The sequence below is a fragment of the Rickettsia honei RB genome (assembly GCF_000263055.1).
Lineage (GTDB): Bacteria > Pseudomonadota > Alphaproteobacteria > Rickettsiales > Rickettsiaceae > Rickettsia > Rickettsia rickettsii.
In genome coordinates this window covers 1-57,671 of record NZ_AJTT01000004.1, presented here as the reverse complement: position 1 = coordinate 57,671, position 57,671 = coordinate 1, and the positions used below count along the sequence as shown (strand labels likewise).

Below are 57,671 nucleotides of genomic sequence, written 5' to 3'. Positions count from 1 at the left end.
AAAACAAAATAGATTGTTTTACTCAAAATCCTCGTGGAGCTTGGAATAAAGTAGTCTAAAATTTATATTCTTTTACGTACAAATAAATATAATCCGATCGTTAAAGCAATAACCAAATTGAAATAACAAGCAAAAATAAAATCTAGATTTTTTGAAGCAAAATTTTGTAATATAAAATGAATTGAAGTAACTAGCAATACTGTTAAGGCAGAAAATAATACCGGCATAAAAGTTGTTTTTTTGCTATAAGGATATCTCAAAAAAACTGCAAGTGCTATAAAAGGTAATACAAAATTGTATAAAGGCCAAATTATTCTTTGATGTGCTTCAGCAATTAATTTAATTTTTTTAGTAATAGCTAAATCATGAGGAGGGGCAAGTAATTCGCTTATATAATATTCGTTTGCTTCTTTATTATGTTTAGTTCTTTGCGATACTAAAGGATTATCATTTTGCAGTTTTATCATTAAAGAATCGAAAGTTAACTGAGTTAAATTACCGTTTACGTCATATTCTTGTCTTATGCCTTTATTAAGTTCAAAAATCGGGCTATTATCATATATATTAAGAGTACCTGAACCCGCAAATACTACTGATGGGTTATCAGCGTTGCGATTATCAAATATTATTACGCCGTTCATAATATTTCCTGCTGATTTTTTATCTATAAAAACAGTGATATCTTTCGTTACTTTATTAAAAGTTTTCTCTTCAAGCATACTTGAGATATAATTATTCTTTATAAAGTTTAAACGTGATTTTAAGTTTATATGAGATAACGGCAGGATGTTAGAAGATATATAATAAGCAAGTAGCATAACTATTAATGCGACATATAAAGCAGGCAGTGCTAGCTGTACATTATTAACTCCTGAAGCTTGTAATATAATTAATTGTCGCTCGACTTTTAAATTATTATAGATATAGATCACGGTAATAACCATTATTACCGGTAACAGAATAAATAATAAAGTAGGAAGTACTAAAACTATTAAACTGAAGAAGTCCATAACTTTTATACCTTTATCAAATAAATATAAAAGTTTTAATATTTGCGTTATCCATACTATACTAGTCACTGAAAAAGTAACGACTATAAGCAGCGGTAAGATATTTTTTATAAAGTATTTTCGGTATAGTAGCATAATGTTTGTTTGGTTTTTTGATGTCATTCTCGTTTTTAGCTAGGAGCGACATCAAACGCTTTTCAAAAACTGTCCAGTACTATGTATGGTTAGATGGTTTTTGGGGGAACTCGTTCCCGGTTCATTTCAAAATAATTAAAAACCAAGTGTACTGTGTGAACCTAATTGTATTAACTCCAATGTGTCAGCATCGGGTTTTCTATAAATTAATACTAAATCCGGTTTAATATGACAATCTCTACAATCTTTCCCAATTACCTATAAGGGCATGATCTCTCATATGTATAGGTCATGTTATATCAGCAACCAAGTATCTAACTGCTTTCAGTAAAATATCATCCAAATTTATTCCACGTTTAAACTGTGCAAGTACGTTTAATCGTTCTCATTTATAAATCAGATAACAAATTATTGATATTACCAACATGAACTAATTTGCCGCTTCTTGCAGCTTTCATAGCTTTAATTGTTTCATCATTTGGGATAAGTGGCTCAAACGGCAATGCTTTTTCACGAGCAACACGAAATAACAGCATACGAACAGCATCAGATAAAGTAAGTCCCATAGCAGCAAGCACTAAAGCTGCTTCTTCTTTCACGTCTTCATTAATACGGGCTCGCACAATAGAATCAGCAGACATAAAAATCTTCTTTCAATAATGTAGCTACATTGTAGCGTGCATATTAAAAACTTTCAAGATTAAAAAACAAGTTTTTTATATGTTTTTTCTTAATTACTGCCTCATTAATAGAAAATCTCCGATCTTTCTTATTATATGATTTGCAAAGATGCGATAAATTAACTTACCTATCAGTATTGTTATAAATGCAATAATAATACCGTAGATTATATCACTTGGGTAATGCATAGCAAGGCTTATGCGAGATAAAGACACGAGCATAATAACACAAATCATTAAGATTTTTAATGGTAATTTTATATAATTCCAAGCAAAATACGTTACTAACACGCTAAGAGCTGCGTGGCTGCTTGGAAAGCTTGAAAAGCATCTTTCGTTTGCAGTATTTATTATGGTCATGAAACTATCTACAGGAAGACTGCAATAAGGGCGAGGGAAATTAACTGAAAATTTAAGAGCGGTAAAAATCAAACCGAATACCCCGTATATTATACCGATTTCAACTAACTTATTATAATTGTGCCAGAATTTATTTTGCCGCTTCTTATCATTTTTGGTTTTCTTTAATTGAATATAAAAATATATACAGTATAAAATATATATTAAAGCGAAATTAGCGATATTAAAACAAAACGAAATTATTTTAAAAAAATAAGGTATAAAGCCGATATTAGTAATTTTATTCAAAAATAAGAATATTTCTTGATTTAAGCCGCAAAAATTATAAAAAACTTCAAACATTATTTTAAATATTTATGTTACAAGTAACAATACTTGGGTGTGGAGCATCTATAGGCGTACCGGTGATCGGGTGCGATTGTAGTACTTGCACATCTCCTTCAAAGTACAATAAAAGGACTAGATCGGCAATATATATTAACGATGAAAATAGTCAAATATTAGTTGATTTCGGTTTTGATATTAGAAATCAACTATTACGAGAAAAGATAAATAAGCTCGATTGTGCTATATTAACACATTATCATTCTGATCACGTTAACGGCATCGATGATTTACGAGTATTTACTTTTATGCAAGGCAAGCCATTTGAAATCTATACAGATCACGATAGTACGGCAAAGCTCCATACAAAATTTGATTATCTATTTAACAATAAGTTATTTAAGCTTGGGCGACTGTTCACAACTCAATCTGTTAGTTTTTTTGATAAAATTAAGATTAATACTATCGAAATACAATTTTTTAGACAGCATCATGGTCCTATAGATAGCTTGGGCTTACGTATAGGTGATTTCGTTTATTCGCCCGATTTAATCGATTTTCCTCCTGAATCAGATAAATTTTTAAAAGATATAAAAATATGGATATTAGATTGTATGGATTATAAATCAAATCCGAATCATGCAGGGCTTGATAAAGTTCTAGAATGGCGTGAAAAATATAAACCTGAGCAGATATTATTAACCAATATGAGACACACGATAGATTATCATGAGATTACGAAAATGCTTCCAAATAACGTTAAGCCGCTTTATGACGGTTATAAATTTATGGTTTAGTTTATGATTATTTTAGAAAAAGTTTGTAAGCGTTATGGCAAGAATTACGCAATTAAGAATATTGATTTAAGTTTTACTACTAAGGAAACTACTGTAATAATCGGTCCTTCGGGAAGCGGTAAAACTACTCTGCTTAGAATTTTAAATAATTTAGAAGAACCAAGTAGCGGTACTTTTTTGGTAGACGGGAAGAAGCTACTGCTTAAAGATAGAAGAAAGCTTCTTTTAAAAGTTGGTATGGTTTTTCAAAATTTTAATCTATTCCCGCATTTAACGGTAGGAGAAAACCTAATCTATACGCCGGTAAATGTTTTAAATTTGCCAAAAGAACAGGCAATTTCTATGGCAAAGGAATTGCTTGCAAAATTTAAGCTAACGCAAAAATTTGACTCATATCCGGCAAGCCTATCAGGAGGGCAAAAGCAACGCACCGCAATAGCAAGGGCTTTAATGATGAAGCCGAAAATTTTGTTATTTGACGAACCGACTTCGGCACTCGATCCTGAAAATATTAAAGATGTTATAGAGAATATAAATTTATTAAAAGATCAAATGAGCATGGTAGTGGTCACGCACCATTTGAAGTTTGCAAAATTAATAGCGGATCGTGTTATTTTTATGGATCAAGGACAGATTTTAGCAAATCAGCCTGCCGAGGATTTTTTTAATAAAACGGCATCGCATCGAGCTAGGTTGTTTTTAGAGAATATCGGTGATAGCCTATAATTAGTATTAATTATAGGTATCCTTAATGAACTTAAAAACTGGCTACGTCGTCTAAATAAGTTCGCAGGTAGCCACGTATTAAGGATACGCTCCGCTCCTAGTCTTGTAGACTCCTTGCTCTTTTCCAAGTTGATCTTCGTATAACTTTCTTCGTTTACTTGGAGTCAATAATGGAACATATTTATGCAAATCTAGCAGTTAGTATATCAGAATTTAAAAAAAGCCCTAGCCCTACTGCATTATTGGATAAGGCAAGTGGTGAGCCTGTTGCCTTATTAAATCATAATAAACCGACTGCTTATCTAATTCCAGCTGAATTATATGAGCAAATTATTGAAGCTTTAGATGATAAATATTTATTAGAGCTTGCTACTATTAGATTAAAAGATAACGAAAAGGCAATAGCGGTTAGTTAGTATATAATTTGTTTAGAAAGCTGGATTCCTGCTTTCGCAGGAATGACATAGAATCAATAAATAGTATCGTCATATGAATAAAAAGCTTATCCTATTTTTTAGTATAATGTTACTATTATCACATCGTACAGTTTTGGCATAGACATGAGTATAATGACCGCAAAAACTAAAAAGCTTGAATTACAAGGAGGAGTAATTGCAATTTTATACAAAGGTGAAGTTATTTATAAAACAACGTTTGGAAATCAGAAAGGTAATAGTGGAGTTATTTATGGATAAAACTTTATTTTCTTTAGCATCGGTTTTTAGTTTACTTGAAGAAGCTTTAAATTGTAAAAAATCAAGTTTAAATGCTGCTAGATAATGTGCGTACAACGCTTAAAACGCAAGATATACAAATATTACCGCTAGGGCCGAATGTACAACTTGCTTATCCGCATTCTAAAGCAATAATAGACGGACAGGAGGTAATAACATTGCTGCCGTTTCCGCCTTATTACCCAAAGACGGTACCTGCGTCGGTATTTTTGCATCGATAGATGGAATGATTGAAATATTCACACTTAGTTTTGGTTATAAACCGAATCTTATTGCTAAAAGTACTTTAGATCGTATGTGTAAAATAGTAAAATCAAAGATGTTTTTGGATTTAAATGGTAACCGATTTGGCCTATTGATCAAAAAAAATGATTGAGTCATATTATGCTCTTGGATAGCGTATTCTTAAAGTAAAAGGATGCTCAAATAAGGATTTAATTTACTTAGGCTATATAATTAACGGTATTAATTCTTTTATTGGCTTTATACCGTCAGAAGAACTTGGAATTATTATTCTAGTGAACCAAGAAGGTAGTTTTCCACTTAAAAATGGGCTGAGACTTTGGTTTGATTATATAGATTAAAATTTATATACTCAGATAGAACTTCGTATACCTATTCTTTATTTACTTGTAGTATATTATATGAATAAAAAACTCATAAAACTTATTTTTATCGTTTGTAGCACCGTAATTGTAACCGGTTTATTATACAAATATATCAATCAACATTATCCAAAATTTTTTAAAGCGCCACAAAATATAGGGAGTTTTTGTGCGTCATTATTAATATTATTTAGTATAATTTACAGTACTATTAGCCAAAATGAAATACGCAGATTTTGTTTGCAATTAGCAATGTGGGCAGTAATTTTCTTAGTTATAATAACCGGTTATGCTTTTAGGTTTGAGTTGAACTACGCTTATCATAGAGTAATGTCTGCTTTAATTCCATCATATAAATGGTCTACTGAAGTCGGAGAAATTATTATAGCCCGTAGCAGAGACGGGCATTTTTATATCAATGCTTTTGTAAATAACGTTAAAATAAAATTTATGGTAGATACAGGGGCAAGTGATATAGCTTTAACTAAAGAAGATGCTCAAAAATTAGGCTTTGACTTAACTAAATTAAAATATACTAGAACTTATCTAACAGCTAACGGCGAAAATAAAGCCGCCCCTATAACCTTAAATAGTGTAGTAATCGGTACGGAATTTAAGAACATCAAAGGACATGTAGGTCTTGGTGACCTTGATATTTCGCTTCTTGGTATGTCGCTACTTGAGCGTTTCAAAGGTTTCAGGATTGATAAGGATTTATTGATCTTGAATTATTAAACTTCTTGCATAACTTGCTTCTAAAGGCAATTTGTACGTCGATCCTAATCCCTAATCTTCACGTATGTCTATATATGCTGCAGCGGCAAGTGCTTCCGTGTATCCTTTAAATTCCTCTCTATAAACTGCTTTGGAAAGATGTCTATTTTTTACAAATTTCCTTTTTATTAAGAAATAGTTAAATTATTAATTATTTCCTGACCTTTATATCAAAAAGTGCTAACATGCCTTTTTAAATAAAAGGGGTTTTGTGTATAAATCTAAATATGACGAAATCAATTTGTTTAATGCTATTTACAATGAAGACATTAAGAAGATCAAAGAACTTGTCAATAATAAGATTATAATATTGATGTTGTTAAACTTTATCTACAAGATGCTTGTAATTTGAAAAATTTTTTAGAAACCGGTAAAAAAGAGCTAACAGAAGAGCAAAAATTAGATAAACTAAATGATATGATTATCCCTTCTCTTAAGGATAAAATAGGGATAAAATGCTATTGAAATATAAAGAAATATATAATGATGACAACAATGAAGAATATCAAATATTAAAAGAGAAACTTAAAGTTTTGCCTGAGATAGTGCAAACAGAGCTTAACGAGATGTTGGGGATAATACATCTTATTGTGATGATATTTTGTGAATAAATATGGATACCAAATCGTCATGAGCTTAAGCGACTAAAGACGTTGTTGCGTGGAGCAGTTTTTCCGTCATTGCGAGGAAAATTACGAAGTAATTTGACGAAGCAATCTTGGGAAGAATTCCTGAGATTGCCACGCTCACTAACGTTCGCGTGCAATGACGACTTGTATCCACTCAACACGATCTTTGCAAGAATGACATAAGAGCCGTATTAAAACGGCATTTTAAAGCCTGGTGGTAATCTCATACCGTTTAAAGCTCCTGATAAAGAATTTTGAGAATCTTCATCACATTTTTGTTGAGCATCATTAAAGGCAACTTTAATTAAATCCTCAAGCATTTCTTTTTCTTCTGCTTTTAATAAAGATTCATCAATTGAAATCTTTTCAACTTCGCCTTTACCGGTTGCAATAACCTCAACAAGTCCGCCACCGGCTTTACCGGTATATCTTGCATTTGCCATTTGCTCTTGAGCTTCTTGCATTTTCTTTTGCATTGATTGGGCTTGCTTTAAAAACTGATTAAAATTTACCATAATTCTATCCTATATATTTTTAGCTTTTAAGTAAAATATCCGAAATTGTTATATTTGGGAAATGTTTTTTAATTAAACCAAAATCGTTACTTGCTTCAATCTTACCAATTAACTGATTCTTTAAGGTTTGCTTGTTCTGCTCTTTTATTATTACTATCTCAAACTTTTCATTAGTAAAAGCAGCTAACAAATCGTCTATTTGTCTTTTTATTTTGCTTGTAACTTCAAGACTTACGAACTCTAATCTATTATTACTGAGATTTTTAAGTTCCGTATGATTGAGCAGGAAATAATATATATCTATCTCATTATTTTTATATAAATATTCAAGAAAATCTACAATTTCAAATTTTTTTTTATTTCCGGATTAATTGATTGATTTAATTTTTGATTATTACCATCAAAATCTGTAAGCAAGGGTAGCGACGTCGAATATATAGATTTTATAACTAACATTTCCGTTTCTGTTAGTTGGTTATAGGAAATTTTTATTTCCCCTACTCCCTTATTATATATTTGCCATAAGATTGATAAGTGCGGCAAGCTGGTTTTATCTAATATGTTTTTAGTTCTATCATTAAATGATTCATATATAGGCAAACTATAATTAGGTAACATTTTTACTTTATTAAGATAAGCAATAAAATCTGATGCCGATTCTATAAAAATCTCAAGATTAACCGAAGAACCGTAAAGTTTATTTATTAAATTTATAGCTTTTTCCGTCTCTCTGTGGATAATACATTCGACAAATTCTATTATAACCGAACTATCGACAAGCCCAAGCATTTGATTAATTACTTGAGGACTAATTATATTGTCAGATTTCACCGACATACTAGCTGCTTGATCTAAAATAGAGACTGCATCACGTGCCGACCCTTCCGATTTGTAAGCTATAATTCTTAGTGCTTCTATATCGGTTTTTAAATTTTCTTGCTTAGTTATATATTCAAGTAGCTTAAAAATCTCTTCAAAACTCAACCGCCTTAAATCATAACGTTGACATCTTGAGATAATAGTTGCAGGTATCTTTTGTACTTCTGTTGTTGCAAAGATAAATATTATATGAGGTGGTGGTTCTTCCAGTGTCTTAAGAAGTGCATTAAATGCCCCTTTAGAGAGCATATGCACCTCATCAATAATGAAGATTTTATGCTTACCTTGTAGGGGCTTATACTCGGCGGATTCTATAATTCTACGTATGTCATCTACGCTAGTTTTACTTGCCGCATCAATTTCGATTATATCAGGGTGATTATGATTATTAAAGCTGATGCAATTCGTACATTCCTCGCATGTTTTAATAGTCGTATTTTCGGTAATTAAAGCAGAACAGTTGACGGCTTTAGCAATAATTCGGGCGGAAGTAGTTTTACCGACTCCTCTAATACCTGTTAAAAGATAGCCTCCGGCGAGCCTATCGTTTAAAATAGTATAGCTTAAAACTTTGACTAATACCTCTTGCCCCTGAAGCTCGGCAAAGTTACTAGGACGATATTTCCTTGCAAAAGGAATATATTGATTTGATGAATTTATATCTAGCACGATAGTTATAAGACTTTATAAAAAATTTATTTGTATATGTTTTACTGAGAATTCCTGCTTTCGCGGGAATGACATAAAACGAGCCGCCTTGCTGTAGAAATGACATCAAAATTAGAATAATGCTAGTAATGACCCATCGAATCCCACTCTGGCTGCTTCCTTTCAGACCTGACCGACTAAACAGGTACAATGCCCACTACTAGCATAATTAACATAACCTGTTTATTTTCAAGAAACAATATATTTTTTTTCTATTTCCGATTTTGTTAATCTTTTAGGAGGACCGAATATTTCAGGGTTTTTTATTTTAAACAAATCATCGGAAAATTTTTGTACTTTAGCTATTTTATCAAAAGTAATAGTGACTATATTATTATCTTCAAATATTTTTAATGCTTCAATTTGTTGAGTAGCTTTATTAAAAGTAATTTCACTACGTTTTTCCGTTAGAGTATGATAGATAGTAATTTTAGAAATATTTCTTGCGTTAATTACCGCTTCAAAAACAAAATCCTTGTCAAAATGCTCATTATCTTCTAATAAAAAATTAAATGTATTTTCGCTTCTATTAATACGGCTTACTTGCTCCATATCATAATCATACATCGATACGAAATTTTTAGTACCTATTATAACTAAAGGGAAAGGAGGATAATAATTACATCTAAAATTATAAGGTTTATGGATCAGTAATTTTCCTTTAACTATTTTACCGTACGAATCTTCTTGAGTAAAATCTATCGCAACCGATTTTATCTTACGTAGATAAGTTTTTAGCTCCGAAATAGCTGTTTTATCATCTGTCCCAGATGCTAAGCTTGAATTCACAAAAAGATAAATAATGATTAGAAAAAATATTTTTTTCATTTTCGTTGTTTTATATTTTAAATTATGTTTAAAATACCTTATGTATTCAGTTAATGCAAAATATAATTAGTATTTATGTAGTATTTATGAAAATCGTTGCTTTAAAAGAAAAAGCCAAGCATGAAACACGAGCCGTAATAACTCCTGAAGTAGCAGGATTGCTAGTCAAAAAAGGCTATACGGTTATGGTAGAAAAAGATATAGGGCTTCATGCCGGTTTTCTTGATGAAGAATATGTTGCTCTAGGTGCTAAAATATCTTCGGTACCACTCGAAATTATTTCTGATGCTGATATTATATTAAAGGTGCAACCTTCATCCGTTACGGATAAATATAGTGAGCTTGAATTTGCAAAAAAAGGAGCAATTATTGTAGGATTATTATCGCCTTATTTAAATCATGAATATATAAAAGCGGCAGCTAAAAAAAACCTTACGACTTTTGCTATGGAGTTTGTGCCGAGAATTACTAAAGCTCAAAATATGGACGCTTTATCTTCTCAAAATAACTTAGTAGGCTATAGAGCGGTAATTGAAGCAAGTTATCATTATACAAGGGCTTTTCCTATGATGATGACGGCAGCAGGGACGATTTCACCGTGTAAAACTTTAGTGCTTGGTATCGGTGTTGCCGGTCTTCAAGCTATTGCAACGGCAAAAAGGCTTGGTAGCATTGTTGCAGGATATGACGTAAGAGCTGCTACCAAAGAGCAGGTAGAAAGCTTAGGAGCTAAGTTTGTTTCACCGGAATTACAGGAGGATTTACAAGATAAATCAGGCTATGCTCACGAGAGTTCGGAAGATTATAAAGCTAAACAAGAAGAGTTTTTAGCAAAAATTATTAAAGGATATGATATAGTGATTACTACTGCACAAATTCCGGGAAAAAAAGCACCTCTGCTTGTTACGGAAAAAATGCTAGAATCTATGAAGCGCGGCTCAGTGATTGTTGATATAGCGACTAGTACAGGCGGGAACGTGGAAGATTCAGAACCGGATAAGATCGTTACTAAGCACGGAGTTACCATAATAGGTTTATCAAACCTTGCTACTAAAATTGCTACCGACAGCTCAAAATTATATGCTAAGAATTTGTATAATTTTCTAACCTATGCATTGCAAGACGGTAAGTTTAATATGGATGATGCGTTAGTACGTGAGATGTTGATTACTAAAGACGGAAAAATTGTGAGTGAGAAATTAAATATATGAATCAATTACCAACGATGGCTAAACAGGCTGCTGAAATTGCCCATAATACCCAAGAATTATCAGATAAATTAAAAGATTTGGTAATAGATACTAGTTGGCAAACAAACACAAGTACTATAGATCCGCTAGTATTTGCTATAACTATTTTTGTATTAGCTTCTTTTGTGGGCTATTATGTTGTGTGGAAAGTAACGTCTGCACTCCATACTCCGCTTATGTCTATTACTAACGCTATTTCAGGTATTATAGTTCTTAGTTCTATGATTGCTGCAAGTAGCTCTGCTTTTGGGTTTCCCGGTCTACTAGGGTATTTTGCAACGCTGCTTGCTTCTATAAATATCTTCGGCGGATTTATAGTAACAAAAAGAATGCTCGAGATGTTTAAGAAGAAGTAATTAATAACGTCATACCTGCGTTGTTGATACCCAAATCGTCATTGCAAGGAGCAGGGGGTTGTTGGTATGGATCGAAAAACCTACTCGATGTCGTTCCTGCGTAGGCGGGAATGACATAACAAGCCATACGGTTAACATTTATAGTGACAAAAAAATCAAATTAAAGTTCTAGTTCTTTATATTCAACGGTAACTACTTCGTATGATTTAGATCCTTTCGGTGTTGTAACTTCTACAAAATCACCTACCGATTTTCCAATCAAAGCTTTTGCTATAGGAGAAGCGATTGAAACTCTTTTTCTAGTTATATCGGCTTCATATTCTCCTACAATAATATATGTTACTTCTTCTTCAGTATCGTCGTCGATCAAAGTAACCGTAGCCCCGAATTTTATGTTATCTCCCGATAATTTACCAATATCAATAATTTCCGCTCTTGCCGTCATATCTTCAAGCTCTTTAATACGCCCTTCTATAAATGCTTGTTTCTCACGTGCCGCTTCATATTCCGCATTCTCGGATAAATCGCCGTGTTCTCGTGCTTCGGCTATATCTGCACTAATTTTTTTACGTTCTACATGTTTTAAATGTTTAAGCTCATGTTCTAATTTTTCAAAACCTTTAGCGGTGATAGGAAATTTTGTATTCATAATTATATTGTATAGATTTAGTAATTTTAGTATACTATTTTCAATAATATAGATTTCAGCAAGTATATTTGTAATAGTGAAATTTGTCAAATAAGCCTTTTTAATTATTTGGCATTGCCTAAATATCGTCATTGCAAGTGGTCTTTGTCTAAGCGGATTCTGTTATGTCATTCCTGCTTTCGCAGGCATGACATTGAATACTGCTCGCAATGATGTTGGCATTATTTCTCATATAACAATAGCAACAAATTAGTAATCTTATGGAAATTAAAGATTTTGACTTTGAGAAAAAGCGTAAAATTTTCCACCTATCGGCTATAATATTTCCGCTGCTTTATTTATTTATTCCAAGAACCGCTATTACGTTATTATTATTTATAATAACGGCTATTACATTATATTTAGATGTATCACGTCATAATAATGCAAAAATTAGCGAATTTGTAACTAGATTTTTTTCAAAAGTTATAAGGCTTGAAGAAAATAACGGTTCTTTTGCTTTAAGCGGCGTTAGCTTTATGATGCTCGGTTTTTTCTTAACTGCTCTTCTTTTCCCTAAAAATTTAGTGATTTGTTCGTGGTTGATTTTAATTATTTCAGATTGTTTAGCGGCTCTTGTCGGCGTTAAAATAGGAAATAGCTTAGGTAACGGTAAATCTATAGCCGGTTCTATTACCTTTTTAGCTTCTGCAATTTTTATAAGTATATTAGTGTATTTCTATTTAGGATATAATACAAGTTTTATTATTATTATTATAAGTTGCATAGGGGCTACAGTAGCTGAATTTTATTCAAAAGATTTAAGAATTAACGATAATTTGTCTATACCGCTTTCTTATTGTCTTTCTACAGCTATTCTTTCCTACATATTATAATATAATGAGAGTTGCACCGGAATTTTATGAGTTCTTAAGAAACCGTATTAACATATCGGATGTAGTGCGGCAAAAAGTAGCTTTAACTAGAAAATCCGGTAACTATGTAGGTTTATGTCCCTTCCATCAAGAAAAGACCCCATCTTTTACGGTTAGTAATAGTAAGAGATTTTTCTATTGTTTTGGTTGTAAAGCAGCCGGTGACGTTATAAAATTTACTTCTAATATTAGCGGTTTATCTTATAATGAGTCTGCTATAAAGCTTGCGATCGATTACGGTATAGAGATACCGAAATTAACTGCAAAACAGAAAGAATTTTATGAAGAATCCGATGAAATTCTAAATATTTTAGAACTCGCCAATAAGTTTTTCAGGACACAATTAACACCTGAAATATTACATTATCTACACGAAAGGGGTATTACCGAAGAAACAGTAAAAGAGTTTTCAATAGGCTTTGCCCCGAAGAATAATAAATTTGAAAAATTTTTTCACGATAAAAATATAGATATTATAAAGCTTGGTAAAGCAGGGCTAATCGGTAAGCGAGAAAACGGTGAAATATATAATTTATTTTCTAACCGTATTACTATTCCAATTAGAAATATTTACAATAAAATTGTAGGCTTTGGCGGTAGAGTACTAGGGGAGGGGCTGCCTAAATACTTAAATTCACCTGAAACTACAGTATTTCAAAAAAGTGAAACTCTATACGGTGAGCATAAAGCGATAAGCAGTAGCTATAAAAAAAATCATTCGATTTTAGTAGAAGGTTATTTTGATGTTATAGCACTACATCAAGCAGGTTTTAGTGAAACTGTTGCGAGTCTCGGTACTAGCGTTACCGAGAATCACTTACATAAATTATGGCGTGCTGGCGATGAAATTATATTATGTCTTGACGGAGATAATGCAGGCATAAAAGCTAGCATAAGAACTATTAACTTAGCGTTACCGCTTATTAATAGTGAAAAGAAAATTTCTTTTATTAGATTACCAAACGGACTTGATCCCGACGATGCAGTAAATAAAAACGGTGCTGATTTTTTTGCAAAGCTTATAGATAAAAGAATAAGCTTATCAGAAATGATTTGGCATATTGAGTATAGCGGCAAGAGTTTTAAAACTGCGGAAGAAAAAGCTAATTTAGAAAAAATTTTAAAAAATTATTGCAGCAAAATATCGGATAGTGATTTAAAAGCAAGTTATTACAGGTTTTTTAAAGATCAAATATGGCAAAATTTAGTTACAACGCAGAAGAAAGCTACAACTAAAAACTCAAATTTGGCTCCTATAATTTCAAGTCACGGCTATTCGGAGCTTGAAATACTAGAATACGCTTTTTGTGCTTTGTTGGTTAAATTTCCTATAATACTTGAAGAAAAAGATATTAGAGATTTCATCTTAAATTTAAATTTTAATAATAAATCGCTTGAAGAATTCCGTAATTGGTATTTAAACGAGATTATAGATAATAACGTAGAAGCAAGTGAAATTACTGCAATTGTGGAAAAAACTAGCTTTTTTGATATTTTTTTATTATTATCAAAAACGGATAATTTGTTTTTAGATATCTCATTTAATAAAAATAATATCAGACTGGATTTATTATGGCAGTGGCTACATAAGAAATATTATCTAATAAATTTACAACAAGAATACGCTATTACCATAAACAGTATTGACAATCACGACTTTGAAAAAGTTTTACTATATAAAAAAGAAATTCTGAAGATTGCAAATGAACTGCAAGTTTTAAACGAATCTTTTATTAATCACACGATAACTTAATTATTTCAAACTTCTTTTAAAAGAAAAAAGCATATAGGTATTTAATGAGCAATAGCAATATAGACAATGATCTAGATAAAATAGATAGTTTACTTAAAAAAGCTAAATCTAAAAAGATACCGGTCACTTATGATGATATAAACAACGCTCTTCCTCTTAATAAAAATCCTTCAATAAGACAATTAGAGGAAGCTATATTAAAATTTTCCGATGCAGGAGTAGATATTTTAGAATCTAATGAAGATGATGAAATTAAGCTTGATATCGGAATGGATGAAGAATTTAAGCTATCTACCAATGTTGATAATGAACCTGAGGATGAGGTAGAAGAAGAAAATATAGGTACTACCGATGATCCTGTAAGATTATATCTTAAGGATATGGGGGGAGTCGATCTTTTAACTCGTGAACATGAAGTAGAAATAGCAAAAAGGATTGAGGAAGGACATAAAACAATGACTGCTTCCTTATGTAGAAGTCCTATTGCTATGCGTTGTTTTATAGTATGGTATGAAGATTTAGTTAATGAAAAAATGTTACTACGTGATCTGATAGATTTAGAAGCTAACATGTTACATGACGAAACACCCGAAAATGATGAAGAACATAGTAGTGAGACCGAAGGAGAAGAGCATGAGGATAATCACTTATCTATGTCTAGAGTAGAAACGCAGATATTACCTAATATTATAGAGCGTATGAAAAAGATTGCTTTTATCTGCGAAGAGCTACTCATTGAAGCTAAAAAATGTTATGAGAAATCTTTTGAGCCGAAGGTTTTACAAAATAGCAAAAAATATAATAATTTGGAATTATTAATAAATGAAGTTTCGGAAATACATTTTAATTCTAAAAGAACGGAAGAAATTTTAGGTAAGATGTATGGAATAAATCGTGATTTAATTAATAAAGAAACAGCTTTTTTAAAACTTGCTGAAAAATATGGAGTAACTCGCCAAAATTTCCTTGATGAATATATAGGATCGGTTATCAATGCAGCATGGAAAGAAAAAATGCTGAAAAATAAAAAAGTTGCTTGGAAAGAGTTAATGACTAAAGAATCGGATTATATAGATCAAATGATTGCTGAATTATCGGTTATAGAATCTAAAACCGGTCTTTTAGTTAATGATTTTAAAAAACTAGTGAATACTATACAAAAAAGCGAGAGACAAACGCTACAAGCAAAAAAAGATATGATAGAAGCGAATTTACGTTTAGTTATATCTATCGCTAAAAAATACGCTAATAGAGGATTGCAGTTTTTAGATTTAATTCAAGAAGGTAATATAGGACTTATGAAAGCGGTGGATAAATTTGAATATCGCCGTGGTTATAAATTCTCTACCTATGCTACGTGGTGGATTAGACAAGCTATAACAAGAGCTATTGCCGATCAAGCAAGGACTATACGTATTCCTGTGCATATGATTGAAACAATTAATAAGATACTACGTACTTCAAGACAAATGCTTAATGAACTCGGATACGAACCAACAGCAACGGAAATCGCTAACCGTCTTTCAATGCCGCTTGATAAAGTGCGTAAAGTCATGAAAATAGCTAAAGAACCTATAAGTCTTGAGAATCCCGTAGGTGATGATAGTGACGGCGGTCAATTAGGCGATTTTATCGAAGATAAGAATGCAGTAGCACCGATTGATGCGGCAATTCAGTCAAATTTACGAGAAGTTACCACTAGAGTACTTGCAACCCTTACGCCTCGTGAAGAAAGAGTGCTTAGAATGCGTTTCGGTATAGGTATGAATACTGACCATACATTAGAAGAAGTAGGGCAGCAATTTAAAGTAACTAGAGAACGTATAAGACAAATCGAGTCAAAAGCTTTAAGAAAGTTACAACATCCTATTAGATCCAAAAAACTTAATAGCTTTAGAAGCGGAGGAAAGCGTGGTGACGGTAATCCATCGGATTTACTAGAAGCATGATAATACTTATACTGTCATCCCGTGATTTGGGATCTCAGGATACGGGCTGTGATACAAGATCCCGTGGTCAAGCCACGGGATGACAGTGGGCTATTATGTATCGATATAAAATTACCATTGAATATTTAGGCACGGATCTTGCAGGTTGGCAAAGACAAGCAGGAGTAATGTCGGTACAGCAGATATTAGAAGAAGCGATTTATAAATTTTCCGGTGAACAGGTGATATTGTTTGGGTCAGGAAGGACAGATTCCGGTGTTCATGCTATAGGTCAAGTAGCACATTTTGATCTTTCAAAATATTTAGAACCTCACAAAATTATTACAGCTATCAACTATTTTGCAAGACCGTATGCCGTAGGAGTATGGAATTGTGAATTAGCCCCCAATAATTTTCATGCTAGGTTTTCGGCTACCTCTCGTTATTATATATATAGAATTATTAATAGACCTTATCCATCGGTAATTGATTTAAATAGAGCATGGTGGATTAGTTCACCTTTAGATGTTCCGGCTATGCAACAAGCTGCCGCCTATCTATTAGGCAAACATGATTTTACTTCATTTAGGGCTAGCTCATGTCAATCAAAATCAGCGATTAAAACTTTAACTGAACTTAATATTATTAAAGAAGACGAAGAAATAAAATTATATCTTTCAGCCCCGTCATTTTTGCATCATATGGTACGTAATATTGTTGGCAGTTTAGTACTTGTTGGTAAAAATATTTGGCAGGCAGAACAAATTAAAGATGTTTTAGAAGCCAAAGATAGAAAAGCCGCTGGTCCTACTGCTCCCGCCTCCGGTCTTTATTTTGTGAAAGCAGCGTATTAACAACCATAAATTTTGTCATTACAATGTCTCCCTGTATAGGCATTATTATGTGGATACCACCTTGTCATTACGAGGAAATTACGAAGTAATTGACGAAGCAATCTCAGGATATTTGACGAGATTGCCACGCAAGTACTACGGTTGCTCACAATGACAACTGGGTATCCATCTACAAAGCACACTCGTAATGACGTCCTAAATTAGTACACTACGACACTGTCAATAAACTGTATAATTTTTCATGGATGTTAGTTAGCTTACCTATATCATTTCCACCGGCTTGAGCAAGGCTTGCTTGTCCACCTCCGCCGCTGCCACCTAAGAATAAAGAAAGTTTTTTTGCAATTATATCTGCATTGTATTTGTCTGTTATAGCTTTACTCACCGCAACCGTAATAGATAATTTACCAATTCCCTCGGCAATATATACCATTATCAAATCTTCTACTTTTTTTGTTAAATTTTCGGCAGCTTGACGTAATATTTTATTGTCTATATTTCCTACTTTTTTATATAATAGTTTTATTCCTGTTATTTGTGCAGCTTGCTTTTCAATTTGCTCTATACTTAAATCTAAACTAGCTAAATGAGTTTTTTCTAACTCTTTCTCAACTGCCTTGTTACGTTCTAAGATATTATTAACCTTAGTAATAAGTTCATTTTTATTAGTTTTGAAACTGCTTTCTATCGATTTAAGTAAACTATCCTTTTCTCTCATTAATGTAATTACGAATTCACCGCAAACTGCTTCAATTCTACGAACACCTGCTGCTATAGCACTTTCGCTTGTGATTTTAAAGCAACCGATGTCACCGGTACGTCTGACATGCGTACCGCCGCATAATTCTAAAGAAGTCTCACCCATCTTAACTACTCTTACTTCAGAGTCGTATTTCTCGCCAAAAAGTGCCATAGCTCCTTGTTTAACTGCATCTTCAGTTGCCATTAATGTAGTAGTTACTTCATGATTATCTCTAATAATCTCATTTACCTTATCTTCGATTAAAGTGATTTCTTCATTAGTCACAGCTTTAGAATGGCTAATATCAAAGCGTAAATAAGTCGGAGCGACTAACGAACCTTTTTGAGTAACATGTTTCCCAAGTACCTCATGCAGTACTGCATGTAATATATGCGTTGCCGAGTGATGAATTCTTAAATTTTGCCTATATCTTATGTCTATACTAAAATTAGCATTCTCGCCTACGTTAATCTGTCCCTTTTTCAAAATACATTTGTGGACTATAATAGAACCTAAATATTTTAAAGTATCTATTACTTCTACTTCAGAATCTTTTGCAAATATCGTTCCGATGTCACCTATTTGACCGCCTGATTCACCGTAGAAAGGAGTTTGGTTGCTGATTAGTAGGAATTGTGTATCTATTTCTTTTATATCATTAACTAAATTATTATTTTTGATTAATGCAATTATTTTACATTTTGCTTCATTAAGTGTATATCCTAAAAATTCCGTGCTACCATGTTGCTCTTTGATATCAAACCACAACTGATCGGTTTTTGATTCACCGGAGCCAAGCCAAGATTTTCTAGCACGTTCTTTTTGCATAAGCATTTGCTCTTCAAACCCTTTGTGATCAACGGCAATATCACGGTTTTTTAGAATATCCTCGGTTAAATCAAGCGGAAAGCCGTAAGTATCGTATAGTTTAAATGCTACTTCTCCTGATAATTCATTACCTTTTGTTAGCGTTTCTGTTTCTTCGGTAAGAAGTTTGAGACCACGTTCTAATGTAGCTTTAAATCTAATTTCTTCTTGTTCTAAGATACTGCTTATAAAGCTTTCTGCTCTTTTAAGTTCAGGATAAACATTCCCCATTAAATCAACAAGTTTTGGCAGTAATTTATACATTAACGGTTCTTTTGACCCAAGCATATGAGCATGCCTCATGGATCTTCGCATAATGCGGCGAAGTACGTAACCACGCCCCTCATTTGAAGGAATAACGCCGTCAGCTATTAAAAAGCTACTTGCTCGTAAGTGGTCGGCAATAACTCGGTAAGAAAATTTAGCTTCTCCCTCTACTTTCACTTTTACTATATTTTCGGTAAAATTAATTATTTCCTGAAATAAATCTATATCATAATTGTTGTTAACATGCTGTAATACTGCCGTCATACGCTCAAGACCCATACCGGTATCGATAGATTTTTGCGATAATTCTATGCTAGTATCTTTATCGATTTGTTCATATTGCATAAATACCATATTCCAAATCTCAATAAATCTATCACCGTCTTCATCTTTAGTACCAGGAAGTCCGCCATATATTTGTTCACCGTGGTCGTAAAAAATTTCGGAACAAGGACCGCAAGGGCCAGTATCACCCATTGACCAAAAATTATCGTTTGTTTTGATCTTTATGATGCGATCATCCCCAAAACCTGCTATTTTTTTCCAATAAGCAGCTGCTTCGTCATCAGTATGATAAATTGTTGCATAAAGCTTGTCTTTTGGGAGTTCAAATTCTTTAGTCAATAAATTCCAAGCGTAATATATGGCTTGTTCTTTAAAATAGTCACCGAATGAAAAATTACCTAGCATTTCAAAAAAGGTATGATGTCTTGCTGTATAACCGACATTCTCAAGGTCATTATGCTTGCCGCCGGCTCTAAGAGACTTTTGACTAGTTACCGCTTTGTTATAAGGTCTTTTTTCTTGTCCGGTAAAAACATTTTTAAATTGTACCATTCCGGAATTAACAAACATTAAGCTAGGGTCATTGTGTGGAATTAACGAGCTGGCCGGTACATGTGTATGATTATTTGCTTTAAAGTAAGTTATAAATTTACTTCTAACTTCTTCGGTGGTAAATTTAGTCATGGTAAGATATATTATTTAATGTTATGTCATTCCGGAGAGGATCATTTTTCGTCATGGCGAGGAAAATTACGTAGTAATTGTACGTACGCAATATCGTGCCAAAGTCCTGAGATTGCCACGCTCCTTATCAGTCGTTCGCAATGACGGTTCGAGTATCCACGCAGAAATGACGTCCAGTATAGTAAAATACACTGAATTATGATTAAAATAAATTTATTTATGAAAAATATTTTTGATTCGATCAAATTACATTTTGTTCAATTTGCTACAAAATTAAAAATATTTTCTTTCAAAAGAAAAAAGATTGTGGTGTTACTAGGTAATAAAGGTGTATTTCTTAGTACTTTTCTCGATAATAAATTATTAGATAAATTATTTATCCCTACTCGGGAACAGATAGACTTAAATCCTTATAAAAACTTTTTTAGTAAATTTCCAAAAAGCGATATTTATTTTTTACTTGACGGCAGTGAATGTAAAACACGGCACGATCAAATACCTATATTACAGTCAATAGTTAAACTTGATCCTATTGAACAATTTATTGAAGGTTTTAATAAAGAAGACATTATAGCACATTGTGTTTACGAAATTACTACTACCCCAAGTGAAATTTGGTCGACTTTAATTATGTCGTGTCCATTTGAAACACCTTTAAGTGATATAATTTCATGCATTATAGATAAAAGATCTCTTGATTTAAAAGGAATTTACTTTTTAACGTTAGAGCTAAAAGTTATTATAAATAAAATAGTGCAGAATATAGAAAATGATAAATATAACGATTATTTTCAAATTTGTGTATATGCATCACAAGCTAGCGGTATAAAATTTATTATCAAACATAAAAATAATATAATAACAATTAGAAATCTTGAGTATCCATTTGATAAAACAACCGGCTATGTTCAAGGTATTATAGAACAAGAAATTAATGATTGTTTGATATTATTTAAAAACTATATAAGTAATCTTGACCAAAGAGCCTGTATAATTCTTATAGTAGATGAAGAGTTAAAATCTTTATTAGAATCAACAAACTTTGAAGAATGCCCTGTAATCTTTATACCGGTTGATAATATACTAAATAAGCAAACTCTAGAAAAAGAAAGATTTATAGATACGAATATTAGTAGACTGTTTCTAGAATATAAGAGTTTTCCCGCTTATAATAATAATTTAAAATCAATAAAAAAACTAGTTACTATAAAGGATCTGACATTTAAATTATATAGTGCATTACTTATAATATTAATATTAGTGGTTGGTATTATCAAATATAATACAAAACAAAATTACAAAGACATAAACTCTATTAATGAAAAATATTATGCAACAAATCAAGAATATGATGATATCAAATATAAATATCCTTATATTAAAAATACTACTAGCCTAGCTGATTTATATGTAATAGAAAAATTACTAGAAGCACCGGTACCACTGCCGTTTGATTTACTTAAAAGGCTAATAATTACTTTAAATCCGGCTTTTAAATTAGAAGAAATTAAATGGGAATTAACAAATATAGATAATATTTTGTTAGTTTCTAAGAGACAATTAATAATCAAGTTAATACTTAAATATCATACTAATAATCTATCGGTAGATGAATCTCTAAAGATGCTAGATGATCATATTACAAACGCAAAAAATAAATTATCTAATTTGCAGATAGATTATGTTATATATAAGGATAAAATACTTGATATATTCGGTAAGGTAGTAATTCCTTTATCGGTTAATATAGTTGATAATAAAATGTAATATTCCATGTCATTCCCGCGTAGGCGGGAATGACATAAACCATGCAACGGCACTAATAACCCAAGGTAGAAATAATGTTTGAAAAATATATTATGTATTTAAAGAATTTTATATTTTTTCAATTTATTATATATTTCTTCTTTATTTCCTTAACTATTTGGATAATAAAAATTTTCCAGCAAGAATACAGTAAATCTATTCTTGATAAACAAGTTTTACAAGAAAATCTAACAGAGGAAGTTTTAAAGCTTTATTCTGTCATTAACTCTAAAGAAGAAATATTAGAATCGTACAAAAAATATGTAGATTTAAGCGTGCCAAGTAGTGTGAGTTGCTTAAATTATCAAGAACTAATTCCTAAAATAAAAAGCTTAAGCAATAAATATGATTTAGTAGAACCTATAGATGTATTTATGCATTCAGTATTTTTTAAAAATAATGTTCAGGCGATTGAAGGAGAAGGTGAATCGATTTATGTAAATAATTATAGCATAAATATAAAATATGCATGTGCAGATTTTTTGACTTTTCTAAAAATATTCTCTGAAATTTATTCTTATATGCCTCCTAATACTCTTATATCTTTTGTACGAGTACGTAATGAAGAAGTGTTAACACCTAAGAATATATATAAACTTTCAGTAAATCATGCTCCTAATCTTATTTATGCTAAATTGATATTATATATCAGAGAATTAGCCTCAAAATAAATTACCAAAATGAATAATGCAATAGTACTTAATAACGTAAATACTAATTTATTTAAAAAAGATATTGTTAATAATTTTGTCAATAATCTTATGAAATCTACTTGCTATACTATTGCAAATATGCTTGCTATAGATTATACGCTAAGGCTTAATTCTAAACCAGAGGCTGAAAAATATATTAATAAATGTATTTCTAGACTCAAAAATTATTTAGGTATGCGGGTTATTAACGATGATAATTTTTCCGTAGCATTAGAGTTATTTGCAATAATGATTACTTCTGAAGACGAAAATGAGCAAAATAAGAATAATATTTTAGAGCAATCACAAGATATAATAGCAGAAAATCTTGTAGAAGTTTATTTTGGAGATGAAATAAATAGTACCGAAAAAGAAAAAATTAAAAATATATTTAAAACTCTTTTAAAAGAGAAGAATTTTGATAAAATAATAAATTATGCGGAGTCTCACAAAAAATTATTTAAGGCTTCTGTAATGTATGCCATGAAGAAATATAATAATATTGATGAAGCAACCATCTATATAAAGAAAGAATTTAATAAAATATTAGAGATGTCTTTAGTATTTACACAAAAAAGTAATATATTTAAACAAGCAACTGGAAAAATCGCCGGTGCTGTTTGTGCTTTATTAGTCGGAGCAATCAGTGTTGCGACTGCAGGAGCGGCTTTTTCTATCATAGTTGTACCGGCATCAATTTTTGCCGTCAGATATGCACCTGAACTTGGTGAAAAAATTGGAGGATTAATTTTGAATAATGATAATGCAATAAAACTAGAACAAAGCAATATAGATAAGTTTATGAAAACATTACAAAATGATAAAGAAAGTCTTCTGTCTCAAGAAAAAACAAAAAACATCAAACAAAATATTAAAGTTTCTCCTTCTCAAATCAATGTTAAATTAACTAAGAAAGTGGTTAATGAAAAACATAGATAGGGTATAGTCATTGCGAGAAGAATTACGCAGTAATTCGACGAAGCAATCCAGTAAAAATTCTGTAAATCAGAATTTTTTTAATTATTTTTCTAGATTGCCACATCTCTACGCTCCTCGCAATGACGACTACGGTATCAACGCAAGTAAAGCTATTCGCATGAAATAAAGCTATTTTTACTTGAGAATATAAAATATTACTCTTATTATCTTTTTTTAAATCAATAAAATAACGTAATGAGAAAAGTAGTAATATCCGGCATGATCGGCAACGCTTTAGAATGGTATGATTATGCATTATATGCGCAATTTGCTTATATTATAGGGCAGCATTTTTTTCCGGATCCAGAAATGCAAGAGACGTTAACTTTTGCGGTATTTGCTGCAGGCTTTGTAGTACGACCGCTCGGCGGTATTATTTTCGGTAATATAGGTGATAGATTCGGTAGACGTACTGCTTTGGTGATGGGTATTATAGCTATGGCAATACCGACTGCCGGGATAGGGCTCTTACCAAGTTATAAAACTATTGGAATTGCCGCTCCTATTATTTTAACTATTATCAGACTCATACAAGGTTTTTCTTTAGGAGGGGAATTTAGCGGTTGTATTTCGTATATTGTAGAACATGCTTCGTTCGAGCAGCGAGGACTTGCGGGGAGTAGCTCATTTGTTAGTATGTGTGGCGGTATGCTGCTTGGACTTGGTACAGCAGCCGGTTTTTCTTATTTTATGCCTGCCGATATGCTATTTGAATGGGGTTGGAGGATACCTTTTATTGCCGGTTTATTTATTAGCTCCGTAGGTTTATATATTAGAAAAAACCTAGCAGAAAGTCCTATTTATAAAAAAGCTAAGGGAACAAGGCGTTTAGCACGTTTTCCTTTACGAGAAACATTAACAAAATACCCAAAAGAACTAATTATCGCACTTGGTCTGTATATTACCGTAACTGCTCCTTTTTATACTTCTACGGTTTTTATTGGTAATTTTATGCAAACACTCGGTTATACTAATCAGCAAAGCACAATTGTTAGTAGTATAATATTAATCGTGATGATGATAGTATTTCCTATATCTGCGTATGTTTCGGATAAGGTGGGGCGACGTCCTGTACTAATATGGGGGATTATATTGTTAATTTTATCAGTCTATCCTATTTTTGTAGCCTTAGGGTCGATGAATTTTACTTTAGCTATAATATCTCAAGTAATATTTGCTGGAGTTATTAGCATCTATATGGGGCCTATTCCAACGGTTTTAGTAGAGATATTTCCGACTAGCATAAGATTTACCGGTGTTGCACTTTCATACAACCTTGCAGCTGCTATATTTGGCGGTACTGCTCCAATGTTAGCAATGATATTAACGAAAGTTACCGGAGACAATTATGCTATTGCATATTATTTAATTGCACTTGCCTTGTTATCTTCTATAATTCTAAAATTCTATAAAGAAACCTATAAAAAGAATCTAGTAAATTAATATGAGCGAAGTTTTTGAAATACCAAACGGTGAAAGCAAGGTTTTACTCCATTGTTGTTGTGCTCCTTGTGTTGGCCCTTTAATGGAAAAAATGATCGATACCGGCATTAAGTTTATGCTTTTTTTCTATAATCCTAATATTCATCCTAAAAAAGAATATGAGCTTCGTAAAAACGAAAATATTAAATTTGCCGAGAAACATAATATAGAATTTATCGATGTAGATTATGATCCACAAAATTGGTTTAGGCGTGCTAAAGGGATGGAGCTTGAGCCTGAGAGAGGTATACGCTGTACAATGTGTTTTGATATGCGTTTCGAGCGTACGGCTTTATATGCTTATGAGAACGGCTTTAAAGTTATAACTAGCTCGCTTGGTATTTCTAGATGGAAAGATATGAACCAAATTAATGAATCAGGAACTAGGGCGGCATCTCATTATGAAGGGGTGACCTATTGGACTTATAATTGGCGTAAAGATGGCGGTGCTAGCAGAATGTACGAAATTGCAAAAGAAGAGAACTTTTATAAACAAGAATTTTGCGGCTGTGTTTATTCTTTCCGTGATACTAACGATTGGCGAGTAGCAAACAATCGTCCTAAAATCGAGATCGGCAAGGAGTATTATTAAGACCTCAAATTAATAAAAAAATATTTTATTTTTTTGCATCTTTATATTATAATAATCTAGACAATCTAGCTATATGAGGATTTTATATGAATAAATGGCAGTTACACGAAGCAAAGAATAAGTTAAGTAATATTATTGATATTGCAATGCATGGTACCCCTCAATGTATTACAAAAAGGGGTGAAGAAGCAGTTGTAATTATTAGTATAAAAGACTATAAACAGCTTACTAAACAAAAACCTGATTTCAAAGAATATTTATTGAGCATACCTAAGACAGATAATTTGGATATTCAGAGAGCAAAAGGATATGCTAGGGATTTTGAAGTATGAAATATTTATTAGATACTAATGTTGTATCTGAAATTCAAAAGAAAAAATCCAATTCTCAAGTAGCAGCATGGTTTTCAATTATTCATTCTAGCCAGTTATACTTAAGTTGTATTACTATCGGCGAAATAAGAAAGGGAATATCAAAATTAGCAAAGAAAGATAAAATAGCAAGTTTGAAATTAGAAAAATGGTTAGAAAGAATAATAATAGATTATAATGAAAGAATTCTTAATATTGACAAAGAAATATGTGAGGAGTGGGGTGAATTAATGAGTATTGATAGTACGAATGCAATCGATGCTTTAATAGCTGCACAGGCAAAACAAAGTAATATGATACTAGTTACTAGAAATATTAAACATTATAATATGTTTAATATAAAAATATTTGATCCTTTTAACTGATCAAAATTTTCTTTCCCAATAATAATACCCTATGAAAAAACTATCATTTCAGCAAATTATTCTGACATTACAAAATTATTGGCAGGATTATGGCTGTGCAATATTGCAGCCTTACGATGCCCATGTTGGAGCCGGTACGTTTCACCCTGCAACTGTACTTCGCTGCCTTGGTACTAAACCTTGGTCTGTTGCATATGTTCAGCCATCAAGAAGACCAGGGGATAGCAGGTATGGCATGCATCCTAATAGAATGCAACATTATTATCAGTTTCAAGTTATCTTAAAGCCGTCTCCGGATAATATTCAAGAGTTATATCTTAAAAGCTTAGAATGTTTAGGCATAGATTTAAAAATTCATGATATCAGATTTGTTGAAGATGATTGGGAGTCGCCAACCTTAGGTGCTGCCGGGCTTGGCTGGGAAGTATGGTGTAACGGTATGGAAGTATCGCAATTTACTTATATGCAGCAAATCGGTGGTGTTGAATGCCGTCCCGTTGCCGGTGAAATCACTTATGGACTCGAGAGGCTTGCTTTATATATTCAAGGTGTTGATGAAGTAAGAGAGCTTGATTGGAACGGGCAAGTAGGCGAAAAAGCTTTAAAATACGGTGAAGTGGATTTCGAAGCTGAATGGCAATTTTCAAAATATAATTTAGAGCTTGCCGATAGTGAAATGTTACTGCGACACTTCAAGGATAGCGAAGACCAGTGTGAGAGATTAATCAAAGCTAATTTACCTATGCCGGCTTATGATGAATGCCTTAAGGCAAGTCATGCATTTAATCAACTAAATGCACTTGGAGTAATCAGCGTCACTGAGCGTGCTTCTTATGTTTTAAGAGTGCGTCATTTAGCTAGAATTTGTTGTACAAAATGGTTGGAGATGAACAAGTGAGCGAGTTATTATTAGAACTATTTAGCGAAGAAATTCCGGCTTTTATGCAAAAAAATGCTGAAGAGGGTTATTTAAATATATTCACGAAAATTTTTGAAGAAAACGAAATATTTGCAAAAGTACAAGTATTCGCGGGACCTCGCAGGATAACGCTGTATGCTACCCATTTGCCAAAGATAACTTTGCCAAAAGAGGAAGAAATTAAAGGACCAAGCATAGAAGCTCCGGAAGCCGCTATTAACGGTTTTTGTAAAGCTCATAATGTTAGTAAATTAGAGCTTCCTACTAAATTAATTAGTAATCAGCTATATTATTTCTTTGTCAAAAAAACAGAAGAAAGAGAAATAAAAGAGATTTTGCCGGAGATTATTATAGAGGCTATTAATAAATATAACTGGGCAAAATCGATGTTTTGGGGTGATTACAAAATAAAATGGATTAGACCTCTGCGAAATATTTTATGCATATTTGACGGCGAAATATTACCTATGCAATTTGGGCATTTAACCGCTAATAATATTACGTATGGGCATCGTCTTACTGATAATAAAAAATTAGAAGTAACAGATTTTGAAGATTATAGAAATAAGCTTTTAGAAAATCATGTTATTTTAGAAAGAGCAAAGAGAGAGGCAATAATTAAAACCGGTTTACTGGAACTAGCAAATTCTCATGAGTTAATTATAAAAGAAGATAATCGTTTAGTAGAAGAAGTAGTAGGGCTTAGCGAATTTCCTGTTGTGCTGCTTGGAAAAATACCGCAAAAATTTTTAGAGTTACCTAAAGAAGTACTTATTTCTTCGATGCGTACGCATCAGAAATATTTTTGTTTATTTGATAAAACAGGAAATTTCACACCGTATTTTCTCTTTGTCAGTAATGGCAGATTTACAAATGCTGAACTAGTTATTCAAGGTAACGAGAAAGTTCTATCGGCACGTCTTTCGGATGCTTTATATTTTTGTAAGCAGGATATAGCTAAAACTTTAGAATCAAGATTAGGCCAATTAGAAGCTGTAACATTTCATGCAAAGCTTGGTAATTTAAGAGAAAAAATTGAACGCATAACCGATATTTGTAATTATATAGCTCCAAATAATAAGGATTTGATTACAGCAGCTAGACTTTGCAAAAGTGATCTTGTTTCTGAGATGGTCGGGGAATTTCCTGATTTACAGGGGATTATGGGTTATTATTATGCAAAACATGAAGGGCTAAATGCAGAAATAGCCGCTGCAATTAGAGACCATTATAAACCGCAAGGTTTGAGCGACAATGTACCAAGTGGAAATGCGGCTTTACTTGCTTTAGCCGATAAGCTAGATAGTTTAGTAGGTTTGATGATAGCAGGGGAAACACCAACAGGCTCAGGTGATCCATATGCCTTAAGACGTCAAGCTCTTGGTATAATAAGAATAATACTTGAAAATAAATTAGAGCTAAATTTTAATGATTTAATTAATTTTTCTATAAACTTATATAAAGATTCATCTGACGAAAATAAGAATTTAATAATATCTTTTTTTGAAGAAAGAGCAAAATTTTACTTTAAAAATGACTATGATATTGCGTTAATTAATGCAGTTCTTGACTTAAATTTAGTAGATACAAACTTTAAGCTTGATGCGTTAAAAGAATTTTTAATAGAAGACGCAGGCAAGCAATTATTAAATGCTTACAAACGAGCTAGCAATATAATTGGTGATCAGAAAATTACCTGCTTAGTTGATGCGAGTCTCTTTAGTACACAACCTGAAAAAGAATTATTTGAAGTAATCCAAAAAATTTCTCCGCAAATTATAGATAGTATAGCTGATAAAGATTATAAGAAAGCCTTAAATTTATTATCGTCTCTATTAACTCCCATTACTAGCTTTTTTGATAATGTACTCGTTAATGACTCTGATCCAAAGATCGCTCAAAATCGTTTGTCGTTATTACAGAATATTTATGAATTATTTGATAAAGTAGCTAAGTTTAACCGCTTATGATAAACAAAGCAGTTCAATTTATAAAATCAGGTAAAGTGGTTGTTTTTCCGACTGAAACAGTCTATGGGATTGGTGCGGATGCCACAAATAATGAGGCGTGTTTAAAGATTTTTCAGTTCAAAGAGCGCCCTGCTATCAATCCGCTTATCGTGCATGTCTCCTCCATAGAGCAAGCAAAGGAAATAGGGGAGTTTGATGATTTAGCTACAAAAATAGCAGAAAAATTTTGGTCTGGACCATTATCTATAGTTGTCCCTTTAAAAGAGAATGCAAATATTGCCCCTAGCGTAACAGCAGGACTAAATACCATAGCACTTCGGATACCATCTTATCCTGTAGCGTTAGAGCTTATCAGACAATCAGGCATACCTATAGCTGCCCCAAGTGCTAACCCTTCAAACTATATTAGTCCGACTAACGCTGAGCATGTCACAAAACATTTTAAGGATAATCAGGAAATTTTTATTTTAGCACCTGAAATCTATCAATCTAAATATGGGCTAGAGTCAACGATAATTGATACAACAACTGTTACTCCTACTATTCTTAGAGAAGGGTTTATAACTGCTGAAATTTTAGGAGAAATACTAGGGATAGAAATTTTAAAAGCATCAGAGACAAGTACTATAAAAGCTTCGGGAATGCTTGCAAAACACTATTCACCAAAAGTACCGGTTAGGCTAAATGCTATAAATTTAGAGGATAAAGAAATCGGATTAAATTTTGGCAATAGCAATCTTACAGGAAGATTTTCATTAAACTTAAGTGTAAAAGGTGACTTTATAGAAGCCGCTGCAAATCTTTATGCTTATTTAAGAATACTTGACGATTATGCTGCATCTCATGATGTAAGAGGTATAGCAGTTAGCCCTATACCTCAAGTGAATATAGGGGCTGCAATTAATGATCGCCTAAAACGTGCCGCAAAATCATAAATTTCGGCGTTCTATTCGCCTTAATAGCTTTTTGATGATATTTGGTAATTACATAGTTATCGTGCGGTTTTAAATAATCATTTTTATTTATAATTTCAAAATTACCGTTCTGTTGTATTAACTCTATTGCTTCATAAAAATAATTTTCGATATCGGAAGCAAATACTAAATTACCATTGTCTTTTAGCTTATCTTGTAAAATCTTAAGTCGTTCTTTATTGAAAATACGTTTCTTTTTTTGCTTGTTTTTTATCCATGGATCGGGAAATAAAATATAAATTCCGTCAAGGCTATTGCTTGGTATCTCATTTAATATTAAATCCAAATTATTAGGGAATAATAAAAAATTCGTGATATTTTGTTCGCCTGCAAGCTTTAAAACATTTGCAACTCCGTTTAAATATACCTCTATCCCAATAAAAAGTGCATTAGGATTCATTTTAGCTTGATTAATGAAATGCTCACCCATACCAAAGCCTATCTCAAGAAATACTTTACGTTTTTCATTTACAAGCTTTTCTTTAGAAAATAAATATTTTGGTAGTTTGTTAATCTAATAAATTCTTTTGCACTCCTGATAAGCTTTTACCGATACGTCTTGCATATGACCGATTGAGATTAATAGGAGAAAATAATATTACCCTACTGTGACCTTGTAGATCCTTATAAACGCTTTCAATATTATAACCATGATCTAAGAAAATTTGGGTTACCGCTTCTTCCTGTTTAAACCCTATTTCTAATATAATCTTACCGTTTGGTTTTAAGAATTGTTTGGCATTTTCGGCGATGAGAAAGTAAGCTTGCAGTCCGTCTTTTTCAGCAAATAAAGCAATAGACGGTTCATAATTGATTGTTTCGATTGCCATCTCTGATTTTTCGCTGTGAGCTATATATGGCGGGTTGCTAACGATAAAATCAAATTTCTGAGTTTCAATATTCTTAAACCAATTACTGTGAATAATCTGAATACGATCCGTTACCTCATATTTTGCCGCATTACTTTTGATAATGTCTATAGCATCAAGACTTATATCGGTTGCAATTACATTAGCATTTGGTAACTCACATAATAGACTGATAGCAATGCAGCCGCTACCTGTGCCAAGTTCTAGGATATTTAAGAATTTGTCATTGCAGTTTTCGCTTATGTCATTCCCGCGAAAGCAGGGATCCGGTCGCTTTTTTTCTGGATTCCCGCTTTCGCGGGAATGACATTGAAATACAACATCCACCAAAACTTCAGTATCGCTTCTTGGAATTAATACATGTTTATTAACAATAAATTCACGTGAGTAAAATTCTTTAACACCTGTAATATATGCTATCGGTTCATGCTTTAATCTTCTCGCTAACAGTTTTTCAAAAGCTTCTATCTTGGCTTCATTTAACTGTTCATCAAGATTAATAAGTAAATACTCAATAGGTTTATTTATAACATGCTGTAGTAAAATTCGTGCTTCTAATTGCGGCGAACTAATACCTATTTTATTTAATTTATCTGTAGCGTCACTAAGAATTTGCTTTATAGAACATTGCATGGAAAGTTTTATTTTCTGCCAAAATTTTTCATTTCTAAAATCTCATCTACACTACCCAGAGGTGCTCGTTTTTTAAGTTCAGTAAATTCACGAAATATATTATTACCAAATTTATTCTTATAATATTCGGGTTCTAGAGTTATAATATCTATTTTAAGATAATTTTTGGTTTTAGGTATTTTAATTATTTTCATAAACCGTTTTATGTTATTATATCACCAATTATTGCTGAATAATATCTATATAGCTATTTTTAAAGCTAAGATTTGCTAATGTTTCTAAATCACAAGTGATTAAAGGTTCTTGTTCGTGTTGATTTTTTAATAAATAAGGACTAGTACAAAACCAAGCGAACTCTCCTTTTATCTGGTCAGCAGTTAGTTTATTTAGTACTTCACCATTTTTCCCATACAAAATCAAGTCAGAAAAAGCACCATATCCTGTTTCGGTAAATTTTATGGGAGCTTTCTTCTCACCTAAAATTTGCGTTCTGGAAGTTGCCATCGTTATGATCATTTCTACCCATGGTACATCAATACTACTTTTCTGTTCCCATGCTTTATTATAGGTAAAAACTACATATACATCTGTTAAATCTTGGTCATGATATTCTATGCTAGAGTCAAAAGCATCTAGGCCTATAAAAGCTTTTCTATATTCTTTTTCCCGGACTGGTTTATAAACTCCCCATGTTTCTTTGAGACATTTTGCCAAGTAGTTACATTTACTCCATTAACTTTTACCATATAAAAATGTAAATCATCTTCTACTTCATAATGATAAATTTCTGATTTTACTTCTTGTGTTTTATATTACTTTGTAAAAAGATGTTGTAAATTAGAATATTTTTCATCTATTTTACTGAAATCAAATTCAGAGAAAATCCGTAGAGCTTGCATATATTGCATGTCTATATTATCAGGTGCTTTTGCTTCTTTGCATGCAACTTTTATAAATTGATTTAATTGTTCTTCTTGCTCATTAAAATCATTTTTTTAAATTCTTCTAAAAATTTTTTTAATAAAAGTTCTTTCCTATAATTTGCATCATCAATATACGTACTATTATTAATATCTATGCCTTCTATGCCTGTTTTTAATCTTAGAGAAAGAATTTCATTGACGAATTCAGAAATTTTAATTTCATGTTCTGTACTATATTGGGAAGAGCTAGCAATTTTTATAGATTGCAGTTTAAAAGATAAATTATTACCTAATTTTAAAATAAAATCTTTTACTTCTGACCAATCTCTATAATTTGATATATCTAAGAAAATAATTTTGTCTGTGGCGGTACTTAAATCTTGCAGAAAAGTAAAAATCTTTTCTAAGCTCGCTTTTTGTTTTTAAGGTTTAAAATACCCTCTTCCATAGAATATAAGGCTTCTTCTAATTTAGCATTAGTTTTTTTCATTTTATAAATAATTAATCCTTAATATTATATTAAAAATTAATATTTTGTTAATTATAAACTAATTATCTCTTCCATATCCCTTGGCAACTCACAAGAAAATTCCATAATCTCATTACTAGTCGGATGAGTAAAACTTAAATACCAAGAATGCAGGGCTTGACGTTTAAAATCAATTAATTTTGCTTTTAGTTCAGGGGGAGAATGAGCAATTTTTCGGTCGTTATTGCCGTAAGTTTGGTCACCGACTACCGAATGCTTTAAATGGCTTAGCTGTACTCTAATTTGGTGAGTTCTACCCGTACTAAGCTTACACTCCACCATACTAATACTACCTTTATAAAATAATTCTAGAGTCTTATAATGTGTAACGGCTTCTTTGCCGCCATATTTTAATATGGTCATTTTTTGGCGATCGCTTCGGCTGCGACCTATATTATTCTTAATGACTCCTTCTAGCGGATTTATTACTCCCCACACTAACACTTTATATTTCCGTATTACCTGCCTTTGTTCTATCTGATTTGCAAGTAGCATATGTGCTTTATTATTTTTAGCAACTACCATCAAGCCCGTAGTGTCTTTATCTAAACGATGTACTATCCCGGGTCTTTCTGATGAGCCGATATCCGATAAGTTTTTTGTATGATGTAATAAAGCATTAACAAGCGTATCGTCATGATGCCCTGCTCCTGGGTGTACCGTCATACCTGCAGCTTTGTTAATTACTATCAAATCATCGTCTTCATATATTATATCAAGTGCTACATTTGCTACTGCAATTTTTAGCTTTTCAGGTTCTTTAAAAGAAAATAATATAATATCATTCTCCTTGACCAAAACATCAGGATCAGAAATAATTACATCATTAACTAGTACTTGCGAATCTTTAATAGCTTTTTGGATTTGATTCCTTGAAACATTTTCAAGAAGCGATGATAGAGCTTTATCAAGCCTTATGCCATTTAGTTCGTGTGGTACGGAATATTTTAACATATTTTATTTTAAGATAATGAATAATACGCTTAAATGGTTAAGTGCAATCGGTGTTGAATATTATTGCCATGAACATCCACCGCAATTAAAGGTACGTAATAATACTGAACTAACTGAAAAGCCACAAGTAAAACTTATGTCTACAAAAGAAACTGCATTCAATATGAATGATAAAGTTTATGATAATATAACCCTAGCAAGATCTCTTGCCGATAAAGCTAATAATATCGAAGAACTAAAAGAATCTCTACTAAATTTTAATGGTTGTGAACTTAAGAAATTTGCTACTAATACGGTTTTCGGTGACGGTAATTTGGAAGCTAAAATTATGTTAATAGGCGAAGCCCCGGGAAGTACCGAAGATTTGAAAGGAATACCTTTTTACGGCGAAAGTGGCAATTTACTTGATAATATGCTACATGCTATCGGAATTTCACGAAAAAATAACGCTTATATTACTAATACGGTATTTTGGCGTCCTCCTGCTAATAGACAGCCGACGTTCGAAGAAGTCGATATTTGTAGACCTTTTGTCGAGAAGCATATTGCTCTTATTAACCCGCAGCTAATTATTCTAGTCGGTAGCACGGCTGCAACTAGCTTACTTGGAAAAAATTCGGGTATTACTAAAATTAGACAAGAATATTATTTTTATACCAATAAATATCTATCCGCTCCTATTCAAACTACGGCAATCTTCCACCCTGCCTATTTACTCCGCCAACCTATGCAAAAACGCACCTCTTGGTATGATTTACTCAAGATTAAGGAGTATTTAGTCAATAATAGACTTCTTGCATAACTTGTACATTAATCTAGTACTAACAGCTTCACGTACTTTTCAAAATAATTTTCTACTGGACAATTAGTCGTATATATGCGACAGTGTAATCATCTCTAGTTAAGCTTAATATGCAAAACACTAAACAAATACAATTTTTATAACAGATATTTTGCTATTAAATGCAGGTAATAAAGATACTCAAGGCAAAGATATTAAAAAAGCCTTAGAAATAATAGAAGAAGTTTATAAACGAAATTGAGGGTGTTATATGTAAAGTTTACAGATTATTTAAAAGAAAAATTACAAAATGAGGAAATATTGTATATTAATGAAGCGTTAGAGCAATATTTCGTGGATCATAATAATGAGCTATAATGGCTTCTTTTAAAATAACCATTATAGCAAGAGGAGTAGGTATAGCAAAAATCTCTAAAGAAGCTCATATAAATAGGCAACATATATATAGAGAATATTATCTAGCAAAGGTAATCCAAGTGTCGACAATATAGGATCTTTATTAAACGCTTTAGGCTTGCAGTTGAAAGTAGAAGCATGTGCGTTTTAAATTTTCATTAACCTTGCAAGTTGAGCAAGATATCAAAGAAAATTTTTAAATCATAATTCATTTCTAATTTAGGGTTATACTTACTGATGTATAAAAATAAGGTATATCCATATGACCAATGAAAATAATAATGGTTCAGAATTTGCTGAATTAAAAATCAGAGGAAAAATATTTAAATTACCTATACTTAAAGCAAGTGTCGGTGAGGATGTAATCGATATAAGTATGGTATCTGCGGAAGCCGATTGCTTTACTTACGACCCGGGTTTTATGTCTACTGCTTCTTGTCAGTCTACTATCACCTATATAGACGGTGATAAAGGAATCTTGCGGCATCGAGGATATGATATTAAAGACTTAGCTGAGAAAAGTGATTTTTTAGAAGTGGCATATTTACTGATTTATGGGGAACTACCAAGTGGCGAGCAGTATAATAATTTCACTAAACAGGTTGCTCATCATTCATTAGTGAATGAAAGATTACACTATTTATTTCAAACCTTTTGTAGCTCTTCTCATCCTATGGCTATTATGCTTGCGGCTGTCGGTTCTCTTTCGGCATTTTATCCTGATTTATTGAATTTTAAGGAAGCAGATTACGAACTTACCGCTATTAGAATGATTGCTAAGATACCTACCATCGCTGCAATGTCTTATAAATATTCTATAGGACAACCGTTTATTTATCCTGATAATGCGTTAGATTTTACCGAAAATTTTCTGCATATGATGTTTGCAACGCCTTGTACGAAATATACAGTAAATCCAATAATAAAAAATGCTCTTAATAAGATATTTATCCTACATGCCGATCATGAGCAGAATGCTTCTACTTCAACAGTCCGAATTGCCGGCTCATCCGGAGCTAACCCTTTTGCTTGTATTAGCACGGGTATTGCCTCACTTTGGGGACCTGCTCACGGCGGGGCTAATGAAGCGGTAATAAATATGCTTAAAGAAATCGGTAGTTCTGAGTATATTCCTAAATATATAGCTAAAGCTAAGGATAAAAATGATCCATTTAGATTAATGGGTTTTGGTCATCGTGTATATAAAAACTATGACCCGCGTGCCGCAGTACTTAAAGAAACGTGCAAAGAAGTATTAAAGGAACTCGGGCAGCTAGACAACAATCCGCTCTTACAAATAGCAATAGAACTTGAAGCTATCGCTCTTAAAGATGAATATTTTATTGAGAGAAAATTATATCCAAATGTTGATTTTTATTCGGGTATTATCTATAAAGCTATGGGTATACCGTCGCAAATGTTCACGGTACTTTTTGCAATAGCAAGAACCGTAGGCTGGATGGCACAATGGAAAGAAATGCACGAAGACCCTGAACAAAAAATCAGCAGACCTAGACAGCTTTACACCGGTTATGTACATAGAGAGTATAAGGGTATTCGGGAGAGGTAAACATTTTCGTCATTGCGAGCGACTGCAAGGAGCGTAGCAATCTCAAGAGATTTGATGAGATTGCCACGTCGCTTCGCGCCTCGCAATGACGTTGAAAATATAAATCATATGCATTTTATTGATGAAGTTAAAATATATATAAAAGGTGGGAACGGCGGCAATGGTTGTGTTAGTTTCCATCGTGAGAAATTTATTGACAGAGGCGGACCGGATGGTGGTGATGGTGGACGTGGCGGTAGTGTTATTTTCAGGAGTAATCACCATCTTAATACGCTAGTAAATTATCGATATAAACAGCATTTTACTGCAGAAAACGGCGAAAACGGTAAAGATTCAAATAGAAGCGGTAAATCAGGAAAATCATTAGTTCTTGATGTTCCGATCGGTACTCAAATCTTTTCCGAGGACGGCAATATATTATTTTATGATTTCACTGTGGATGATCAAAGCTTTGAAATAATTAAAGGAGGAAGTGGTGGTCTTGGTAACAGCCATTTCAAATCGTCGGTTAATCAAGCTCCAAGAAAGCGTACGGAAGGAGAAATTGCCGAAGAAATGTGGATTCATTTAAGTTTAAAACTTCTCTCTGATGTTGGGCTTGTGGGGCTTCCAAATGCCGGTAAATCTACTTTTTTATCCGTTGTAACGGCAGCCAAGCCTAAAATTGCCGATTATCCCTTTACTACTTTAGTGCCAAATCTTGGAGTGGTATATGTTGATGACGAAGAGTTTGTCATAGCCGATATTCCTGGTTTAATTGAGGGGGCTCATCAAGGTCACGGACTTGGCGATAAATTCTTAAAGCATATAGAAAGATGTAATGTATTAATACATTTAATAGACGGCTCTAGTAATGATGTAGTTGCAGATTATAATACGGTACGTCTTGAGCTTGAATCATATTCCGATTATCTAAAAAATAAAATCGAAACCATATGTCTTAATAAATGCGATGTTCTCACAGATGAGGAAATACAGGAAAAAATAAATAAGCTGCAGAAAGTTACTAATAAAGAAGTTTTTCCTATCTCTACCTGCACTAATGCTGGAGTAAATAAAATAGTTAAACTTGCTTTAGAGACTATAAAAAATCAGGAGTAATACTACTAGGTATTGCCTGCGTGGATACTGAGGATTGTCATTACGAGGATTCCTGAGATTGCCACGTTCACTAACGTTCGCTCGCAATGACAATGAATAAGTTAAATTAAAGTAATACGTTGCTCTTCTGCTTCTAGATATTTCTCTAGCTCTTCCTTAGTATATTTTTTTTCTTTAAGATTTATTTCGTGATTAAATATATATTGTACAGCTTTATCTTCTAAGGCAGGACCTTTAAGTCCTTCAATGGCTCTAGGATTATTTTTATAAAAATCAAATATCATATTTTCCTGCCCAGGAAAATTACGTGCTTGTTGCATAATAACTTTTCTTAAATCATCAGGCTCTAATTGCAAATTTTTAGATTTTGCATATTCAGCAAGTAATAAGCCTATTCGCACACGGCGTAGGGCTAATTTATTATAATATGCTGTTATTTCTTTAGAGGATTTATCTTTCAATAATGATTCATCTTGTTCATTTTTATCGGTTCCGGACTTTAGAATATTTTTTTCTTGCTCTAATAAAGATTCCGGTACATCAAAATCTAACAATTTTTCTAACTTATCAAATAAGTTCATTTTCATTATAGTATTAATAGCTTCTTCCGACTCATTTTCTATTTGTTTAGTAAAATGTGTACGCAATTCTTCAAGGCTATTACTTTGGAATTTTTTAGCAAATTCGTCATCGATAACGGTAGGTTCTGCAGTATGTACTGCTTTAATTTGTACTACAAAACGAGCATCCTTACCTGCTAAATCTTTAGCATGGTAATTTTCAGGAAAAGTAACATTAACATCTACTTCACTACCTGTTTTAGAACCTATTAATTGTTTCTCAAAACCGGGAATAAGTGCATTACTACCTATTATTACCTTAAAATCATTTAATTTACCGTCCTCAAAAGCTTTCTCCTTGATGTACCCGATTGCATCAATAGTAACCTGATCTCCGTCTTTTATTTTTGCTTTACTTTCTTTAGTATAATTTTTTGTTAATGCAGCAAGTTTTTCTAGTTGTTCTTCAACATCTTTAGAGTTTACTTCTAATTTTGGACGATCTAGTGAGATTTTTTTTAAATCCGGAATAGTAATTTTAGGTAATAGCTCTATTTTTACGGTAAATTCTAAAGCTTTATCGGATTCGTTTTGTAATTCTTCAATTTTGGGTCTACCGATTATATTTAGATTATGCTCTTTAATAACGTGATTTACTGAATGGTTAATTCTTCTTTCTATTATATCATTCCTGACGGAAGTACCGTATTTTTTCTTAACAATTGAAACCGGTACTTTACCGGTTCTAAAACCTGCTATTTTAACTTTTTTGGTTAAATCAAGTAATTCTTTTTGAATATCGTCATCTATCTCACTTAAAGGAGTAGAAATTCTTGCATGAAAATCCAATCCTTCGTTTTTTAATATGGTAATTCCCATTTTAATAATCCATTAATTCTGTATATAGTTTGCTAATCAAAATAAACTAAAGAGCTGCAATATGCAATAGTTTTTGTAAAATCCCATTAGGATTAGGCATTGCTAACTGTGAGTTTCGCAGAACTCACATTTGCTGGCAATATAGTCGTCTATTTTTGCAATCACTAACTATTTCGCGTTAGCACTTAACAGCAATTGAGCCATTTCCATAGCAGTAAGCTCCTGCTTCTTATAATTTTCAAGGGCTTTAATAATTTTGGATATATCAAATATCTTATCGGTATTATTAATATAACAATATTTAGCCCGATTTCCCTTTTTTATTGTATTAATGTTCGGTTCGATGTTTGATATAGTACGTAATAACCTTAATTTGTGTCTATAAATCATTATGATAATTTTTTTCTGCTACTTTATTCTTAGTGCTAAGTAATCGTTTGCCGTTGCTTGTTTGTACGTTTCGTTTTGTTTCATCAGGATAAGTATTAAGCAATCCATGTAGGCTATTTGAGCATTACTAAATTCTTTCCCTGGATGAGCTTTAAGGAACTCAATAACTGCATTTTTACGGTCAAATTTTTTATTATAATATACCTCATTATAATTAACCGCTCTATTAGTATTATTAACATAACAATATTTAGTCAAAAGCCCTTTTTTTATTATCTTAATGTTCGGTTCTATTTTTTGTATAGCGTTCAATAGCTTATTCAATTCATTTCTATAAATCATGATAATAATTTTTCTCTTTCTTACTTTGCTTTTAGCATTAAGTAATCGTTTATCATTGCTTGCTTCCTCTTTTTTATTTGCTTCTTCAGGATAAGTATCAACTAGATAGATTGTTATTTTAGAAGCAGTAAACTCTTTGCCGGCATGAGTTTTAAAAGTTTAATAATTGCAGTTTTGCGGTCAAAAAAAGACATATTTGGTAATTATATTAAGTTAAAATTCATATTACTTTATTTTTTATACATTGCTAAATTAAAGATGGATATTGTCATGAGCTAAGCGACTAGCCGTAGTCGATTTTGTAGAAGTATTTTTTTCTTTTTTGTTATTGCTCGTTTGTTCTTTATCTGAGTTAACTTTAAAAGCTCAATAATTACAGCTTTGTATTGAAATTTTGCAGAAAAAATAAATTATAAATTCTTCAAAGTAAACAAATTAATTATATAGAAATAAAAAATTAATATTATTAGTGGTATAAAAATACAACTATTTTTTAAATTATATAAAGATAAGGTATTTATGGGGTAACCCTTTATTTTTTAAAAAGAATTTAAAGGGTTATATCTTACTTTTTTAGAGTATATTGCAATAAACTAGATGATTTAGGAGCAAAAGCAAGTAAATAAATTGGGTATAAGATTTGTGGCATTGTTAACCAAAGATAGATATCGTTATGAGCTAAATAACTGAAAGTGTTGTTGCGTGGAGGCCAAATCGTCATTGCGAGACGCGAAGCGACGTGGCAATCCAAAAAAATAATTAAAAAAATTCTGATTTACAGAATTTTTTACTGGATTGCTTCGTCGAATTACTACGTAATTCTTCTCGCAATGACGGAAAACTAATCCACGCAACAATGCCACGCAGGAATGACATTAAGAGCATTTTTTATTAGACTGCTTAGTCAATTACTGAGTAATTTTCCTCACAATGGCGTTAAGCAATAAGATTTAAGCGTACTTCTTCGTTCAGTTCTTTAGCAGAAGATAATTCTATATCAAGTTCGGCAAATATCTGCACTAAAGCTACAGATAAATCATTGATCATTTTGTCGGTATGGGCAGGGGTTGGGATGATGCGGAGGCGTTCCGTACCTCTCGGTACGGTTGGAAAATTGATATGTTGAACGTAAATACCGTATTCATTAAGGAGCATATTTGAGGCTTTCGCCGTTTTAATCGGATCACCAATAATTATCGGCACTATATGACTTTCATTTTTCAAATAAGGTATATTAAAACGTTCAAAAGAATTTTTAAGTTTTGTAACTACTTCTTGATGTTTTATTCGTTCTTCATTCGATTCTTTAAGATGTCTAATACTATGCGTTGCAGCGGTAGAAATTACCGGCGGCAATGAAGTAGTGAAAATAAACCCTGGAGCGGTTAGTCTTATAGCGTCGACTAAATTATGGTTGCTAGTGATATAACCGCCGATAGTACCATATGCTTTGGCAAGTGTCCCTTGAATAATATCGATTTGATCACTACAATTAAGAAGCTCGGCAATACCGCCACCCTGTTTACCGTATAAACCGACCGTATGAACTTCATCGATAAAGGTTAAAGCATTATATTTTTTGGCTAAGTTGATTATATCTTTGATAGGTGAGAAAAAACCGTCCATAGAATAAGCCGATTCAAAAACAACAATTTTCGGTCTATTAATATCGACTGATTGTAAAAGCTCTTCTAGATGCTTAACGTCTAAATGTCTATATATATATTTCTCGGCTCTTGAACTTGTAATCCCTGCAATTATTGATGCATGATTTAGCTCATCGGAGAAAAATACTATATTCGGCATGATTTTAGCAAGACTTGCAAGTGTTGTATCATTTGCAACAAAACCGGATGTAAAAACTAAAGCTGCTTGCTTTTTGTGTAAATTTGCAAGTTCTTTTTCAAGCTCAAGAATGGCAATATTATTACCGCCGATATTGCGAGTTCCACCTGATCCAATACCGTATTTTAGCAAGGCATCTATAGAAGCGTGCATTACTTTTGCATGTTTACTCATACCCAAATAGTCATTAATGCACCACATAACTATTTGTTTATTAGCGTGTTCTGCAAAAGGAAAATTATCGGCTTGTCTTTTTAAGGCCTTAAATTCTCGATATCTTCCTTCGCTTTTGATCTTATCTATATGTTTGCTAAATATAATATCGTAATAAGACATTTTCTCGATGTCATTCCCGCGTAGGCGGGAATCCATTTTATTAATTATAAAATTCTATAATCAGATATTTTGAATGTTCTTTCTAGATTCCCGCCTACGTGGGAATGACATCGAACAGAACAATACTTCCAAACTCACGTTTGCAACTATTCTACATTAAAATTAAAAAAGTTTAAAGTTATAATATGGCTTTTTGTACAATATCGTTTAATCTCTTTGAAAATGCACCTGTATCAGCAACCGGTTCACCCTCTAAAATACAGGCTTGATCAAATATTAGATTAACCAATTCTTCATTATTTTTATTATTTGCTTTTAAGTCGTTAAAGATTTTCTCTATGATTTTATTTTTAGGGTTTAACTCTAGATTTTTAGCTGAGGCATTAGCTATTTGTTTCTGTTCAATCAAAAATCTCTCCATACGAATATCCATAGCAGCGTCGCTAACGGCAAGACAAGCAGGACTTGAAGTAAGTTTTTTAGAGATCTTAACTTCTTTTACCAACTCCCCTAGTGTCTCTTTAAAATAATCTGTTAGCAATTTATATTCATCATCGGATTTTTTACTATCTGTATTTTTCTCCTCAGATTGTGAAGTAGTTTGCTCTACATCGATATCGCTTCTTGTCGCTGATTTAATAGCATGTTCTTTATATTTGCTATTAACATTTACCCAAAAATCATCCACTGTATCGGTAAAAAGTAATACATCGATTTTTTTACTTAACAACCCTTCGATTTGTGGGCTTGAAAGTAATTTATCGGGGTTATCACCGCTTAAATAATATATAGTACTCTGCCCTTCTTTAAAATTCGCTATATATTCGTCAAGGCTGATCATTTTATTATGCAAGGCACTTCTGAATATGCATACCTCTAATAATTTTTCATGGTTGGTAGTAGCCTCACATAAACCCTCTTTTAAAGCACCGCCGAAATTAGCCCAAAACTTATTATATTCTTCAGGTGATTCCTCTTTCTTTTTTCTAAGCTCGCCAAGCACTCTTTTTGTAATAGCATTTTTGATTTTCTCAAGCACGCTATTATGCTGCAGTGATTCACGGCTAATATTTAGTGGTAAATCTTCTGAATCAACCACGCCTCGTAAAAATCTTAAATATGACGGGATTAAATCTATATTCTCATCAGATATAAATACTCTTTTTATATATAATTTTACTCGCCTTTTGCGATCAGGGTGGAATAAATCAAATGTTTTGCTTGATGGAATGAAAAGTAGGTTAGTAAATTCTATAGCTCCCTCGTTTTTATTATGCATAGTTATCCAAGGGTCATCAATGGTATAAGATAGACTTTTGTAGAATTCTTTATATTGTTCTTCCGTAATTTCCGATTTCGGTCTTGTCCATAATGCAGAAGCTGAATTAAGTTGGATTTCATTATTACCAGCTTCATCAAAGAAATATATTGGTACTGCTATGTGATCGGAATAGCTTTTAACGATGTGTTTTAATCTAAAATGATCAAGGAATGTATCTTCTTCCTTTTTGATATGTAAAACGATTTCCGTGCCTCTTGTGAACTCTTTATCTGAATCTGAGACAGTATATTCACCAAGCCCGTCTGATTCCCAAATATAGACTTTATCTTCCCCAGCTTGTTTTGAGGTTACAGTCACTTTATCGGCTACCATAAAGCTTGAATAAAATCCAACACCAAATTGACCGATTAGCATATTGTCTTTTTTAGAATCACCGGATAGGCTTTTAAGAAAATTTGCCGTACCCGATCTTGCAATAGTACCGAGATTTTCAATTAAATCGTCTTTATTCATGCCGATGCCGTTATCACGGATAATGATTTGTCCGTTATCTTTATCGACTTTAACCGTAATTTTAAAATTGCTATCGCCAGCTACTAATTCACTATTACTTTGAGATAAATAACGTAATTTATCACAAGCATCCGAAGCATTGGAAATTAATTCCCTCATAAAAATCTCTTTATTACTATAAAGAGAGTGAATCATTAAATTTAAAATCTTGCCAACCTCGGCATCAAATTTCTTTTTTTCTTGTATCATAATTATTCCAGTTAATAAATTATTTTTTCGTCATATGACTGCTTATGTCATTCCTGCGGAAGCAGGAATCTAGAAAATAATAAATATAAACTGGATTCCCGCCTATGCGGGAATGACATTGGAAGTCTAGCAACAACTGCACCTTATTTAATATAGGAATTAATAATCAAATTTAAATAGTCTTCATTAATATTTTTTATCAATATCGTTTTTAAGCTATGAGTATGACCTTTAATAATTTCGATATTACTACGTGATAATTTCCATTCTTTTGCTAAATAATTTATGATTTCTTCATTCGCTTTACCTTGTTCCGGTATTGCTTTTATAGATAATTTTAGATATGGGATATTATTAATAATTACAAAATTGCTAATTAGATTTTGTTTAGAATTAGGCTTTACTTTAAAACTAAGTAAAGCCTGATGTGAAGAAGAATTGTAATTGTAGAATTTATCCATGAATATTTTTTATCATATTTGCTTATTATTTTTAATAAAAAAAGAATCCTTGAAAAACTTTGCTTAAACTGATATAATGTTTACCATAAATGTTTAGCACCCTTAGCTCAGCTGGATAGAGCAACAGATTTCTAATCTGTGGGTCAGAGGTTCGAATCCTTTAGGGTGCGCCATTCTGCATTTCTCGGTATTTCTACAAACGTATCAAACCGCAGATGCAGCATAAAATCAAGCTTTTGACCGTTTAGTTTAATTGAATATTAATTGTCTTTCACCAAGTCTCTAAACTAAGCAGCTTTTCTCTAAATAGTAAATTTATCACCTTATAAAACGAAATATTAAAAATATTTCTTAAGTTTATTAATTAAAGCTTTAATTTCTTTTGTGTTAACTAATATTTAATAATCATGATATCACAAGTATCGCTTCATATGTAGACATAAATATGAAAATTTGCTTAATGGAGCTAATAATGGATTAAAAGAAGAAATGATTATTAATACCCTCACAGAACTATCATCAGACCATTCTGGTGTAATGCTTAATTTAAAACCGAGTAATAACGAAAAAGAGTTTAAAGAAAAATTAGAAAAGATTATTAATACTTATGAAAAATGGAAGGAAAATCCTGAAAACAAAAAAGCAATTTCTCAAGAACTCAAAAAAGAATGAGAGAATCTAGATATATGGTGCAAAGAAACAGCTAAAAAAGATAATTCGCATGTTTTTAAAAATATTGGACAAGTTATAAAACATAGTTTTAAAGCTTTGGCTAACATAGGAAATAAAGAAGCTTTTAAAAAAGAACAGAAAGAAGTAGGTATTTTATATGGATGCTATAACACATGCTAATAAAAATACTAAACAAACACTAGAACGCATAAGGGCTACTATTAACAAACATAAATCTCCCCTTCTTATTACTACTCCCAAGAATATATTGCAGAAAAGCAAGCGAGGATCTATAGAAAGATAAATAATAATTACTCGAAGCTGGTAAATGTATCGATAATCGTCCACTAGGGTGTGCCATTAACCGAAAACCAACAAGCCGCCTTAATCTCTTTTATTTTCAACTGTGGGGCTGGGGCATTTCAAGCATCAACATTGCAGCAAAAGCTAAACCGAGGTGAATATGCAAACGCTGCTAACGAGTTACTGCGATGGATGTGTGCTAAAGGCGGTCTTAAGCTGCAAGGCTTAGTGAAACGTCGGCAATACTATAGATTATAATTATTACTAATTATTAAAACTTTTGATTATTTCCTGTAATTCTCTAATAATACGCTTAAACTAAGAGATATTACAGGAAACCTGCTATAAATATTTATCAATTAAGCAGATATCACCGGAGAAGGAGCAAAAGATTTTGTCGGATAATTTCCACTTTCTTTCTCCAATTTTTCAAAATGAAATATACCAAATCCAATACTTGTTGGAATCATAATATTAATACTCCCCAGTTTCTAAAGGTTTTTATTAAATGAGGAAAACCAAAAGAGCTAATAACATACATACAAGCAGCTGATACAGCATATGTAAATGTTACGGAAGTAAAGCGTTTAAAGATTGGAAAATGTCTAAAACAATTTGGTACAGCCGGCATAACATTAAGGGCAAAAGCCATGATAAGTGCTTGAATATAAATTAATAATATTTCCTAATGCCTAATTACAAATCAGAGGAATATCTAATATATTAGACCAAACTTTATCCCAACCTTTTGCATGAGAAATATTAGGAAAAGTTTGCTTTTTTACACACGGTGAGTTACTTGTTTTTACGTAAAGTGCTGCTATGAAAGGCGGGACTCTTTTGTCATCCATGCCGGAGAGATGTAATTGAGGGATATTATTAACCTGTTTTGCATAATTTATCGGGTTTAAGGATTTAACTAAGTAACCACGATAATTATGATATTTATCAAACTTTTTAGTATCTAAATTACCGGCAATCGTTATAATATCTTTAACATTACTATTTTGAGCGGCAATTAATATTGTAAGCCCGCCGCCACCAGAGAAGCCGACTAAGCTAAATTTTTGTCCGTTATTGATAATATTTATGACATTGTTAATTGAATCTACGACTTCCTGCCCCATTCTTTTATCTAACCAATAATCGCTAATGCATTTTGAGTTCATTTCTAAAGGAGTATATTGGCAAGGTCTTGCTATATAAACAATATTCGGTCTTTTATCCATTGTAGCAAGTTTTAAGAGCATCGGATTAACGGGAGTAGGGTTGTCGGAATTAGCAGATCCATCCGCAAGATGTCCATCTCCCTCAATATAGAATACAAAAGGTAGGTTACGGTCGGTAATACGCTGATAAGTCGTAAGAGTAAAATCACCACCGTTTACTAGCCTCATCTGAAAGTTATTTTGAGTTGCTATATCTTGCGAATGCTTTACCCTTCTAGCTACATCATGAGTAGTAGAACACCCTGAAAGAAATATGGGTATTAAAAATATTATTGCCCAAATAAAATTTTTCATAACAATTTTGATTAAAACGGTATTTCGTCGTCTAAGTCGCTATGGTCAAAGGAATGATTTTTAGTTTCAGGATGTTTATATTCGCTATGCCCTGAATCTTGATTATGATTATTAGAGTTTTTACTATCTAATAATATTAATTGTGAATTAAAGTTTTGTAACACAACTTCCGTGGTATATTTTTCTTGACCTGAATTATCATTCCACTTACGGGTTTGCAATGAACCTTCAATATATAATTTGCTACCTTTTGTGACATAGCGTTCTACAACAGATACTAACCCTTCACTAAATATCACTACTCTATGCCATTCAGTTCGTTCTTTTCGTTCGCTGGTAATGCGATCTTTCCAAGTTTCGGTTGTTGCTAAGGAAAGATTAATGATTTTTTTTCCTTCGCCCGTAGTTCTCATTTCCGGATCACGCCCTACATTACCTATTAATATTACTTTATTTAAACTACCTGCCATAGATTACTACCTACTTTAAAATATTACTATTGCAATAATAAAATAAAAGAGCCTATAATACTACAGGTTTTTTAAAAAATATCTCAAAAATTTTGTAGTGAAGTGATTATGAACCAAGAATATATTAAGGTACGCGGTGCTAAAGAGCATAATCTAAAAAATATAAATGTTAATATTCCAAGGAATAAATTTGTTGTTATCACCGGTCTTAGCGGTTCAGGCAAGTCTTCTTTAGCGTTTGATACTATTTATGCAGAAGGTCAAAGGCGATATGTTGAAAGTTTATCTTCATATGCAAGGCAATTCTTACATTTACAAAATAAACCTAATGTAGAATCTATTTCCGGATTATCGCCTGCTATTGCAATTGACCAAAAAACTACTTCCAAAAATCCACGTTCTACGGTTGGAACTATAACGGAAATTTACGATTATCTTAGGTTATTATATGCAAGGGTGGGTATTCCTTACTCTCCGGCAACCGGTCTTCCGATACATAGCCAAACAGTTTCTGAGATGGTAGATATAATTAACGAACTACCTAAGGGTACGAAAATATATTTACTCGCTCCTATTGTTAGAGGACATAAGGGTGAGTTCAAGCGTGAAATTATGAATTTGAAAAAGCAAGGCTTTCAGAAATTAATAGTTAACGGGGAAGTTTACGAAATTGATGATTTACCGAAACTTGATAAAAATAAGAAGCATAATATAGAAGTGATCGTTGATAGAATAGTTCTAGACGAAAGTTTAGGTAATAGACTTGCAGATAGCTTAGAGAGTTCGTTAAATCTTGCCGAGGGTATTACTTATTTGGAAATTGTAGAATTACCGCCGGCAGTTAAGAGCGAGTTTGAAAAAAATCAGCGTATTACTTTTTCCGAGCAATATTCTTGTCCGGTATCGGGTTTTCAGCTTACTGAAATAGAGCCTCGAATCTTTTCTTTTAATAGCCCTTTTGGAGCATGTCCTAAATGTGAAGGGATAGGTAAGGAGTTTTTCTTTGATAGAGATTTAATAGTTCCGGATCAAAGAATTGCTATTAAAGACGGTGCAATAGTGCCTTGGGGTAGTACAGCTTCTAAATTTATCCTAGAGACATTAAAGGCTCTTGCCGATCATTATAAATTTTCTATTGAAGTACCTTTTGTAAGTTTATCACAAAATGTTAAGGATATTTTATTTGAAGGTTCAGGAGAAGAGGCAATAAAGTTTGAATTTCACGATGGTTCTAAAACGCAAATAATAAAACAACCTTTTGCCGGTATAATACCAAGTTTGCAAGAAAAGGACCGTACTATAGAATCGGTTTTAATTAAAGAAGAACTAGCTAAATTTAAGTCAGAGCATAAATGTACTGCTTGTTCAGGGTTTAGATTAAAAGACGAAGCATTATGCGTTAAAATAGCAAATTTTCATATAGGCGAAGTAGCAGGTATGAGTATTGCAGCCTTGCAAAAATGGTTTAGTCACTTAGAAGAAAAATTAAATAAAAAGCAATTATTTATTGCTGAGCGTATACTCAAAGAAATTACCGAGAGATTAAAATTTCTTATGAATGTCGGGCTTGATTATCTAACGTTATCACGAGAAGCAGGTACTTTATCGGGTGGGGAAAGTCAGCGTATTCGTCTTGCATCTCAAATAGGTTCAGGACTGAGCGGTGTTTTATATGTACTTGATGAGCCGTCTATTGGTCTTCATCAACGAGATAATACAAGATTAATTGAGACACTAAAAAGGCTTAGAGATTTGGGTAATACCGTTTTGGTAGTCGAGCATGATGAAGAAACAATATATGAAGCAGACCATGTTATTGATATAGGACCGGGAGCCGGTATTCACGGCGGTCGTGTTATTGCGGAAGGAAATGCTGAAGAAATAAAGAATTTTGAAAAAAGTATCACAGGTAGGTATCTAAGTGGTCGTCAAACAATCAAAGTGCCGTCTGAAACAAGAGTAGGGCATGATAATAGGGCAATTGAATTACTTGGGGCGGTTTCCAACAATTTAGATAATGTTGATATCAAAATTCCGCTTGGTACTTTTACCGCTATAACGGGAGTATCGGGAAGCGGTAAATCAAGCTTGATGATTCATACTCTATATAAAGCAGCTCTAAAGCATTTAGAGCCAACTAGCAAAGTATTTCCTGGCAAGTACAGAGAGTTAAAAGGACTTGAATATATTGATAAAATTATCGATATTAATCAATCTCCGATAGGTAGAACTCCTCGTTCAAACCCTGCGACTTATACAGGTGCCTTTACCCATATTAGGGATTGGTTTGTGGAGTTACCTGAATCAAAAGCTAGAGGGTATAAAGTAGGCAGATTTTCGTTTAACGTTAAAGGTGGTAGATGTGAAGCATGCCAAGGTGATGGGCTAATAAAAATAGAGATGCATTTCCTACCTGACGTATATGTAAAGTGTGATATTTGTAACGGTCACAGATATAATAGAGAAACGCTTGAAATAAAATATAAAGGTAAATCTATTGCCGATATTTTGATGATGACTGTAGAAGATGCGATGCAGTTTTTTGAAAAAATACCGTTAATCTATGAAAAATTAATTACCTTAAATGAAGTGGGTCTAGGCTATATTAAAATCGGTCAGTCTGCTACTACTCTTTCAGGTGGTGAAGCACAACGCGTTAAGCTTGCTAAAGAATTATCAAGACGTTCAACCGGTAAAACGCTTTATATACTTGATGAACCGACTACGGGATTACATATCGACGATATTAATAAATTGTTAAAAGTGTTACATAAACTTGTTGATATGGGCAATACCGTTTTAGTTATCGAGCATAATTTAGATGTTATAAAAACTGCAGATTATATTATTGACGTCGGTCCTGAAGGTGGCGACAAAGGCGGTAAGATAGTTGTATGTGGTACCCCTGCCGACATTGCTGCCTGTGAGGAAAGCCATACCGGTAGATATTTAAAGCAATATTTGGTGTGATCTAATATAAATAGCAAGTTACTCTATATAATTTGCTATTTGATGTATTTCTAAATTATCCTTAACACTCATTCCTTGATTTCGTTAAGAAAAATTAATCTAATCTTTGTTATTTTCTAAAAATTATCATATTTTGTGGTTATTACCATGTTTTATGGTTTTCTGTAGAATAATTATAAAAGAAGAAATTAATGAAAGTTACATTTAATAGTATTGAAAAAATTTATAATTTATTAACTACCGAAGAATGAATAGATAAACAAGATCCAAAGCAACGCTTGGAACAATTAAACAAAAAACTAGCGAAAGCTAGTGATCCAAAAGAAAAAATTAATTTAGAACAGGCCATAACAACCTTAGAAGAAAATGCTAAAAGTAATCCCATGACTTTAAAAAAACCTGGAATAAACCAAGACGATGCTGAAATATATTATATAAAGAGGGCTTTAATAAAAAGTCTAGTGATACATTAAAAGAATTATTAGAAAATAATTTTGATCAATTAAATACTAATGATGTTTTTGAAAAGAATACATAAGCAATATTTAAGTACAAATACACGCCTTAAAAAAATCTTATTAGTAAAGAACTATGTAAGGAATATTGCCATATTGTCGAAAATCGCTGACTTAAAAGTATCTACTTACTTTGGAAATTTAGAAGATATAAAAAGTTACTTAAAAACTGTTAATTTTTAAATAAATCTGGAAGAGACTCATTATATATTTTCAGTAATGCACACTTACTGGAAAAAACTGAAAAATTTCAAAAAATTCTTAAAGAAAATAAATTAAATGATTTTCAGCAGATAACTAAAAATGATTTAAAGAATTAGTAAATCAAGTAACTGAAATAGTAATTAAAGAATCTTATAAGTACAAAGAAGAAGAATTATCAGAAGAAAATAAATTACATGCAAAAAATTTAGCTAATTTTTCTTTAAAAGGAAAACTAGATAATAATAGTTTTCAAAAAGCATTGAACTTTATAAAAGAATATTATATGCCTGATATTAATTTTGATATAGAGGTAAAAGGCAAAAAGTATAATTTTCCTAAATTACCTGCCGATGATATGAAAGGTTTTATGCTTGGTAAATTTAGTAATTCTTGCCAATCTATAGGACATGATTCCGAAAGATGTATTTTAGACGGTATGAGTAAAGCAAATGCCGGTTTTTATATAATTACGGATGATAAAGGAAATATAAGAACTCAGTCATATGCTTGGTTTGCTGGAGAGGGAAAAAAGAATGAAAAAGCCACTTCTATGTATGGTACTAGATTCATTGAGCATTTAGGGAAAGAAGATAAATTATTATTTGTACCTATAATAAATAAATTGAGAGAAGCATTACAAAAACAAGAATTAAATTTATATGTAGGATGTGGCGGACAAACTCCTAAACTTGATATAAAAACTATACTTCATCCAAAACCAATGGAGCAAGATTTATATATGGCGATGCAACAAATGTTTATCCTATTACAAGAGAAGTACCAACAATAGAATTAAACTTAGGAAAAAATGCTAATAACCAGGTTAATCAATATTCTACTATTGAAGAGCTAAAAACTGATAGTAAATTACTACAACAAATTATAATAAGTAAGCAAATTAACCGAGATTTAACAGAAGAGGAAATATCGTTGCTTAACATAGGTTTTACTTTTGCACAAATTTCGAATATAGAAAACAATAAACAAGAATTCTTTGTTGAAAATGACGATAATATAAAAAGTGTGACTGACGCCGGTGTTAGTGTGAAAGAATTACTTGCAATGGAACCAAGTTAGCAGAAACTTGTTATTGAAAATAGTTATAAGGTACAAAGCTTATCTAAGGCTAGGCTCATTACGAAAGAATTGTTTAATGTGATAACGGGCCAACAAGAAGCAGGTAATACAAATGAAAATGATTTAACTCAGTTCGATAATACGGATCACAATGCATTAAAAGTAGAGTTGATAGGTGATGCTACAGAACAAGCTTAGGTGAGCGTGGAATACAATTCAAGTATAATAGAATTCTTGCATAATATAGCTAATAAGGAGAGATCCTTTTGGAGACAAATAAGTTATGCAAGAATTCTAATGCTTATGGTCATGGTGGTGGGTATAGAAGCCTAGAGCAGAAAGTGCATTTGAGAATTCAGAGTTAGGAGTTATTTCATTTGGTATTCCGCTGCAACATATGTGACCGTTTAAGCATATCACTTGATCGGAGTTTTTTATTACGGTAAATAAATCATGAGAAATCATAAAAACCGTAATATTGAGCTTTTTACGAATCAAATTAATAAGCTGATAAAATTCTTGTTGGCTTGTTACGTCTAAAGACTGTAACGGTTCATCTAAAATAATTAAGTCGGGATTATTAACTATTGAACATGCAAGAACTACCTTTTGAAACTGCCCTCCTGAGAGCTTAGAAATTTCTTGATCTTTTATATGTTCCAAATCAATAAATGAGTTAATCTCTTTAATATTGTTATTAAAATTACTCGGTGCTAACAACTCTAAAAAATTTTTTACTGTAATAGGTAAATCAGGGGTTAATCCGAACTTCTGCGGTACATATCCAATTTTTAGTTTGGGATCAATTATAATCTCGCCGCTTGTAGGTTTTTCAAGTCCAAGCATTAATCGTACTATGGTAGTTTTACCTGCACCGTTAGGTCCGATTAAAGTAGTGATATTATTTTTTTTGACAGTGAAACTAACGTTATTTATCGGCAATTTATTACCGAATTTTTTAGATACGTTACGAAACTCGATTATAGGTTTTTGCATGTGTCAGTTCACTTCTGTCATCCCGTAGCTTAACCACGGGATCCAGTAATAAATACTAAAGTTATTAATGTTTTAAGTTATTTTTCTAGATCCCGTGGTTAAGCCACGGGATGACACAGTGGGCAATAAATAGCATTCATTAAATAGAATAAATGCCGATTAGTGCTGCCTCGGCAAGTAAATGTTTTTGCAGGGCTAATACTAAATCTGGCTTGCTAGCATTCTCATCAAGCTCAAGATAATCATTTAGGGCATATAGTTTAAAAAAATAACGATGAGGTTTGCCGGCAGGTGGACAAGGACCGCCGTATTTTTTTTCTTGCCAGCTATTATTTAAAATTTTAATACTACTATCTATTTGTCCTTCTGAAAGCTTAGTAATAGAAGCAGAAATATTATATATTACCCAATGATCCCATATACCGTGTGGCGGTGCTATTTCTACCGGTGCATCCGGATCATCCATTATAAGTGCAAAAGATTTAGTATCTGAAGGAGCATTACTCCATTCTAGATTTGGTGAAACATTTTGTCCCTTACTAAGTAACATTTATCAGGAATGCGATCATTATGTTTAAATGCCGTACTTGTTATTATGAAAGTCATAGGTTGCTCCTTTTGTTATAACGTCATTGCGAGCAGCAATAAGCTGCGTGGCAATCTCATGAAATAATAAAATTCCTGAGATTGCTTCAGCAATTACTTCGTAATTTTCCTCGCAATGACGTTTTGTCTATCAATTCACAACTTGCCATTGTCCGTCAGGTTGGCGGCATGCATTACCGTATGCTTTTTGTTGTTTTCCGCCTATTACAACTGTTTGAGTGTACTCACGGCAATATTGACCAGTGCTATTTCTATAAGTTTTATTAGGTGTTACGTAACCGTAATTGCCGTTATCCGGATTACGCCATTCTACGTTACTACCACTAGGAGCTGTTTCTAAAGCTCTCTGTGAGGTAAGCTCTGCAAGTCTTCTATCCTGCTCATCCATACCTGCACCGATTTGTCCACCAAGAACTGCTCCAAGTAATGCACCTACACCTACTCCAACAAGCTGTCCTTTGCCCTTACCGAATTGAGAACCAAGTAATGCGCCGCCAGCACCGCCAAGAAGTGTTCCTGTACCTTGTTTATTCATACCGCCCGGACCGTTACAGGCTTGTAACATAGAAGTTGCAAGAGCTATAATCATAATTTTAGATAATAGTTTCATATAATTCTCTCTAAATTAATATATAATTAATAAGTATATGGTTTTTAGAATTTTGTAAAGCTAAAACTAGATTCTGTAAACAAAATTTAAATTATTTGTATTTTAAAATATTATTTTTAATTTTGTTCACAGAACCTCATTATAATTGAATTTTATATTTTCTTTGTTAAACTACAAATAAATAAATTGGAAAGATTTGTCATGGATACTAATAGCCGTAATCGGTTAATAAAATCGGCATCTTATTTATCGGTTACTACGGCATTAATTATTTTAAGTATAAAATTATATGCTTGGGTTGTTACCGATTCGCAATCAATCCTTGCTTCTTTAATTGATTCAATGCTTGATATAACTTCCTCCTTTATTAATCTAATAGCTTTAAGATTTGCCCTGCAACCGCCGGATCATCATCATCGATTCGGGTATGAAAAACTGCAGGATTTAACAATTTTTTCTCAATCGATATTTTTCTTTGCTTCAGCTTTTTTTGTAGGCTTTTCTTCGGTTAAATCTTTATTTGAAAAAACAAAACCGGAGAATATTAGCGACGGTACTACTGTAATGTATGTATGTATATTCTTAACAATTATTTTAGTGCTTTACCAAACTTATGTAATTAAAAAAACAGGATCGGAAATAGTAAAAGCCGATAAGCTTCATTATTTCACGGACTTACTAACTAATGTTATAGTAATTATCTCTATAAATTTAAGTGATTATTTTTGGTTTGTTGACCCATTATTTGGTGTAGTTATTTCGTTATATATATTTCACTCTTCTTATTCTTTATTTAAAAAGGCATTTAAAAATTTAGTAGATCATGAATTACCCGAACAAGACAGACAAAAAATTATCTCGATAGTTAATAACCATTTAGGGGCAAAAGGTATGCACGAAATGAAAACTAGATATGCCGGTCAAAAAGCTTTTATCCAGTGCCATCTGGAAATGGACGGCAATATGTCGCTTTATAATGCTCATAAAATTAGCGATGAGATTGCTTTTGAAATATTGCAGGAATTTCCGGAGGCTGAAATAATTATCCACCAAGATCCTTTTGGAATCGAAGAACACGTAAAGTACCGTGAATATATTGTTAGATAAAGAAGCTAATTTTAATAATTTTTTCATGGAGCAAGCTTTAAAACAAGCAAAGATTGCTTTTGATAAAAATGAAGTCCCGGTCGGAGCGGTAGTTGTAGATAGGTTAAATCAGAAAATTATTGCTAGTACCCATAACAATACGGAAGAAAAAAATAACGCTCTTTATCATGCTGAAATTATTGCTATTAATGAAGCATGTAATCTTATATCTTCTAAAAATTTAAATGATTATGATATTTACGTTACTTTAGAACCTTGTGCTATGTGTGCGGCAGCTATAGCTCATAGCAGGTTAAAACGTTTATTTTATGGGGCTTCTGATTCCAAGCACGGAGCAGTCGAAAGTAATTTGCGATATTTTAACAGTAGTGCTTGTTTTCATAGACCGGAAATATATAGCGGAATTCTTGCCGAAGATTCGGGACTATTAATGAAAGAGTTTTTTAAGAGGATAAGAACTGTTATTTCTAGCCACAGAGTGACATAAAGAAGTAAGAAAACATGCTAAAACTATTAACCCCCTATTATTTTAATAAATTATCAAAGGTTATAATACCTATATTAGCTATATCTACTTGCGTAATGATGATTATAGGTCTTTATTTAGCCCTTATAGTTTCGCCTGTAGATTATCAGCAAGGTGATTTTGTACGCATTATGTATGTTCATGTCCCTGCCTCTTGGATGGCTCTTGGTGTTTATGTTTTCATGGCAGTATGCAGCTTTAGCTATTTAGTATGGAAAACTACTATTAGCTATTTGCTAGCCGTAGCTTCTAGTTACGTTGGGGCTACTTTTACTTTGATTAGTTTAGTAACAGGTTCTTTATGGGGAAAACCTATATGGGGGACATGGTGGGTTTGGGATGCAAGACTTACATCCATGCTCATATTATTTTTATTATATTTAAGCTATATTATTATAGTGAATAGTGCGGATAATATAAGAAAGGCACAAAATCCTTCTTCTATTATTGCTCTTATCGGACTGATTAACATACCGATAGTAAAATTCTCGGTAAATATTTGGTATAGTCTGCATCAGCCTGCTAGTGTTTTAAGGCTAGGGAGTTCAACTATTCACTCTTCAATGCTAAAGCCTTTAATTATCATGTTTATTAGTTTTATATTATATTTTCTATTAGTATTACTTTTAAGAACTGCTATATTAATCGACAAAATCAAAAACAGATAATAAAATGACTTATGTTGTAACCGATGAATGCGTAAAATGTAAATATACCGATTGTGTTGAAGTATGTCCTGTAGATTGTTTTTATGAAGGTGAAAGGGAAGATGATTTTATGTTAGTCATTAACCCCGATGAATGTATAGATTGCGGCGTTTGTGTTCCTGATTGTCCTATAGGTGCTATTAAACCTGAATCACCGGGGTTAATAGAATGGGTAGAACGTGCAAAAGATTTTATAGAAAATAAAGGATGGAAAAATATTACCAAAAAAAAAACTGCTTTGCCTGATGCCGATAAATTTAAAGATGAGAAAGATAAGTTTAATAAATACATAGGTTCTGTGAAGATTTCTAATTGATTTGTTATTTTGAGATATTTTTAAGCGAAAATT

58 protein-coding genes, 1 tRNA gene, 1 other RNA gene and 8 pseudogenes (1 of these 68 running past the window's edge) are annotated in these 57,671 nt (G+C 32.3%); 41 read left to right on the top strand and 27 right to left on the bottom strand.

Annotation, left to right across the window (positions count from 1 at the left end; genetic code table 11):
- A protein-coding gene (locus WSW_RS0104735) for a DNA polymerase III subunit chi (RefSeq protein ID WP_004997101.1) crosses the window boundary here: on the top strand, positions 1-59 show its 3' end. The gene continues 406 nt to the left of window position 1, outside the view; only the last 59 of its 465 coding nucleotides appear in the window; its start codon lies beyond the left edge, outside the window; the stop codon is at positions 57-59.
- 3 nt (positions 60-62) lie between these two features.
- On the opposite strand, the gene WSW_RS0104730 is transcribed toward WSW_RS0104735, so the two are convergent.
- The 4 genes and pseudogenes from WSW_RS0104730 to WSW_RS0104720 all read right to left on the bottom strand — a co-directional run bounded on the left by WSW_RS0104730 (position 63) and on the right by WSW_RS0104720 (position 2,527).
- Positions 63-1,145 carry an LptF/LptG family permease gene (locus WSW_RS0104730; protein WP_029374998.1) on the bottom strand — a complete coding sequence of 361 codons (1,083 nt, stop codon included), beginning with the start codon at positions 1,143-1,145 and terminating at the stop codon, positions 63-65.
- A gap of 135 nt (positions 1,146-1,280) precedes the next feature.
- Complete coding sequence (locus WSW_RS1000000114175) at positions 1,281-1,352, bottom strand: hypothetical protein (protein ID WP_458692622.1); 72 nt, start codon at positions 1,350-1,352, stop codon at positions 1,281-1,283.
- A 168-nt stretch (positions 1,353-1,520) separates the two neighbouring features.
- Positions 1,521-1,786 (bottom strand): annotated as a pseudogene (locus WSW_RS0104725) (type II toxin-antitoxin system RelB/DinJ family antitoxin).
- A 93-nt stretch (positions 1,787-1,879) separates the two neighbouring features.
- Entirely contained in the window at positions 1,880-2,527 is a 648-nt protein-coding gene (locus tag WSW_RS0104720) for a phosphatase PAP2 family protein (protein ID WP_016917271.1), read from the bottom strand.
- Between the two features lie 14 nt (positions 2,528-2,541).
- On the opposite strand from WSW_RS0104720, the gene WSW_RS0104715 reads away from it, so the two are divergent.
- The 6 genes from WSW_RS0104715 (at position 2,542) to WSW_RS0104685 (ending at position 6,106) form a co-directional block, all read left to right on the top strand.
- On the top strand, positions 2,542-3,306 hold the full coding sequence (locus WSW_RS0104715; protein ID WP_016917270.1) for an MBL fold metallo-hydrolase: 765 nt from the start codon (positions 2,542-2,544) through the stop codon (positions 3,304-3,306).
- Positions 3,307-3,309: 3 nt separating this feature from the next.
- Entirely contained in the window at positions 3,310-4,032 is a 723-nt protein-coding gene (locus WSW_RS0104710; RefSeq protein ID WP_016917269.1) for an amino acid ABC transporter ATP-binding protein, read from the top strand.
- Positions 4,033-4,202: 170 nt separating this feature from the next.
- Complete coding sequence (locus WSW_RS0104705) at positions 4,203-4,448, top strand: type II toxin-antitoxin system Phd/YefM family antitoxin (protein WP_016917268.1); 246 nt, start codon at positions 4,203-4,205, stop codon at positions 4,446-4,448.
- 196 nt (positions 4,449-4,644) lie between these two features.
- The gene (locus WSW_RS1000000112045; protein ID WP_167316249.1) at positions 4,645-4,812 is read left to right on the top strand and encodes a hypothetical protein; all 168 of its coding nucleotides are present in this window, start codon (positions 4,645-4,647) and stop codon (positions 4,810-4,812) included.
- Positions 4,799-4,987 (top strand): hypothetical protein, encoded by a 189-nt coding sequence (locus tag WSW_RS1000000113085; protein ID WP_016917265.1) that lies wholly within the window; start codon positions 4,799-4,801, stop codon positions 4,985-4,987. The genes WSW_RS1000000112045 and WSW_RS1000000113085 overlap by 14 nt, the downstream gene beginning before the upstream one ends.
- A gap of 423 nt (positions 4,988-5,410) precedes the next feature.
- Positions 5,411-6,106, top strand: coding sequence for a TIGR02281 family clan AA aspartic protease (locus WSW_RS0104685; protein ID WP_016917263.1), 696 nt, complete (start codon positions 5,411-5,413; stop codon positions 6,104-6,106).
- A 54-nt stretch (positions 6,107-6,160) separates the two neighbouring features.
- Here the strand turns inward: WSW_RS0104685 and WSW_RS1000000110775 are convergent.
- A pseudogene (locus WSW_RS1000000110775) lies at positions 6,161-6,274 on the bottom strand (palindromic element RPE1 domain-containing protein); the annotation flags it as partial.
- A 326-nt stretch (positions 6,275-6,600) separates the two neighbouring features.
- Between WSW_RS1000000110775 and WSW_RS1000000111680 the strand changes: the two are divergent.
- Entirely contained in the window at positions 6,601-6,756 is a 156-nt protein-coding gene (locus WSW_RS1000000111680) for a hypothetical protein (protein ID WP_016917261.1), read from the top strand.
- A gap of 209 nt (positions 6,757-6,965) precedes the next feature.
- On the opposite strand, the gene WSW_RS0104670 is transcribed toward WSW_RS1000000111680, so the two are convergent.
- The 4 genes and pseudogenes from WSW_RS0104670 to WSW_RS0104655 form a co-directional block, all read right to left on the bottom strand.
- Positions 6,966-7,289: a YbaB/EbfC family nucleoid-associated protein gene (locus WSW_RS0104670; RefSeq protein ID WP_010977891.1), complete on the bottom strand. Its 324-nt coding sequence runs from the start codon at positions 7,287-7,289 to the stop codon at positions 6,966-6,968.
- Positions 7,290-7,308: 19 nt separating this feature from the next.
- A pseudogene (gene dnaX / locus WSW_RS0104660) lies at positions 7,309-8,837 on the bottom strand (DNA polymerase III subunit gamma/tau).
- Positions 8,838-8,951: 114 nt separating this feature from the next.
- Positions 8,952-9,045: signal recognition particle sRNA small type (gene ffs / locus WSW_RS1000000110770), an RNA gene on the bottom strand.
- Between the two features lie 20 nt (positions 9,046-9,065).
- Entirely contained in the window at positions 9,066-9,704 is a 639-nt protein-coding gene (locus tag WSW_RS0104655) for an outer-membrane lipoprotein carrier protein LolA (RefSeq protein ID WP_016917260.1), read from the bottom strand.
- Between the two features lie 86 nt (positions 9,705-9,790).
- Here WSW_RS0104655 and WSW_RS0104650 point away from each other — a divergent pair, with 86 nt between their 5' ends.
- Positions 9,791-10,915: a Rossmann-fold NAD(P)-binding domain-containing protein gene (locus tag WSW_RS0104650; RefSeq protein ID WP_016917259.1), complete on the top strand. Its 1,125-nt coding sequence runs from the start codon at positions 9,791-9,793 to the stop codon at positions 10,913-10,915.
- Entirely contained in the window at positions 10,912-11,310 is a 399-nt protein-coding gene (locus tag WSW_RS0104645; RefSeq protein ID WP_016917258.1) for an NAD(P) transhydrogenase subunit alpha part 2, read from the top strand. The genes WSW_RS0104650 and WSW_RS0104645 overlap by 4 nt, the downstream gene beginning before the upstream one ends.
- Positions 11,311-11,470: 160 nt before the next feature.
- Here WSW_RS0104645 and greA read toward each other — a convergent pair whose 3' ends face one another.
- Positions 11,471-11,959, bottom strand: coding sequence for a transcription elongation factor GreA (greA, locus tag WSW_RS0104640; protein ID WP_004997127.1), 489 nt, complete (start codon positions 11,957-11,959; stop codon positions 11,471-11,473).
- Positions 11,960-12,219: 260 nt separating this feature from the next.
- Here greA and WSW_RS0104635 point away from each other — a divergent pair, with 260 nt between their 5' ends.
- From WSW_RS0104635 to truA, 4 genes are all read left to right on the top strand, one after another.
- Positions 12,220-12,834, top strand: coding sequence for a diacylglycerol/polyprenol kinase family protein (locus WSW_RS0104635; RefSeq protein WP_016917257.1), 615 nt, complete (start codon positions 12,220-12,222; stop codon positions 12,832-12,834).
- Between the two features lie 4 nt (positions 12,835-12,838).
- Positions 12,839-14,626 (top strand): DNA primase, encoded by a 1,788-nt coding sequence (gene dnaG / locus WSW_RS0104630; RefSeq protein ID WP_016917256.1) that lies wholly within the window; start codon positions 12,839-12,841, stop codon positions 14,624-14,626.
- 44 nt (positions 14,627-14,670) lie between these two features.
- Positions 14,671-16,575 carry an RNA polymerase sigma factor RpoD gene (gene rpoD / locus WSW_RS0104625; RefSeq protein WP_012151432.1) on the top strand — a complete coding sequence of 635 codons (1,905 nt, stop codon included), beginning with the start codon at positions 14,671-14,673 and terminating at the stop codon, positions 16,573-16,575.
- A gap of 95 nt (positions 16,576-16,670) precedes the next feature.
- Positions 16,671-17,408, top strand: coding sequence for a tRNA pseudouridine(38-40) synthase TruA (gene truA, locus WSW_RS0104620; protein WP_016917255.1), 738 nt, complete (start codon positions 16,671-16,673; stop codon positions 17,406-17,408).
- A 208-nt stretch (positions 17,409-17,616) separates the two neighbouring features.
- On the opposite strand, the gene alaS is transcribed toward truA, so the two are convergent.
- Complete coding sequence (gene alaS / locus WSW_RS0104615; protein WP_016917254.1) at positions 17,617-20,253, bottom strand: alanine--tRNA ligase; 2,637 nt, start codon at positions 20,251-20,253, stop codon at positions 17,617-17,619.
- 198 nt (positions 20,254-20,451) lie between these two features.
- Here alaS and WSW_RS0104610 point away from each other — a divergent pair, with 198 nt between their 5' ends.
- From WSW_RS0104610 to WSW_RS0104565, 10 genes are all read left to right on the top strand, one after another.
- Positions 20,452-22,020, top strand: a complete 1,569-nt coding sequence (locus WSW_RS0104610) for a hypothetical protein (RefSeq protein WP_016917253.1) — start codon at positions 20,452-20,454, stop codon at positions 22,018-22,020.
- Between the two features lie 74 nt (positions 22,021-22,094).
- Positions 22,095-22,730: a hypothetical protein gene (locus WSW_RS0104605; protein ID WP_016917252.1), complete on the top strand. Its 636-nt coding sequence runs from the start codon at positions 22,095-22,097 to the stop codon at positions 22,728-22,730.
- 9 nt (positions 22,731-22,739) lie between these two features.
- Positions 22,740-23,690, top strand: a complete 951-nt coding sequence (locus WSW_RS0104600) for an RP853 family protein (protein ID WP_016917251.1) — start codon at positions 22,740-22,742, stop codon at positions 23,688-23,690.
- Between the two features lie 234 nt (positions 23,691-23,924).
- Positions 23,925-25,172, top strand: coding sequence for a metabolite/H+ symporter (locus WSW_RS0104595; protein WP_029374995.1), 1,248 nt, complete (start codon positions 23,925-23,927; stop codon positions 25,170-25,172).
- A 1-nt stretch (position 25,173) separates the two neighbouring features.
- Positions 25,174-25,803 carry an epoxyqueuosine reductase QueH gene (locus tag WSW_RS0104590; protein ID WP_016917249.1) on the top strand — a complete coding sequence of 210 codons (630 nt, stop codon included), beginning with the start codon at positions 25,174-25,176 and terminating at the stop codon, positions 25,801-25,803.
- 86 nt (positions 25,804-25,889) lie between these two features.
- Complete coding sequence (locus WSW_RS0104585; RefSeq protein WP_016917248.1) at positions 25,890-26,135, top strand: type II toxin-antitoxin system Phd/YefM family antitoxin; 246 nt, start codon at positions 25,890-25,892, stop codon at positions 26,133-26,135.
- On the top strand, positions 26,132-26,539 hold the full coding sequence (locus WSW_RS0104580) for a type II toxin-antitoxin system VapC family toxin (protein WP_010977875.1): 408 nt from the start codon (positions 26,132-26,134) through the stop codon (positions 26,537-26,539). Before WSW_RS0104585 ends, WSW_RS0104580 begins: the two co-directional genes overlap by 4 nt.
- Before the next feature lie 31 nt (positions 26,540-26,570).
- Positions 26,571-27,437: a glycine--tRNA ligase subunit alpha gene (locus WSW_RS0104575; protein ID WP_016917247.1), complete on the top strand. Its 867-nt coding sequence runs from the start codon at positions 26,571-26,573 to the stop codon at positions 27,435-27,437.
- Entirely contained in the window at positions 27,434-29,428 is a 1,995-nt protein-coding gene (gene glyS / locus WSW_RS0104570) for a glycine--tRNA ligase subunit beta (RefSeq protein ID WP_032850255.1), read from the top strand. Before WSW_RS0104575 ends, glyS begins: the two co-directional genes overlap by 4 nt.
- The gene (locus WSW_RS0104565; protein WP_016917245.1) at positions 29,425-30,363 is read left to right on the top strand and encodes an L-threonylcarbamoyladenylate synthase; all 939 of its coding nucleotides are present in this window, start codon (positions 29,425-29,427) and stop codon (positions 30,361-30,363) included. The genes glyS and WSW_RS0104565 overlap by 4 nt, the downstream gene beginning before the upstream one ends.
- Here the strand turns inward: WSW_RS0104565 and trmB are convergent.
- The 3 genes and pseudogenes from trmB to WSW_RS0104550 all read right to left on the bottom strand — a co-directional run bounded on the left by trmB (position 30,329) and on the right by WSW_RS0104550 (position 32,618).
- Positions 30,329-31,904: pseudogene (gene trmB, locus WSW_RS1000000113080) on the bottom strand (bifunctional peptide chain release factor N(5)-glutamine methyltransferase PrmC/tRNA (guanosine(46)-N7)-methyltransferase TrmB). The gene WSW_RS0104565 and the pseudogene trmB overlap by 35 nt on opposite strands.
- A gap of 8 nt (positions 31,905-31,912) precedes the next feature.
- Positions 31,913-32,098, bottom strand: a complete 186-nt coding sequence (locus WSW_RS0104555; protein ID WP_004997160.1) for a hypothetical protein — start codon at positions 32,096-32,098, stop codon at positions 31,913-31,915.
- A gap of 28 nt (positions 32,099-32,126) precedes the next feature.
- Positions 32,127-32,618: a hypothetical protein gene (locus tag WSW_RS0104550; RefSeq protein ID WP_016917244.1), complete on the bottom strand. Its 492-nt coding sequence runs from the start codon at positions 32,616-32,618 to the stop codon at positions 32,127-32,129.
- 362 nt (positions 32,619-32,980) lie between these two features.
- Here WSW_RS0104550 and WSW_RS1000000112325 point away from each other — a divergent pair, with 362 nt between their 5' ends.
- Complete coding sequence (locus WSW_RS1000000112325; protein ID WP_016917243.1) at positions 32,981-33,160, top strand: hypothetical protein; 180 nt, start codon at positions 32,981-32,983, stop codon at positions 33,158-33,160.
- 208 nt (positions 33,161-33,368) lie between these two features.
- Here WSW_RS1000000112325 and WSW_RS0104535 read toward each other — a convergent pair whose 3' ends face one another.
- Positions 33,369-34,310, bottom strand: coding sequence for an RluA family pseudouridine synthase (locus WSW_RS0104535; protein ID WP_016917242.1), 942 nt, complete (start codon positions 34,308-34,310; stop codon positions 33,369-33,371).
- Positions 34,311-34,326: 16 nt separating this feature from the next.
- Here WSW_RS0104535 and WSW_RS0104530 point away from each other — a divergent pair, with 16 nt between their 5' ends.
- The 4 genes from WSW_RS0104530 (at position 34,327) to obgE (ending at position 38,179) form a co-directional block, all read left to right on the top strand.
- Positions 34,327-35,112: a uracil-DNA glycosylase gene (locus WSW_RS0104530; protein WP_016917241.1), complete on the top strand. Its 786-nt coding sequence runs from the start codon at positions 34,327-34,329 to the stop codon at positions 35,110-35,112.
- Positions 35,113-35,468: 356 nt separating this feature from the next.
- Positions 35,469-35,603, top strand: a complete 135-nt coding sequence (locus WSW_RS1000000109445) for a hypothetical protein (RefSeq protein ID WP_016917238.1) — start codon at positions 35,469-35,471, stop codon at positions 35,601-35,603.
- A 167-nt stretch (positions 35,604-35,770) separates the two neighbouring features.
- Complete coding sequence (locus WSW_RS0104510) at positions 35,771-37,078, top strand: citrate synthase (protein ID WP_016917237.1); 1,308 nt, start codon at positions 35,771-35,773, stop codon at positions 37,076-37,078.
- Between the two features lie 108 nt (positions 37,079-37,186).
- The gene (obgE, locus tag WSW_RS0104505; RefSeq protein ID WP_012737046.1) at positions 37,187-38,179 is read left to right on the top strand and encodes a GTPase ObgE; all 993 of its coding nucleotides are present in this window, start codon (positions 37,187-37,189) and stop codon (positions 38,177-38,179) included.
- Between the two features lie 101 nt (positions 38,180-38,280).
- On the opposite strand, the gene tig is transcribed toward obgE, so the two are convergent.
- From tig to WSW_RS0104475, 6 genes are all read right to left on the bottom strand, one after another.
- Positions 38,281-39,618 (bottom strand): trigger factor, encoded by a 1,338-nt coding sequence (gene tig / locus WSW_RS0104500; protein ID WP_016917235.1) that lies wholly within the window; start codon positions 39,616-39,618, stop codon positions 38,281-38,283.
- A gap of 168 nt (positions 39,619-39,786) precedes the next feature.
- Positions 39,787-40,008 carry a hypothetical protein gene (locus WSW_RS1000000114130; protein WP_016917234.1) on the bottom strand — a complete coding sequence of 74 codons (222 nt, stop codon included), beginning with the start codon at positions 40,006-40,008 and terminating at the stop codon, positions 39,787-39,789.
- 18 nt (positions 40,009-40,026) lie between these two features.
- Positions 40,027-40,350 carry a hypothetical protein gene (locus tag WSW_RS1000000112320; protein ID WP_016917233.1) on the bottom strand — a complete coding sequence of 108 codons (324 nt, stop codon included), beginning with the start codon at positions 40,348-40,350 and terminating at the stop codon, positions 40,027-40,029.
- Positions 40,351-41,286: 936 nt separating this feature from the next.
- Positions 41,287-42,531 (bottom strand): 5-aminolevulinate synthase, encoded by a 1,245-nt coding sequence (hemA, locus tag WSW_RS0104485; protein WP_016917232.1) that lies wholly within the window; start codon positions 42,529-42,531, stop codon positions 41,287-41,289.
- 178 nt (positions 42,532-42,709) lie between these two features.
- Positions 42,710-44,575 (bottom strand): molecular chaperone HtpG, encoded by a 1,866-nt coding sequence (htpG, locus tag WSW_RS0104480; RefSeq protein ID WP_016917231.1) that lies wholly within the window; start codon positions 44,573-44,575, stop codon positions 42,710-42,712.
- A 143-nt stretch (positions 44,576-44,718) separates the two neighbouring features.
- Positions 44,719-45,036, bottom strand: coding sequence for an A1G_07140 family DUF167 domain protein (locus WSW_RS0104475; protein WP_004997180.1), 318 nt, complete (start codon positions 45,034-45,036; stop codon positions 44,719-44,721).
- A 96-nt stretch (positions 45,037-45,132) separates the two neighbouring features.
- Between WSW_RS0104475 and WSW_RS0104470 the strand changes: the two genes are divergently transcribed.
- The 3 genes from WSW_RS0104470 (at position 45,133) to WSW_RS0104455 (ending at position 46,269) form a co-directional block, all read left to right on the top strand.
- A tRNA-Arg gene (locus WSW_RS0104470) sits at positions 45,133-45,209 on the top strand.
- A 280-nt stretch (positions 45,210-45,489) separates the two neighbouring features.
- Positions 45,490-45,708 carry a hypothetical protein gene (locus WSW_RS0104465; protein ID WP_029374992.1) on the top strand — a complete coding sequence of 73 codons (219 nt, stop codon included), beginning with the start codon at positions 45,490-45,492 and terminating at the stop codon, positions 45,706-45,708.
- A gap of 354 nt (positions 45,709-46,062) precedes the next feature.
- Positions 46,063-46,269, top strand: coding sequence for a lysozyme (locus WSW_RS0104455; protein ID WP_016917230.1), 207 nt, complete (start codon positions 46,063-46,065; stop codon positions 46,267-46,269).
- Positions 46,270-46,370: 101 nt separating this feature from the next.
- Here WSW_RS0104455 and WSW_RS1000000113075 read toward each other — a convergent pair.
- The 3 genes and pseudogenes from WSW_RS1000000113075 to WSW_RS0104440 all read right to left on the bottom strand — a co-directional run bounded on the left by WSW_RS1000000113075 (position 46,371) and on the right by WSW_RS0104440 (position 48,004).
- Positions 46,371-46,663 (bottom strand): annotated as a pseudogene (locus WSW_RS1000000113075) (hypothetical protein).
- 40 nt (positions 46,664-46,703) lie between these two features.
- Positions 46,704-47,534 (bottom strand): alpha/beta hydrolase family protein, encoded by an 831-nt coding sequence (locus WSW_RS0104445; RefSeq protein WP_010977856.1) that lies wholly within the window; start codon positions 47,532-47,534, stop codon positions 46,704-46,706.
- Positions 47,535-47,545: 11 nt separating this feature from the next.
- Positions 47,546-48,004, bottom strand: coding sequence for a single-stranded DNA-binding protein (locus tag WSW_RS0104440; RefSeq protein WP_010977855.1), 459 nt, complete (start codon positions 48,002-48,004; stop codon positions 47,546-47,548).
- 108 nt (positions 48,005-48,112) lie between these two features.
- On the opposite strand from WSW_RS0104440, the gene uvrA reads away from it, so the two are divergent.
- From uvrA to WSW_RS1000000113070, 5 genes and pseudogenes are all read left to right on the top strand, one after another.
- A complete protein-coding gene (gene uvrA / locus WSW_RS0104435; protein ID WP_016917229.1) occupies positions 48,113-50,974 on the top strand; it encodes an excinuclease ABC subunit UvrA in 2,862 nt (953 codons plus the stop codon).
- A 278-nt stretch (positions 50,975-51,252) separates the two neighbouring features.
- Positions 51,253-51,447: a hypothetical protein gene (locus WSW_RS0104430; protein WP_016917228.1), complete on the top strand. Its 195-nt coding sequence runs from the start codon at positions 51,253-51,255 to the stop codon at positions 51,445-51,447.
- Positions 51,448-51,585: 138 nt separating this feature from the next.
- Positions 51,586-51,809: pseudogene (locus tag WSW_RS1000000113935) on the top strand (hypothetical protein).
- 167 nt (positions 51,810-51,976) lie between these two features.
- Positions 51,977-52,264: pseudogene (locus WSW_RS1000000111665) on the top strand (hypothetical protein); the annotation flags it as partial.
- Positions 52,265-52,623: 359 nt separating this feature from the next.
- Positions 52,624-52,770 (top strand): hypothetical protein, encoded by a 147-nt coding sequence (locus tag WSW_RS1000000113070; protein WP_016917226.1) that lies wholly within the window; start codon positions 52,624-52,626, stop codon positions 52,768-52,770.
- Between the two features lie 294 nt (positions 52,771-53,064).
- On the opposite strand, the gene WSW_RS0104395 is transcribed toward WSW_RS1000000113070, so the two are convergent.
- The 3 genes and pseudogenes from WSW_RS0104395 to WSW_RS0104385 all read right to left on the bottom strand — a co-directional run bounded on the left by WSW_RS0104395 (position 53,065) and on the right by WSW_RS0104385 (position 54,982).
- On the bottom strand, positions 53,065-53,766 hold the full coding sequence (locus WSW_RS0104395) for an ATP-binding cassette domain-containing protein (protein WP_010977849.1): 702 nt from the start codon (positions 53,764-53,766) through the stop codon (positions 53,065-53,067).
- Between the two features lie 139 nt (positions 53,767-53,905).
- Positions 53,906-54,372, bottom strand: a pseudogene (locus tag WSW_RS1000000109430) (YbhB/YbcL family Raf kinase inhibitor-like protein).
- Between the two features lie 130 nt (positions 54,373-54,502).
- Positions 54,503-54,982, bottom strand: coding sequence for an RT0821/Lpp0805 family surface protein (locus WSW_RS0104385; protein ID WP_004997204.1), 480 nt, complete (start codon positions 54,980-54,982; stop codon positions 54,503-54,505).
- Between the two features lie 201 nt (positions 54,983-55,183).
- Between WSW_RS0104385 and WSW_RS0104380 the strand changes: the two genes are divergently transcribed.
- From WSW_RS0104380 to WSW_RS0104365, 4 genes are read left to right on the top strand one after another with little or no spacing between them, the layout of a single operon-like run.
- Complete coding sequence (locus tag WSW_RS0104380) at positions 55,184-56,089, top strand: cation diffusion facilitator family transporter (RefSeq protein WP_016917224.1); 906 nt, start codon at positions 55,184-55,186, stop codon at positions 56,087-56,089.
- On the top strand, positions 56,070-56,576 hold the full coding sequence (locus tag WSW_RS0104375) for a nucleoside deaminase (RefSeq protein WP_016917223.1): 507 nt from the start codon (positions 56,070-56,072) through the stop codon (positions 56,574-56,576). Before WSW_RS0104380 ends, WSW_RS0104375 begins: the two co-directional genes overlap by 20 nt.
- A gap of 14 nt (positions 56,577-56,590) precedes the next feature.
- Positions 56,591-57,283 carry a heme ABC transporter permease gene (locus WSW_RS0104370; protein ID WP_016917222.1) on the top strand — a complete coding sequence of 231 codons (693 nt, stop codon included), beginning with the start codon at positions 56,591-56,593 and terminating at the stop codon, positions 57,281-57,283.
- Between the two features lie 4 nt (positions 57,284-57,287).
- Positions 57,288-57,638 carry a ferredoxin family protein gene (locus WSW_RS0104365; RefSeq protein ID WP_012151392.1) on the top strand — a complete coding sequence of 117 codons (351 nt, stop codon included), beginning with the start codon at positions 57,288-57,290 and terminating at the stop codon, positions 57,636-57,638.
- Positions 57,639-57,671 lie beyond the last annotated feature (33 nt).

What these genes read in the sequence shown, in the direction of transcription:
- WSW_RS0104730 (WP_029374998.1), bottom strand. Translation starts at nt 1,145, where the DNA reads ATGCTACTATACCGAAAATACTTTATAAAAAATATCTTACCGCTGCTT.
- WSW_RS0104720 (WP_016917271.1), bottom strand. Translation starts at nt 2,527, where the DNA reads ATGTTTGAAGTTTTTTATAATTTTTGCGGCTTAAATCAAGAAATATTC.
- WSW_RS0104715 (WP_016917270.1), top strand. Translation starts at nt 2,542, where the DNA reads ATGTTACAAGTAACAATACTTGGGTGTGGAGCATCTATAGGCGTACCG.
- WSW_RS0104710 (WP_016917269.1), top strand. Translation starts at nt 3,310, where the DNA reads ATGATTATTTTAGAAAAAGTTTGTAAGCGTTATGGCAAGAATTACGCA.
- WSW_RS0104705 (WP_016917268.1), top strand. Translation starts at nt 4,203, where the DNA reads ATGGAACATATTTATGCAAATCTAGCAGTTAGTATATCAGAATTTAAA.
- WSW_RS1000000113085 (WP_016917265.1), top strand. Translation starts at nt 4,799, where the DNA reads ATGCTGCTAGATAATGTGCGTACAACGCTTAAAACGCAAGATATACAA.
- WSW_RS0104685 (WP_016917263.1), top strand. Translation starts at nt 5,411, where the DNA reads ATGAATAAAAAACTCATAAAACTTATTTTTATCGTTTGTAGCACCGTA.
- WSW_RS1000000111680 (WP_016917261.1), top strand. Translation starts at nt 6,601, where the DNA reads ATGCTATTGAAATATAAAGAAATATATAATGATGACAACAATGAAGAA.
- WSW_RS0104670 (WP_010977891.1), bottom strand. Translation starts at nt 7,289, where the DNA reads ATGGTAAATTTTAATCAGTTTTTAAAGCAAGCCCAATCAATGCAAAAG.
- WSW_RS0104655 (WP_016917260.1), bottom strand. Translation starts at nt 9,704, where the DNA reads ATGAAAAAAATATTTTTTCTAATCATTATTTATCTTTTTGTGAATTCA.
- WSW_RS0104650 (WP_016917259.1), top strand. Translation starts at nt 9,791, where the DNA reads ATGAAAATCGTTGCTTTAAAAGAAAAAGCCAAGCATGAAACACGAGCC.
- WSW_RS0104645 (WP_016917258.1), top strand. Translation starts at nt 10,912, where the DNA reads ATGAATCAATTACCAACGATGGCTAAACAGGCTGCTGAAATTGCCCAT.
- greA (WP_004997127.1), bottom strand. Translation starts at nt 11,959, where the DNA reads ATGAATACAAAATTTCCTATCACCGCTAAAGGTTTTGAAAAATTAGAA.
- WSW_RS0104635 (WP_016917257.1), top strand. Translation starts at nt 12,220, where the DNA reads ATGGAAATTAAAGATTTTGACTTTGAGAAAAAGCGTAAAATTTTCCAC.
- dnaG (WP_016917256.1), top strand. Translation starts at nt 12,839, where the DNA reads ATGAGAGTTGCACCGGAATTTTATGAGTTCTTAAGAAACCGTATTAAC.
- rpoD (WP_012151432.1), top strand. Translation starts at nt 14,671, where the DNA reads ATGAGCAATAGCAATATAGACAATGATCTAGATAAAATAGATAGTTTA.
- truA (WP_016917255.1), top strand. Translation starts at nt 16,671, where the DNA reads ATGTATCGATATAAAATTACCATTGAATATTTAGGCACGGATCTTGCA.
- alaS (WP_016917254.1), bottom strand. Translation starts at nt 20,253, where the DNA reads ATGACTAAATTTACCACCGAAGAAGTTAGAAGTAAATTTATAACTTAC.
- WSW_RS0104610 (WP_016917253.1), top strand. Translation starts at nt 20,452, where the DNA reads ATGATTAAAATAAATTTATTTATGAAAAATATTTTTGATTCGATCAAA.
- WSW_RS0104605 (WP_016917252.1), top strand. Translation starts at nt 22,095, where the DNA reads ATGTTTGAAAAATATATTATGTATTTAAAGAATTTTATATTTTTTCAA.
- WSW_RS0104600 (WP_016917251.1), top strand. Translation starts at nt 22,740, where the DNA reads ATGAATAATGCAATAGTACTTAATAACGTAAATACTAATTTATTTAAA.
- WSW_RS0104595 (WP_029374995.1), top strand. Translation starts at nt 23,925, where the DNA reads ATGAGAAAAGTAGTAATATCCGGCATGATCGGCAACGCTTTAGAATGG.
- WSW_RS0104590 (WP_016917249.1), top strand. Translation starts at nt 25,174, where the DNA reads ATGAGCGAAGTTTTTGAAATACCAAACGGTGAAAGCAAGGTTTTACTC.
- WSW_RS0104585 (WP_016917248.1), top strand. Translation starts at nt 25,890, where the DNA reads ATGAATAAATGGCAGTTACACGAAGCAAAGAATAAGTTAAGTAATATT.
- WSW_RS0104580 (WP_010977875.1), top strand. Translation starts at nt 26,132, where the DNA reads ATGAAATATTTATTAGATACTAATGTTGTATCTGAAATTCAAAAGAAA.
- WSW_RS0104575 (WP_016917247.1), top strand. Translation starts at nt 26,571, where the DNA reads ATGAAAAAACTATCATTTCAGCAAATTATTCTGACATTACAAAATTAT.
- WSW_RS0104565 (WP_016917245.1), top strand. Translation starts at nt 29,425, where the DNA reads ATGATAAACAAAGCAGTTCAATTTATAAAATCAGGTAAAGTGGTTGTT.
- WSW_RS0104555 (WP_004997160.1), bottom strand. Translation starts at nt 32,098, where the DNA reads ATGAAAATAATTAAAATACCTAAAACCAAAAATTATCTTAAAATAGAT.
- WSW_RS1000000112325 (WP_016917243.1), top strand. Translation starts at nt 32,981, where the DNA reads ATGCCTTCTATGCCTGTTTTTAATCTTAGAGAAAGAATTTCATTGACG.
- WSW_RS0104535 (WP_016917242.1), bottom strand. Translation starts at nt 34,310, where the DNA reads ATGTTAAAATATTCCGTACCACACGAACTAAATGGCATAAGGCTTGAT.
- WSW_RS0104530 (WP_016917241.1), top strand. Translation starts at nt 34,327, where the DNA reads ATGAATAATACGCTTAAATGGTTAAGTGCAATCGGTGTTGAATATTAT.
- WSW_RS1000000109445 (WP_016917238.1), top strand. Translation starts at nt 35,469, where the DNA reads ATGGCTTCTTTTAAAATAACCATTATAGCAAGAGGAGTAGGTATAGCA.
- WSW_RS0104510 (WP_016917237.1), top strand. Translation starts at nt 35,771, where the DNA reads ATGACCAATGAAAATAATAATGGTTCAGAATTTGCTGAATTAAAAATC.
- obgE (WP_012737046.1), top strand. Translation starts at nt 37,187, where the DNA reads ATGCATTTTATTGATGAAGTTAAAATATATATAAAAGGTGGGAACGGC.
- tig (WP_016917235.1), bottom strand. Translation starts at nt 39,618, where the DNA reads ATGGGAATTACCATATTAAAAAACGAAGGATTGGATTTTCATGCAAGA.
- WSW_RS1000000114130 (WP_016917234.1), bottom strand. Translation starts at nt 40,008, where the DNA reads ATGATTTATAGACACAAATTAAGGTTATTACGTACTATATCAAACATC.
- WSW_RS1000000112320 (WP_016917233.1), bottom strand. Translation starts at nt 40,350, where the DNA reads ATGATTTATAGAAATGAATTGAATAAGCTATTGAACGCTATACAAAAA.
- hemA (WP_016917232.1), bottom strand. Translation starts at nt 42,531, where the DNA reads ATGTCTTATTACGATATTATATTTAGCAAACATATAGATAAGATCAAA.
- htpG (WP_016917231.1), bottom strand. Translation starts at nt 44,575, where the DNA reads ATGATACAAGAAAAAAAGAAATTTGATGCCGAGGTTGGCAAGATTTTA.
- WSW_RS0104475 (WP_004997180.1), bottom strand. Translation starts at nt 45,036, where the DNA reads ATGGATAAATTCTACAATTACAATTCTTCTTCACATCAGGCTTTACTT.
- WSW_RS0104445 (WP_010977856.1), bottom strand. Translation starts at nt 47,534, where the DNA reads ATGAAAAATTTTATTTGGGCAATAATATTTTTAATACCCATATTTCTT.
- WSW_RS0104440 (WP_010977855.1), bottom strand. Translation starts at nt 48,004, where the DNA reads ATGGCAGGTAGTTTAAATAAAGTAATATTAATAGGTAATGTAGGGCGT.
- uvrA (WP_016917229.1), top strand. Translation starts at nt 48,113, where the DNA reads ATGAACCAAGAATATATTAAGGTACGCGGTGCTAAAGAGCATAATCTA.
- WSW_RS0104395 (WP_010977849.1), bottom strand. Translation starts at nt 53,766, where the DNA reads ATGCAAAAACCTATAATCGAGTTTCGTAACGTATCTAAAAAATTCGGT.
- WSW_RS0104385 (WP_004997204.1), bottom strand. Translation starts at nt 54,982, where the DNA reads ATGAAACTATTATCTAAAATTATGATTATAGCTCTTGCAACTTCTATG.
- WSW_RS0104380 (WP_016917224.1), top strand. Translation starts at nt 55,184, where the DNA reads ATGGATACTAATAGCCGTAATCGGTTAATAAAATCGGCATCTTATTTA.
- WSW_RS0104370 (WP_016917222.1), top strand. Translation starts at nt 56,591, where the DNA reads ATGCTAAAACTATTAACCCCCTATTATTTTAATAAATTATCAAAGGTT.
- WSW_RS0104365 (WP_012151392.1), top strand. Translation starts at nt 57,288, where the DNA reads ATGACTTATGTTGTAACCGATGAATGCGTAAAATGTAAATATACCGAT.